The sequence below is a fragment of the Streptomyces pluripotens genome, assembly GCF_000802245.2.
Taxonomy (GTDB): domain Bacteria; phylum Actinomycetota; class Actinomycetes; order Streptomycetales; family Streptomycetaceae; genus Streptomyces; species Streptomyces pluripotens.
The window spans coordinates 3,677,687-3,734,220 of sequence record NZ_CP021080.1 but is presented as its reverse complement, the minus strand read 5'-3'; the positions used below and the strand labels follow the sequence as shown (position 1 = coordinate 3,734,220).

General features: G+C 68.5%; 53 protein-coding genes, 1 tRNA gene and 6 pseudogenes (2 of these 60 running past the window's edge). 31 read left to right on the top strand and 29 right to left on the bottom strand.

What is annotated here, in order from left to right; all coding sequences use genetic code 11:
* From LK06_RS16865 to LK06_RS16855, 3 genes are all read left to right on the top strand, one after another.
* Positions 1-2,022: the 3' portion of a hypothetical protein gene (locus tag LK06_RS16865; protein ID WP_043404395.1), read on the top strand. Its footprint begins 252 nt before the window's first position; the window shows 2,022 of its 2,274 coding nt (coding positions 253-2,274); the start codon falls outside the window, past its left edge; the stop codon is at positions 2,020-2,022.
* 681 nt (positions 2,023-2,703) lie between these two features.
* The gene (locus LK06_RS16860) at positions 2,704-4,335 is read left to right on the top strand and encodes an Eco57I restriction-modification methylase domain-containing protein (RefSeq protein WP_043404397.1); all 1,632 of its coding nucleotides are present in this window, start codon (positions 2,704-2,706) and stop codon (positions 4,333-4,335) included.
* A 25-nt stretch (positions 4,336-4,360) separates the two neighbouring features.
* A complete protein-coding gene (locus tag LK06_RS16855; RefSeq protein ID WP_063891019.1) occupies positions 4,361-5,110 on the top strand; it encodes a PaeR7I family type II restriction endonuclease in 750 nt (249 codons plus the stop codon).
* Positions 5,111-5,418: 308 nt separating this feature from the next.
* Here the strand turns inward: LK06_RS16855 and LK06_RS16850 are convergent, their stop codons facing one another.
* Complete coding sequence (locus LK06_RS16850; RefSeq protein WP_234367286.1) at positions 5,419-6,570, bottom strand: ISAs1 family transposase; 1,152 nt, start codon at positions 6,568-6,570, stop codon at positions 5,419-5,421.
* A 259-nt stretch (positions 6,571-6,829) separates the two neighbouring features.
* On the opposite strand from LK06_RS16850, the gene LK06_RS16845 reads away from it, so the two are divergent.
* The 3 genes and pseudogenes from LK06_RS16845 to LK06_RS16835 all read left to right on the top strand — a co-directional run bounded on the left by LK06_RS16845 (position 6,830) and on the right by LK06_RS16835 (position 8,713).
* On the top strand, positions 6,830-7,288 hold the full coding sequence (locus tag LK06_RS16845) for a toxin glutamine deamidase domain-containing protein (RefSeq protein WP_234367427.1): 459 nt from the start codon (positions 6,830-6,832) through the stop codon (positions 7,286-7,288).
* Entirely contained in the window at positions 7,288-7,554 is a 267-nt protein-coding gene (locus LK06_RS16840; RefSeq protein WP_039656635.1) for a hypothetical protein, read from the top strand. Before LK06_RS16845 ends, LK06_RS16840 begins: the two co-directional genes overlap by 1 nt.
* 219 nt (positions 7,555-7,773) lie before the next feature.
* Positions 7,774-8,713 (top strand): annotated as a pseudogene (locus tag LK06_RS16835) (IS481 family transposase).
* 45 nt (positions 8,714-8,758) lie between these two features.
* Here LK06_RS16835 and LK06_RS16830 read toward each other — a convergent pair.
* Positions 8,759-8,968, bottom strand: coding sequence for a hypothetical protein (locus LK06_RS16830; protein WP_159025208.1), 210 nt, complete (start codon positions 8,966-8,968; stop codon positions 8,759-8,761).
* Positions 8,969-9,052: 84 nt separating this feature from the next.
* A complete protein-coding gene (locus LK06_RS16825; protein WP_039656638.1) occupies positions 9,053-9,490 on the bottom strand; it encodes a hypothetical protein in 438 nt (145 codons plus the stop codon).
* A 96-nt stretch (positions 9,491-9,586) separates the two neighbouring features.
* Between LK06_RS16825 and LK06_RS16820 the strand changes: the two genes are divergently transcribed.
* From LK06_RS16820 to LK06_RS16805, 4 genes are all read left to right on the top strand, one after another.
* Positions 9,587-10,000 (top strand): hypothetical protein, encoded by a 414-nt coding sequence (locus tag LK06_RS16820; protein WP_324618356.1) that lies wholly within the window; start codon positions 9,587-9,589, stop codon positions 9,998-10,000.
* Positions 9,997-11,295 carry a WXG100-like domain-containing protein gene (locus LK06_RS34410; protein ID WP_234367426.1) on the top strand — a complete coding sequence of 433 codons (1,299 nt, stop codon included), beginning with the start codon at positions 9,997-9,999 and terminating at the stop codon, positions 11,293-11,295. Before LK06_RS16820 ends, LK06_RS34410 begins: the two co-directional genes overlap by 4 nt.
* Before the next feature lie 12 nt (positions 11,296-11,307).
* Entirely contained in the window at positions 11,308-12,321 is a 1,014-nt protein-coding gene (locus LK06_RS16810) for a hypothetical protein (protein ID WP_234367425.1), read from the top strand.
* A 114-nt stretch (positions 12,322-12,435) separates the two neighbouring features.
* On the top strand, positions 12,436-12,714 hold the full coding sequence (locus tag LK06_RS16805) for a hypothetical protein (RefSeq protein WP_159025307.1): 279 nt from the start codon (positions 12,436-12,438) through the stop codon (positions 12,712-12,714).
* A 269-nt stretch (positions 12,715-12,983) separates the two neighbouring features.
* Here the strand turns inward: LK06_RS16805 and LK06_RS16800 are convergent.
* Positions 12,984-13,421, bottom strand: a pseudogene (locus tag LK06_RS16800) (tyrosine-type recombinase/integrase); the annotation flags it as partial.
* A 170-nt stretch (positions 13,422-13,591) separates the two neighbouring features.
* On the opposite strand from LK06_RS16800, the pseudogene LK06_RS34400 reads away from it, so the two are divergent.
* Positions 13,592-13,790: pseudogene (locus tag LK06_RS34400) on the top strand (nucleotidyltransferase domain-containing protein); the annotation flags it as partial.
* A 31-nt stretch (positions 13,791-13,821) separates the two neighbouring features.
* On the opposite strand, the gene LK06_RS16790 reads toward LK06_RS34400, so the two are convergent.
* The 3 genes and pseudogenes from LK06_RS16790 to LK06_RS16780 all read right to left on the bottom strand — a co-directional run.
* Complete coding sequence (locus LK06_RS16790) at positions 13,822-14,037, bottom strand: hypothetical protein (protein ID WP_039655201.1); 216 nt, start codon at positions 14,035-14,037, stop codon at positions 13,822-13,824.
* A gap of 241 nt (positions 14,038-14,278) precedes the next feature.
* Complete coding sequence (locus LK06_RS16785) at positions 14,279-14,974, bottom strand: restriction endonuclease (RefSeq protein ID WP_043435274.1); 696 nt, start codon at positions 14,972-14,974, stop codon at positions 14,279-14,281.
* Between the two features lie 322 nt (positions 14,975-15,296).
* Positions 15,297-16,452 (bottom strand): annotated as a pseudogene (locus LK06_RS16780) (amino acid permease); the annotation flags it as partial.
* On the opposite strand from LK06_RS16780, the gene LK06_RS35285 reads away from it, so the two are divergent.
* Positions 16,415-16,609, top strand: coding sequence for a hypothetical protein (locus LK06_RS35285; RefSeq protein WP_374208167.1), 195 nt, complete (start codon positions 16,415-16,417; stop codon positions 16,607-16,609). The pseudogene LK06_RS16780 and the gene LK06_RS35285 overlap by 38 nt on opposite strands.
* Positions 16,610-16,670: 61 nt before the next feature.
* Here the strand turns inward: LK06_RS35285 and LK06_RS16775 are convergent, their stop codons facing one another.
* The 6 genes and pseudogenes from LK06_RS16775 to LK06_RS16750 all read right to left on the bottom strand — a co-directional run.
* Positions 16,671-17,129 (bottom strand): PPC domain-containing DNA-binding protein, encoded by a 459-nt coding sequence (locus LK06_RS16775; protein WP_039655173.1) that lies wholly within the window; start codon positions 17,127-17,129, stop codon positions 16,671-16,673.
* Positions 17,111-17,515, bottom strand: coding sequence for a hypothetical protein (locus LK06_RS35280; RefSeq protein ID WP_039655174.1), 405 nt, complete (start codon positions 17,513-17,515; stop codon positions 17,111-17,113). The genes LK06_RS16775 and LK06_RS35280 overlap by 19 nt, the downstream gene beginning before the upstream one ends.
* Complete coding sequence (locus tag LK06_RS35275) at positions 17,470-17,931, bottom strand: hypothetical protein (RefSeq protein ID WP_411572775.1); 462 nt, start codon at positions 17,929-17,931, stop codon at positions 17,470-17,472. Before LK06_RS35275 ends, LK06_RS35280 begins: the two co-directional genes overlap by 46 nt.
* Before the next feature lie 98 nt (positions 17,932-18,029).
* Positions 18,030-19,733, bottom strand: coding sequence for an FG-GAP repeat domain-containing protein (locus LK06_RS16760; protein WP_234367424.1), 1,704 nt, complete (start codon positions 19,731-19,733; stop codon positions 18,030-18,032).
* A 496-nt stretch (positions 19,734-20,229) separates the two neighbouring features.
* Positions 20,230-20,814 (bottom strand): DUF4232 domain-containing protein, encoded by a 585-nt coding sequence (locus tag LK06_RS16755; RefSeq protein ID WP_078859074.1) that lies wholly within the window; start codon positions 20,812-20,814, stop codon positions 20,230-20,232.
* An 84-nt stretch (positions 20,815-20,898) separates the two neighbouring features.
* A pseudogene (locus tag LK06_RS16750) lies at positions 20,899-21,394 on the bottom strand (ISAzo13-like element transposase-related protein); the annotation flags it as partial.
* A 652-nt stretch (positions 21,395-22,046) separates the two neighbouring features.
* Between LK06_RS16750 and LK06_RS16745 the strand changes: the two are divergent.
* The 6 genes from LK06_RS16745 (at position 22,047) to LK06_RS16715 (ending at position 28,075) form a co-directional block, all read left to right on the top strand.
* On the top strand, positions 22,047-22,268 hold the full coding sequence (locus tag LK06_RS16745; RefSeq protein ID WP_039655175.1) for a CarD family transcriptional regulator: 222 nt from the start codon (positions 22,047-22,049) through the stop codon (positions 22,266-22,268).
* 577 nt (positions 22,269-22,845) lie between these two features.
* On the top strand, positions 22,846-25,278 hold the full coding sequence (locus LK06_RS16735) for a helicase-associated domain-containing protein (protein WP_043435279.1): 2,433 nt from the start codon (positions 22,846-22,848) through the stop codon (positions 25,276-25,278).
* Between the two features lie 77 nt (positions 25,279-25,355).
* A complete protein-coding gene (locus LK06_RS16730) occupies positions 25,356-25,949 on the top strand; it encodes an HhH-GPD-type base excision DNA repair protein (RefSeq protein ID WP_039655177.1) in 594 nt (197 codons plus the stop codon).
* A gap of 79 nt (positions 25,950-26,028) precedes the next feature.
* Complete coding sequence (locus tag LK06_RS16725; protein ID WP_039655178.1) at positions 26,029-26,706, top strand: HdeD family acid-resistance protein; 678 nt, start codon at positions 26,029-26,031, stop codon at positions 26,704-26,706.
* A 321-nt stretch (positions 26,707-27,027) separates the two neighbouring features.
* Complete coding sequence (locus tag LK06_RS16720) at positions 27,028-27,324, top strand: type II toxin-antitoxin system VapB family antitoxin (protein WP_004943146.1); 297 nt, start codon at positions 27,028-27,030, stop codon at positions 27,322-27,324.
* A 94-nt stretch (positions 27,325-27,418) separates the two neighbouring features.
* A complete protein-coding gene (locus LK06_RS16715; protein ID WP_078859069.1) occupies positions 27,419-28,075 on the top strand; it encodes a LytR C-terminal domain-containing protein in 657 nt (218 codons plus the stop codon).
* An 81-nt stretch (positions 28,076-28,156) separates the two neighbouring features.
* Here the strand turns inward: LK06_RS16715 and upp are convergent, their stop codons facing one another.
* Entirely contained in the window at positions 28,157-28,792 is a 636-nt protein-coding gene (gene upp / locus LK06_RS16710) for a uracil phosphoribosyltransferase (RefSeq protein WP_039655180.1), read from the bottom strand.
* A 95-nt stretch (positions 28,793-28,887) separates the two neighbouring features.
* Here upp and LK06_RS35270 point away from each other — a divergent pair, with 95 nt between their 5' ends.
* The 9 genes from LK06_RS35270 (at position 28,888) to LK06_RS16665 (ending at position 34,360) form a co-directional block, all read left to right on the top strand.
* Positions 28,888-29,205 carry a hypothetical protein gene (locus LK06_RS35270; RefSeq protein ID WP_374208168.1) on the top strand — a complete coding sequence of 106 codons (318 nt, stop codon included), beginning with the start codon at positions 28,888-28,890 and terminating at the stop codon, positions 29,203-29,205.
* A 324-nt stretch (positions 29,206-29,529) separates the two neighbouring features.
* Complete coding sequence (locus LK06_RS16700; RefSeq protein ID WP_039655181.1) at positions 29,530-30,057, top strand: tRNA adenosine deaminase-associated protein; 528 nt, start codon at positions 29,530-29,532, stop codon at positions 30,055-30,057.
* 56 nt (positions 30,058-30,113) lie between these two features.
* Positions 30,114-30,545 (top strand): tRNA adenosine(34) deaminase TadA, encoded by a 432-nt coding sequence (gene tadA, locus LK06_RS16695; protein ID WP_039655182.1) that lies wholly within the window; start codon positions 30,114-30,116, stop codon positions 30,543-30,545.
* Between the two features lie 56 nt (positions 30,546-30,601).
* Positions 30,602-30,686 (top strand) — tRNA-Ser (locus tag LK06_RS16690).
* Between the two features lie 326 nt (positions 30,687-31,012).
* Complete coding sequence (locus tag LK06_RS16685) at positions 31,013-31,192, top strand: hypothetical protein (protein WP_039655183.1); 180 nt, start codon at positions 31,013-31,015, stop codon at positions 31,190-31,192.
* A 10-nt stretch (positions 31,193-31,202) separates the two neighbouring features.
* Complete coding sequence (locus tag LK06_RS16680) at positions 31,203-31,496, top strand: Dabb family protein (protein ID WP_039655184.1); 294 nt, start codon at positions 31,203-31,205, stop codon at positions 31,494-31,496.
* Positions 31,497-31,670: 174 nt separating this feature from the next.
* Positions 31,671-32,507: an RNA polymerase sigma factor SigF gene (locus LK06_RS16675; RefSeq protein ID WP_234367612.1), complete on the top strand. Its 837-nt coding sequence runs from the start codon at positions 31,671-31,673 to the stop codon at positions 32,505-32,507.
* A 346-nt stretch (positions 32,508-32,853) separates the two neighbouring features.
* Positions 32,854-33,807 carry an RNA polymerase sigma factor SigF gene (locus LK06_RS16670; RefSeq protein ID WP_039655186.1) on the top strand — a complete coding sequence of 318 codons (954 nt, stop codon included), beginning with the start codon at positions 32,854-32,856 and terminating at the stop codon, positions 33,805-33,807.
* A gap of 325 nt (positions 33,808-34,132) precedes the next feature.
* Complete coding sequence (locus LK06_RS16665) at positions 34,133-34,360, top strand: hypothetical protein (RefSeq protein ID WP_063837905.1); 228 nt, start codon at positions 34,133-34,135, stop codon at positions 34,358-34,360.
* On the opposite strand, the gene LK06_RS16660 is transcribed toward LK06_RS16665, so the two are convergent.
* Positions 34,353-34,547: a hypothetical protein gene (locus LK06_RS16660; RefSeq protein ID WP_039655187.1), complete on the bottom strand. Its 195-nt coding sequence runs from the start codon at positions 34,545-34,547 to the stop codon at positions 34,353-34,355. The two genes, LK06_RS16665 and LK06_RS16660, sit on opposite strands and share 8 nt — an antisense overlap.
* Positions 34,548-34,763: 216 nt before the next feature.
* Here LK06_RS16660 and LK06_RS16655 point away from each other — a divergent pair, with 216 nt between their 5' ends.
* The 3 genes and pseudogenes from LK06_RS16655 (at position 34,764) to LK06_RS35450 (ending at position 37,159) form a co-directional block, all read left to right on the top strand.
* Complete coding sequence (locus LK06_RS16655) at positions 34,764-35,258, top strand: MarR family winged helix-turn-helix transcriptional regulator (RefSeq protein WP_043409744.1); 495 nt, start codon at positions 34,764-34,766, stop codon at positions 35,256-35,258.
* 86 nt (positions 35,259-35,344) lie between these two features.
* Positions 35,345-36,877: pseudogene (locus LK06_RS16650) on the top strand (MDR family MFS transporter); the annotation flags it as partial.
* A 45-nt stretch (positions 36,878-36,922) separates the two neighbouring features.
* Positions 36,923-37,159: a carboxypeptidase-like regulatory domain-containing protein gene (locus LK06_RS35450; protein WP_459171086.1), complete on the top strand. Its 237-nt coding sequence runs from the start codon at positions 36,923-36,925 to the stop codon at positions 37,157-37,159.
* 362 nt (positions 37,160-37,521) lie between these two features.
* Here LK06_RS35450 and LK06_RS16640 read toward each other — a convergent pair whose 3' ends face one another.
* The 8 genes from LK06_RS16640 to LK06_RS16605 form a co-directional block, all read right to left on the bottom strand.
* On the bottom strand, positions 37,522-38,280 hold the full coding sequence (locus tag LK06_RS16640) for a TetR/AcrR family transcriptional regulator (protein WP_039655190.1): 759 nt from the start codon (positions 38,278-38,280) through the stop codon (positions 37,522-37,524).
* A 149-nt stretch (positions 38,281-38,429) separates the two neighbouring features.
* On the bottom strand, positions 38,430-39,827 hold the full coding sequence (locus LK06_RS16635) for an MFS transporter (protein ID WP_043435284.1): 1,398 nt from the start codon (positions 39,825-39,827) through the stop codon (positions 38,430-38,432).
* Positions 39,828-39,891: 64 nt separating this feature from the next.
* Positions 39,892-42,180, bottom strand: coding sequence for a glycosyltransferase family 39 protein (locus LK06_RS16630; protein ID WP_078859071.1), 2,289 nt, complete (start codon positions 42,178-42,180; stop codon positions 39,892-39,894).
* Positions 42,177-43,724: a bifunctional glycosyltransferase family 2/GtrA family protein gene (locus tag LK06_RS16625; protein ID WP_039655192.1), complete on the bottom strand. Its 1,548-nt coding sequence runs from the start codon at positions 43,722-43,724 to the stop codon at positions 42,177-42,179. Before LK06_RS16625 ends, LK06_RS16630 begins: the two co-directional genes overlap by 4 nt.
* A gap of 14 nt (positions 43,725-43,738) precedes the next feature.
* A complete protein-coding gene (locus tag LK06_RS16620; protein ID WP_052270144.1) occupies positions 43,739-45,391 on the bottom strand; it encodes a sensor histidine kinase in 1,653 nt (550 codons plus the stop codon).
* On the bottom strand, positions 45,388-46,128 hold the full coding sequence (locus LK06_RS16615) for a response regulator transcription factor (RefSeq protein ID WP_039655207.1): 741 nt from the start codon (positions 46,126-46,128) through the stop codon (positions 45,388-45,390). Before LK06_RS16615 ends, LK06_RS16620 begins: the two co-directional genes overlap by 4 nt.
* A 343-nt stretch (positions 46,129-46,471) precedes the next feature.
* Complete coding sequence (locus tag LK06_RS16610) at positions 46,472-47,344, bottom strand: DUF2797 domain-containing protein (RefSeq protein WP_071659305.1); 873 nt, start codon at positions 47,342-47,344, stop codon at positions 46,472-46,474.
* A 92-nt stretch (positions 47,345-47,436) separates the two neighbouring features.
* Complete coding sequence (locus tag LK06_RS16605; RefSeq protein WP_234367423.1) at positions 47,437-48,390, bottom strand: DUF4396 domain-containing protein; 954 nt, start codon at positions 48,388-48,390, stop codon at positions 47,437-47,439.
* A gap of 618 nt (positions 48,391-49,008) precedes the next feature.
* On the opposite strand from LK06_RS16605, the gene LK06_RS16600 reads away from it, so the two are divergent.
* Positions 49,009-50,952 (top strand): ATP-binding SpoIIE family protein phosphatase, encoded by a 1,944-nt coding sequence (locus LK06_RS16600; RefSeq protein ID WP_159025185.1) that lies wholly within the window; start codon positions 49,009-49,011, stop codon positions 50,950-50,952.
* Positions 50,953-51,080: 128 nt separating this feature from the next.
* Here the strand turns inward: LK06_RS16600 and LK06_RS16595 are convergent, their stop codons facing one another.
* The 6 genes from LK06_RS16595 to LK06_RS16570 form a co-directional block, all read right to left on the bottom strand.
* On the bottom strand, positions 51,081-51,377 hold the full coding sequence (locus LK06_RS16595) for a DUF3303 family protein (protein ID WP_039655195.1): 297 nt from the start codon (positions 51,375-51,377) through the stop codon (positions 51,081-51,083).
* Positions 51,378-51,722: 345 nt separating this feature from the next.
* On the bottom strand, positions 51,723-54,014 hold the full coding sequence (locus LK06_RS16590; protein WP_052319052.1) for a tetratricopeptide repeat protein: 2,292 nt from the start codon (positions 54,012-54,014) through the stop codon (positions 51,723-51,725).
* Positions 54,011-54,436, bottom strand: coding sequence for a hypothetical protein (locus LK06_RS16585; protein WP_043407167.1), 426 nt, complete (start codon positions 54,434-54,436; stop codon positions 54,011-54,013). Before LK06_RS16585 ends, LK06_RS16590 begins: the two co-directional genes overlap by 4 nt.
* A gap of 607 nt (positions 54,437-55,043) precedes the next feature.
* The gene (locus tag LK06_RS16580) at positions 55,044-55,718 is read right to left on the bottom strand and encodes a hypothetical protein (protein ID WP_086083366.1); all 675 of its coding nucleotides are present in this window, start codon (positions 55,716-55,718) and stop codon (positions 55,044-55,046) included.
* 224 nt (positions 55,719-55,942) lie between these two features.
* On the bottom strand, positions 55,943-56,320 hold the full coding sequence (locus LK06_RS16575; RefSeq protein ID WP_234367422.1) for a hypothetical protein: 378 nt from the start codon (positions 56,318-56,320) through the stop codon (positions 55,943-55,945).
* Positions 56,321-56,526: 206 nt separating this feature from the next.
* Positions 56,527-56,534: the end of a hypothetical protein gene (locus tag LK06_RS16570; RefSeq protein WP_234367421.1), read on the bottom strand. 283 nt of this gene lie beyond the right edge of the window; only the last 8 of its 291 coding nucleotides appear in the window; its start codon lies beyond the right edge, outside the window; it ends in the stop codon at positions 56,527-56,529.

The following is a 56,534-nucleotide window of genomic DNA, read 5'->3' as shown; positions in this document are numbered from 1 at the left end:
GTGGGCATGCTCGGTGTGATCGCCGGGAGCGTCGACGAGCACGATCTGCCGGTGCCCGGCGCGGCCCGCGGCGCCGTTGCAGCACAGCTGGGGCTGCTCCTGCCGCTGCTCGCGGACAACGATCGCGAGGTGCGGCGGACCACGGCGTGGACGGTGGCCCAGTGCCGGTCGGCGGCCGGCCCCGATGCGCGTGCGGCGCTGCGGGCCCGTTGGTCGGCGGAGAGCGATCCGATGGTGCGCGCGGACGTGCTGACGGCCCGTGCGCTCCTGGATCCCGATGCGGCCGAAAAGCTGTGCTCCGCAGTGCTCGCCGGAAACGAGCCGGCGCCGGTTCAGGTTGCGGCGCTGCTGGTCACCGCCGACTGCGGCCTGCCGTGGGGCATGGAGGCGACCGCGCGCGTCACGGCATTGGTCCCGTTGGAGCGGCACGGATTCGGCGCCCTGTGGGAGCGGGAGCCGCTGCAGGCGCTCACCAAAGCACTGCACACACGCGGCGAGGCCGACACCGCCATCAACGTGGTCGGCTCCGCGCTCGGGCGGGCCGTGGCGCTGCGGCTCCAGGGGAGCGAGCATGCACAGGCCGCCATCACCGAGGCGCGGTGGGCCGCCGAGTCCCTCGCCCGCCGCTCACGAACCGCCCCGGCCCGGCTGTTCCCCGAGTTGCTCCCGCTGCTCGACGATCCGGCCACCGCGGCCGACGTGATCCCGCTGCTGCGAACCTGGGGTCAGCCGGCCCCGGAGGCGGTGCCGGCCCTGCTTGCCATCGCGCAGGACAATGGCGAGTCGGCCGACGAGGCCCTCGCCGCGCTGGTGTACCTAGGAGCCCCAGAGGCGACCGGGCTGCTCGCCCGCCACCTGCCCGAGCGGCCCCGCGCGCTGGCGGCCGCGTACCGCCTCGCGACCGGTGAGACCGGGACGCCGAGTCATACCCACGCGCCCGGCGAGGACCGGACGCCGCTGCTCGACGCGATACGCGTCCGGCTCGCCGCCGAACCATCCCGCGAGCGCAGATCGGTCTTCGACGGCGGGCTGGCCGCGACCAACGAACCGGTTTACCTGAGCGGGCTGCTGGCCGCCTGGGGCAGGTCGGCCAGGGCCGCCCTGCCGGAGCTGCTCGCCGCGCTGCCGCGCCATCCGCTCCCGGTCAGCCGCGCCCTGGCCACCGTGGCCGATCCCCAGGCCGACGCCCATGTGAACGAGGCGCTGCGAGCCCAGGCCGGACAGGGACCTTCGGCCACGCGTCAGTCAGCGGCAAGCGCACTCCACTCCCTGACCGGCGACGCCGCCCCCCTGATCTCGGTACTCTCCGAGCTGCTGGCCGAGCGAGGCAACGGCTTGGACCACGCCGTCACCGCGGCCGCCTCGCTCAGGGAGGCCGCTCGTCCCTTGCTGCCGCTGCTGCACACACTGCTGGCGGAACCGGCGCAGTCGCGCGAGACCGTGCCGGCGATCAGGGCGGCACTCGGGGCCGCAGCGCTGGTCTGGGAGCTGACCGGGGATGAGCAGGCGGTGCTCCCAGTGATCCAGGAGGGCCTCGCCTGGGCCTCCCACGCATGGGGCCAGGCGACGGTGAAGCGCGCCGCCGAAGTCGCTTGCCTGCTCGGTCCCGCAGCCGAGCCGCTCGTCCCCGACCTCCTGCCGCTGCCGGACGATCCGGAACTCTCCCCCGCCCTCGTGCTCGTCCTGACCAGCGTTTATCCCGAGTCCGACGCCCCCGCCGGGCTCGCCCGGACCGCCCTGGCCGACCGTGTCCTGGCAGCGGCCCGACCGGGCTCGTACGCGCGTTCCGCCTCGGCCGTGCTGACAGCCTGCGTCGCGCTCGGCCCGACAGCCTTCACCGACGCTCAGCTCGACCTGATCCGCGGCCTTGCGGACGGCGACCGGCGCGTCGTGGGCGCCGGCCTCCAGGACCGGATCATCCTCGACGACGAACGCTTCCGCGCCGAGGCCCGGAAGGTCCTGCGGACACTGACCGCCGGAGTCCCGCTAAGCGATTCCTTTCGTCACCATTCTCAGAGTTGATCTCGGCCGACGGCGCCTATCCCTGTCCACGACCTCCGGACGTTGAGCTGGGGAATCGACGCAGAAGCCGATTCTCGGCCTCAGCTCCTGGAGCGTAGCGGGCGCGTCGCTGCCGGATCGGCTGGAAGGCCGATGACTGGGGAGGTCAAGGGGCAGCGGGAGGGTTGCAGTTTGGGTTGCGTTCAGCTCCGTTCAGCGGGGTACGCCGACCTGTGAGCAGGGCGCTAAGAAGCAGGTCAGAACGCCTACGGACCCTGCCGGACAGCCACACGAACAGTTGGAAAGCGTGTTGGGGGCAACCCCTCACGAGTTCGAATCTCGTATCCTCCGCCACGGCTGACCAGCCGAAACGAAGGTCCCGACCGCACTGCGGTCGGGACCTTCGTCGTTCCGTGGTCTCAGTTCTGGTCTCAGTTGGCGCGAGCGGACGGTCATGAACCTGCGCGACCGCGCCCGTGGTGCGGGTGAGTCCGAGGTTGATCAGCCAGCGACTGCCCTGCTGGGTCACGTGCCTGTTGCCGGAGGCGCACAGGAGTCTGGACTCCACTGATCATGGAGAGAGCTTCGACGAGCCGCCGTGGAGCCACGAATTCGAGTAGTTGCGGGAAGTCCTCTGGCGGTCGTGCCCACCGATAGCCTTGAAGTGAGGGCTCGTGCAGTGAGCCATGACGAGAGGAATCCATGGCTGCAGCTGCCCCCGACGAGGTCGAGTACGGCGAGGTCTTCACCCGTCGATGGGTCGTCGAGACGATTCTTGATCTGATCGGCTATACGGCAACCAAGGACCTCACCCAGATGAAGCTCGTTGAGCCGTCCATCGGGTCCGGAGCGTTTTTCGTCCCTGTACTGGAGCGACTACTCGAGTCTGCAAGGGTCCATGGCACGGAGCTGCCGGCGCTGGCTGACTGTCTGTACGGTCTCGATCTCCAGCACGAGCATGTCGCGACCTGCCGGAAGAAATCGGCAGACATGCTCCAAGCCGCTGGGGCAAGTCCCACAGAGGCCCGAGCCCTGTCTGCAGGCTGGCTGCGCCACGGCGACTTCCTTCTCGACGAGGTACCGACGGATGTCGATTTCGTGATCGGCAACCCGCCGTACATCCGCACCGAAGACCTCGATGATGAGACCGAGGCTGCCTACCGCAAGACATGGCGGACGATGCGTGGACGGGCGGACATCTACGTCGGCTTCTACGAGCGATCGCTGTCCATGCTCGCAAGCGGCGGGAAGCTTGGGTTCATCTGCGCGGACCGTTGGATGCGGAACGCCTACGGGAAGCACCTGCGGGGTCTCGTGACCTCACGCTACGCGGTCGAGTCCGTGTGGCAGATGCACGACGTGGACGCATTTGAAGCAGAGGTCTCGGCCTATCCGGCGATCACGGTGCTGGCCAACTCCGAGCAGGGCAGCTCCACGTTCATCGACACTACCGCCGCATTCGGAGTGGCCTCCGCGAGTGAGGCCCTGGCGTTCGTGCAAGGCACGGCGGAGGAGGCTTCAGGCCAGGGATGGGAGGGCGCACGCCTGCCCAGCTGGTTCGAGACCGATGACTTCTGGCCCGCGGGATCCCCTCACACCATCAAGCTGCTGGAGCACCTGCAGGAGAATTTCCCGACGCTGGAAGCCGACGGCACGACGAAGATCAGCATTGGGGTCGCGACCGGAGCCGACAGGGCCTACATCATCAGCCCAGACGCTGGCATCGACGTCGAGCAAGATCGGCTGACACCCATCGTCATGGCCGACGACATTCGCACAGGTCGCCTCACGACGCCTTCGAAGATGCTGCTGAACCCGTGGGACGACGAAGGCAGGCTCGTGGACCTGGTGGACTACCCGAAGTTCGCGGACGCGCTTGCATCGCACCCGAACGTCAAGAAGCGCTTCGTCGCGAGGAAGAACCCGAACACCTGGCACCGCACGATCGACAAGGTCTACCCGGGCCTCGCCGAACAGCCGAAGCTACTTCTTCAGGACATGAAAGCCCAGATCACACCGGTGCTGGAGCCGGGTGGCTACTACCCGCACCACAACCTGTACTACATCGTCTCGTCGTCGTGGGACATGGAAGTGCTTGGCGGGTTGCTGCTGTCCCGGATCGCAGAAGCCTTCGTGAGTGCCTACGGCGTGAAGATGCGCGGCGGCACTCTGCGATTCCAGGCGCAGTACCTGCGGAAGATCGCCGTCCCGCGCCCCGAAGCGATCCCCGACGACATCGCCTCCAGGCTCCGTGACGCGTTCCGCGCCGGCGACAGGACGGCTGCGACGCGTGCGGCCGAAGAAGCGTACGGGCTGCCTGCCGGCAGCATCTGAGGATCCGAATAGAAGAAGAGGGGTCATGAGCGACCTGACACCTGTCGAGACCTGGCGCGCCGCTGTTCTCGGCTACTGGGAGGGCCTGGACCTACAGGCCGCGAAGCAGGGACAGGCCACCGGAGTCAAGGACACCGGCAACCGCGCAGCCGTCACCGGCGGCAAGCAGATGGACGCGATGCAGGAAGTCGTGGCGAAACTATGGCGCGACGATCCGGATATCACCCTTGAGGTGCGAACGACCGGTCACAACAACCTCCCGGCGTACTTTCGCCCGGCGAAGAACTGGGACCTCCTGGTGCTCTACCGCGGCTCCCTGATCGCGGCGATGGAGTTCAAGTCCCAGCGAGGCCCCTCGTTCGGCAACAACTTCAACAACCGGACGGAGGAAGCCCTCGGGCTCGCGGCCGACTCCCAGATGGCCGTGGAGCGCGGCCTGTTTGGCCAGTTGAAGCCCTGGTTCGGTTTCATCATGCTCGTGGAACGCGCACCGGGATCGTTGAGCGCGGTCAAGGTGCCCAAGAACATGCCGTTCCCGGCGGACCCGATCTTCGAGGGGGCGTCGTACATAGGGCGCTACAAGATCTTCTTCGAACGCATGGTCAAGGAGGGCAACTACGACGCTGTCGCTCTACTCACCGCTGAGTCAGGCAGCGAACACTTCACCGAGCCGTCGGTGAGCTTGTCGTTGGCCAATCTCGAGGCAGCCATACGTGCACGCATCGCGTACATCAAGACGCTGCCGGACGATGTGTTCGACGAATTGACGCACTAGAAGTCTGATGAAATCTCGGGTTCTGACCCCGGCTCGGTAGAGCTGGAGCCAGTCTTGTCGGCATGCAAGGGGAATGGGCGGGAGCGGAGGAGTCCCCACTACCTCGTCGACTGACGAACGCACGGAGGCCCGGCTCCCCGTAGCGGGAGCCGGGCTTCGTCGCGCTATGTGGTCCTGATACACGCCCTGGTGGGCGGCGTTCCGGGGCCCTACCAGTCGTCGGTATCGCCGTACTTTCCCGGATTCCGAGCGCGATCCACAGCCTCAGGGCTGTTGCAAAGTCTTTTGATCTTGCGTGGGAGCGCTGGTCAGGCAAGGCCGAGGAGGTCCAGTGGTCGGCGGAAGCCGTCGTAGGACATCTCGCGGAGTCCGGCCGCGATGTTCGCGTGGCCGGAGGCTCGCAGTGTGTTGATCGCGAAGCTGCGGAGGGTGGCCATGTTGTCCGGGCCGTGTCCGGTTCGGACCGTGGAGGCGTCCTCGGCGAAGGCGGTGTCTCGGACGAAGTGGAGACGGTTCTCGATGATCCACTGCGAACGGACGATCTTCGCGATGCGCTCGGGGGAGGCTTCGCGGCTGGCCAGGTCCGTGATGACGTAGACCGTCTCGCGGCTGCGTTTGCCGGTCTTGCGCTGAGTGCGGTGCCGGACGATCTTCGCGACCTGGACCGCGTGGGGGAAGTCGACGCCGAGGTCGGTGATGGTCAGGGCCTGCACGACGCGGGTCTCCAGGCGTCCGTGGGCATCGGTGCGGTCGTAGAACTTCGCACTCGCCTTCTCCCAGGGCAGGGTGGCGAGTTGGCGGTGCAGGTTCTTCTGGTTGCGCTTCACGGTGAAGGCGTAGTGCGCCTTCTTCTCCTCGACGAGGAACCGGGCGTGATCGCGCTGGCAGTGCAGGGCATCCGCGGAGACCGTGACGCCGGTCAGGTCGTAGGGCGCCAGCAAGGCGTCAAAGCAGGTGATTTCGTTCGTCTTGCCGGGGACCCGCAGTTGGGTGACGGTCAGGCCGGCGCCGGTGATCGCGGCCAGCAGATGGGCGGCCGGGATCTCGCCGTGGCGCGAGCCGCGGGCGCTCTTGCCGTCCACCGCGAGGGTGTCCGCCCCGGCCGGATCGGATCCGAGCAGGTCGGCGAGCCCGCCGGGGCAGGCGGCGTTCAGGACGCGGCGGATGGTCGCCGCACTCGGCGCGATGCGCACGTTCAAGACCGTCGTGGCGCGGGCGCCGAGCCGGGCGAGCGTGTCCTGCGGGGCGCTCGCTGCCCACTGGCCGATCGCGGCGAAGGAACGGGCTCCGGTCAGCACCGCCGAGCAGGCCACCAGCAGCACGCTCACGAACGAGTGACGCTTCCCGCGCCGATGCCGGGGGTCGGCCAAGGTCCGCAGCCGCAGGGCCAGCGGTCCGATCAACCGGTGCTGACGGGTGGGCGACTTGATCAGACAGACGGTGGCAGACTGACGGCACATCGAAGCTCCGGGCGGTGCGGGCGACTTGATCGGTCACCGGCATCAACCGGAGCTTCGTTGCGTACGGACCGGGCCGACCGCGCATCGTCATACCGTCGCGACCTGCGCACTCACGTGATCACCGGGACTTTGAAACCGCCCTGCCACCCTGTGGGGCCTGAACGGAGTGGGAACGGCCGGACTCTTCGCACTCCCAGGCGCGGAAGGAGAAGCAGGTGCGGCCGAATCCGAAGCCGCGGCGTTTCCTCAAGAAGCCGAGGTGGCGGTCGGGAACCTGAGATTCGGCCCCGGTGGCGGAGGTGTCACGCTCGGATACGGCAGTATCCCGTACAAGACCCCCATCACCCCTCGACTCACGGAACTTGTCAACCCTCAGGGTGGCGAGACGAACTGCCGTGCCTGCGCAGTGGCAGTGGATCGTCTGCTGGCTGAAGGAGCCCCGTCTTCGGCTCCTGGCGCCCTCGATGCCGGCTCCACCAAGCCGATCGAGGCTTTGTACGGTGGAAGGAAGTTCACAGCGTCGACGCTCTCGGGTATCGTCAATGAGATCAAAAATGCGGGGGATGGGGCAAGGGGTATCGTGATGGGCCAGAAGGGAAGACGGGCACATGTCTTCAACGTCGTGAACATCAAGGGGGACGTTGTTTTCCTGGATGGGCAGTCAGGGCACGCTGATATTTCGCCGTGGCGGAACTTCTCCCTCCTTAGGACGGACTGATGCTGGACATGGAGCAGGCGGCCAAGCTCGCACAAGAGTTTCTCGATAGAGAGGTGAGCCACGAACGTATGGCCTTCGCGCTCGTCGAGGGAGAGCGTGCCCAGGCCGGAGGTAAGTTCTACTTCGACTGTCAGTCAGTCGCCTACCTCCGCAGCGGAGATCCATCCGACATGGCCGTCGGCACCGGCTATGTATGCGTGGACGGAGAGACCGGGCAGTGTCGGCTGATGGGGGCCGTGGAGTCAGCCAAGCTCAACCTCTTTTGATCTTCCACTCCGCACCGAAGGTCCAAAGAAGAGGGCTGACGGGAATCGTGTGGGACTGGTAATCGACGGCCGTGCAACCGAGTGTGTTCTCCTAGGTGTTCTGTCCCCGGAGGTTGTGGACGGTGACAGGGCTCACGGCTGACCGATCTTGAAAATGGGTGAGGGCCTTCTGGCTCGGTGTGGATTGCGAGATCTGCACCGGCGACCAGAAAGGCCCTCATGCCTCACCGTAACGCACCGCTGACCGAGACTGGACGCCTGCGTCGTGGACGACAACTGGCCGCTGCGGCGGGCCGCCGAACGCTTTCAGGTCTCCGTGAGCACCGCCCAGCGGTGGGCCGACCGCTACCGGCTGTACGGCGAGGCAGGCATGACCAACCGCTCCAGCCGCCCGCACACCAGCCCGCGGCGAACGCCGACCCGCACCGAGCGGCGCATCATCAAAGTGCGCGTGCTGCGCCGGTGGGGCCCAGCACGCATCGCGCACCTCCTCCGTCTGGTCCCCTCGACCGTGCACCGGGTGCTCACCCGCTACGGCCTGGCCCGCCTCACGCACCTGGACCGGGCCACCGGACTGGTCATACGCCGCTACGAACGCGCCCGGCCCGGCGAGCTGGTGCACGTGGACATCAAGAAGCCCGGCAACATCCCCGACGGCGGCGGCCACAAGGTCCTCGGCCGCCAGAAGGGCCGTAAGACCCGCGCAGGCGCCGGCTACAGCTACCTGCACACCGCCGTCGATGACCACTCCCGCCTCGCCTACAGCCAGATCCACACCGACGAGAAGAAGGAGACCGCCACCGGCTTCTGGGCCCGCGCCCACGCCTACTTCACCCAGGCCGGTATCACTGTCGAACGCGTCCTGACCGGCAACGGCGCCTGCTACCGCTCACGCGACTGGCGAGATCTGCTGGCGGCAGCCGGGATCACCCACAAGCGGACCCGGCCCTACCGGCCCCAGACCAACGGCAAGGTCGAACGCTTCAACCGCACCCTGCTCGACGAATGGGCCTACGCCCGCCCCTACCGCAGCGAGCAGGAACGACGCGATGCCTTCCCCCAGTGGCTGCACACCTACAATCACCACCGCGGACACACCGCGCTGAAGGGCCAACCACCCACCAGCCGCGTTCCGAACCTCACGGGGCAATACACCTAGGGGAGGACCCTTGGGTGGTCCGCCCCTGCGCGCCGAGCGCCCCGTCTATAGGGGACCCGCCAGCGCGCAGGAGACCGGGGAGCATGGACAACCCGGATCCGCACACGCAAGGATTTTGTTGTGGCGCTCGCCGAGCGGCGAGATGGTCTCACGCAGCTCACTGAAGCCGCGGGTCTGCTCGCTGGTGAGGTGGTCGAAGACCGCGGCGCGGACGATGATGACGTGGCTCTGGGTGATCCGTTCCAGGACGGTCACGCCTTTGTCTGTCAGGACGGGGAACCGGCTGCGCTTCTCGGTGGAGCAGTCCTCGCGGCGCACCCAGTAGTCCAGGCGGATGTCCTAGCAGCTGACAAGATTTCGGCGCTGTGCCGGTGGACAAGCGTGAGAAGCCCAGCAGAAGGCATCCGACGGGAACGCGCTGTTTCGCGCGCCCCGCCCACCACGAGCGCGGCGTCGCGGACGCGGGATGGAGGCAGCAGGTCGGCGAGGACCTCGCGCCGGTGACGCAGGGAACTCGGTCCAGAACACCTCGGTCTCGCTGTCGCTGACCATCACTCCCGGTCCCCCCGGCGCCCTCCAGGCGCTGCGCTGGGCGCCGTCGTCGGCGCGGGTGTAGGTGAACTTGAGGTCGGCGTCCCGGACGTTGCAGGCGACGTAGCCAGGCCATGTGGCGCGTGCGTGTGCGTCGAACTCATCGAGGGTGACGGGCCAGATCTCACCGTCCTGCGGAACGAAGTAGAAGCTGGTGAGGACCTGTGCGGCTTCGTCGGTGATCACGGCGAATTTTCCCTCACCTTTCGCCTCCCTTGATCGGAACTTTGCACCCTCTTGGTCGGAGTCACGGCCGCAAACCGTGTCGATCAACTAGCGTCGATGGGCCGAACAGCCGACTCAGGGGGAGAGGACGCCGCCATGGGCGAACCGGGCGACGGCAAGATACTCGACATCAAGATCCACGATCTTAAAGCGACGGCCCCGCATTTCCACACGCACAGCCACGACCTCGCCAAGGCACTCACCAAACTGAAGACCGCGCTCGCTGCCGCCGGTTCACCGTGGGGCGACGACAAGCAGGGCCACGACTTCCACAAGGTCTACGGCCCAAACGTCCACAAGATCGAGCACGCCGCGTCGATCCTCGCCGAGGGACTGCAGAGCATCCACGACGCGATGGCCGACATGGCCGACGGCCACATCGACAACGAGAAACTCGTCCGCTCGATGTTCAGCAAGGTCCACGTCCAAGGGCACGAAGGAGGCAGCGAGGGCGGGGGCAACGTCAAGTGAGCGCCGCCGACAAGGCGAAGAAGATCGTCAAAGACATGACCGGCATGTGGTGGCCGGACGCCGACGAGGGCGGTCTGCGGGACGCCGCCAAGGCGTGGCGGCATTTCGCCGATGGCCTCGAGGACGTGACAGCCGCCGCGAACAAGTCGGCCCGTTCGATCATCACGCACAACAAGGGCGAGGCTATATCCGCCTTCGACGACCCGTACTGGCGCCGCTACTACTACGACGGCCACGGCTGGCTCCAGGACATGATCGACGCCGCCCGCGACATGGCCAAGGGCCTGGACCACTACGCCGACATCGTGCACCACGCGGTCAAGCGCCTGGAACACGAACTGGAGATCGCCGGCGCGACCATCGTGGCTGGTACGGCTTTGGCCATCTTCACCGCCGGCATCTCCGAAGCCGCGGCCGCGACCGCGACCGCGGGCATCGTGGATCTGGCGGCCAGCCTGGGCGTGACCGTCTCCACCGAGATCGCCACCATTGCAGGCACCACCTTCGCCACCGCCGCGTTCGGCGGGATCGAGTCGATCACCGTCGACCTGGCCGTCACCCAACCCGTCGCCATGGCCACCGGCGAGAGCAAGGGTTTCAACCTGGACGAGGTCTCTCACGCCGCTACGGACGGAATGCTCTACGGCGGCATGTTCGGAGCGGGCGGCAGCACGGCCAGAGCCGTAGCCGAGAACGGTGGCATGCAGGGACTGTTCAACGGCTTCCGCCTGAACAGTGCGGCCCTCGACGAGATGGGCAAGTCCCGCACCTGGAAGCTGATCCAGGCCCCGGACTCGAAGATCCCGGCGGCACCGGCCAAGGCCGGCGACTACGAGCTGGTCTCGGGTGACCCCGTCTACTACGGCAAGAACACCACCACCGTCGGCTACGACAATGCCACCCTGAACAACCTCCAACGCGTCCGCCGCATACCCGGCGTGCACGACGTGATCGTGCACGGCACAGACAGTGGCGTCTTCGCCGCCGGCCGCCTGAACGCCGCAGGCAAGAACCTGACCGACTTCGAGGTCAACCCGAACCACATCGTGGACGCGATCCGCAACAACCCCGACTACAAGCCCGGTCAGCCAATACGCCTGGTGTCCTGCCACTCCGGTGCCGACGCCCGGCCGCCTGAGGTCCCGCTCGCCCAGACCGTCGCCGACGAGCTGGGCGTCCCGGTGACCGCCCCCACAGACAAGGTCGGCACCGCGGCCGACGGCGGGCTCAACCAGACCCCCGTAATCGGTAACAATGGCTACTGGCGCACCTACCTGCCGATGACTGGGCACTAGGAGGCGCCGGGTATGACTGGAGAGATCATGATCAAGCAGGCGGGGTTCTACCGGGAACTCGGCGGGTCTGGCCACGACACGCCCCCCGCCCCCTCCCTTCGGGACGCGGCGCGCAGCTCCGGCGAGTGGGACGAAGACCGGCTGGTGGCGTACCTGGAGGCAAGCCACGAGATCTACACGACCATGGGTGCCGAGCGCGACGTCATCGCCGACGACGTCTGGATCACGGGCGCGGGTTCCCTGGTCACGGACGGCACCTTTGTGTGGCCCACCGAACTCGCCTACTACGTACAGCGACACCACGTCGCGTTGCTTCCCGAGTTCGCCGCCCACATTCGGGCCCGGAACTACATCAGCCCTGAGGTGCCTCGCGAACAAGCCCTGGCAATTTTCGACGAGTGCCTCGGCGAGAATGCCCGTGCCGCTGCGGAAGCCGACGCAGCTACCGCGCAGGGCTTCTTCACCTGGTACCGGCCCTCCTTCACCCGCGCATCCGCCCAGGACCTGATCGACCAACTGTCTGCTTCGGGCCTCTTTGTGGAACACCCACTCACGGACAATCTCTTCGGCTTCCGCGACACGGCCCAGGGCAAGCGCGAGCCGCTGGTGGGCGGGACCCACACCCTGCTGTCCGCACTGACCTCGGACGAGTACCCCAATGTCGAGTTCCAGGGCTGGATGGGCCGCGACGAGTCCCTTGCCGTGACAGTCCGGCGCCTGGACAACAACATCCAGAAGCTCACCTTCCAGATCGCCGACATCCCGGAGCCGGACCGCGAGGAAGCTGTGGCCGCGCTGGTTCGCACGCTCGACCAAAACTCGGACCACTGCCTCGGATTCGTCATCGACCGCACCGGTATCTCCGCCAACGAGGACTGGGACCGTGTCCTCACCGGCACCGGAGCGCAGATCACCACGTGGCCCGACACCTTCGGCATCCTCCGAGAGCGTGTCCCCGAACACCCTGAGCTCACCAGCAGCAAGCCGACGGAGTACGGCCCGCTCGACGTCTTCCACCGCCCGTGACCCGCTGACTCCGTAGCCGTGGGTTGTCTGCCCCAGGCGAACCAGCGAATAGGCGCCACAGTGCTGGCGGAGGCGGCGTTCCTTCCCTCTGTCGAGATGCGGATACTGGCCGCCATGACTTCGTCTCCGCAGGAAGAGATCAAGAACGCGGCACAAGCCATCTCGGACATGCATGTCGCCGCAGTCTCCGCCGAGCATGCCCGTGCCGCCGGCCACGCGGCGGCCAACCTCTGCTCGGGCTCCGGACATCGTCTCTTGTACGTGTCGGCGGAGCTGCAGCAGCTGATCACGCAGGCCATCGAGATCGGTTACGCAACGGCCCTGCAAGACGTACGCGACGGCGACTTCGACGGCAACATCCAGGAGTGGCGCCCCGCCCTGTTCGAGGAGTAGGCCACAGCATGAAAGCCAGAACGAGTCCCCCTCCGTGGTCTCAGTTCTGGTCTCATTCACCGGTGTACGGCGCCGTTCAGAAGCCCCGCCTGGACTAGCTCCACTGCAGGTCAGGACGTTGCCGTACGCCCCAGAACCCCCAGACGAACATTTGGAAAGCGTGTTGGGGGCAACCCCTCACGAGTTCGAATCTCGTATCCTCCGCCAGTGCCTCACCGGGCACGTTGTCGAAGGGCCCTCTGGAAACAGGGGGCCCTTCGACGTTGTCCTCAGACCTCGTTGTCCTGGTCTTTGTCCACAGCGGGGTTTTCCGGGCCTCCCCAGATGGCGCGCTCGATCTTCCGAGCCGCCTCCTTGAGCATGGGATCGGTCACGTGCAGGTACCGCGCCCGCATCCGGGCGGCGCCGCCCGGTTCCCCACCCATGATCTGGTCAATGACTCGGTCCGGGACCCCGAGCAGCATCAGCACGGTGCCCGCGGTGTGCCGTGCATCGTGCAGACGCCCGTCCCGGACGCCGGCGTCTTCCAGTAGCCGCTTCCAGTCGTGGTAGTCCGTGTTCGGGCTGAGCGGCCCGCCCAATGGCTTGGTGAACACGTACTCGGACTCGGTCCACAGGTTTCCGGTCGCCGCGCGCTCCCGGGCCTGCGTCTCCCTGTGGGAACGGAGCATCACGAGCGGGCCCGGGAGGGGCACACCGCATCGACCGCTTGGAGCCCGAACACCTGGAGAGTCTGTACCGCCGATGCAGAGCGCCGGCAGCAAGGCAAGCACCGCCCACCAGGCTCACCGGACGGCCCGTACGGCTCTGGGCGCGCCCTCGCGGACCAGCTTGCTTGTGCGGGCGGTCGTGGTGCCGCGCGGTCAGAAGGCATGCCGGGTCATGGAGCGGTGGTGGAAAGTGGCTGGCACGCCGTCTTGAGACGGCCCGTGCCAGGGCTCAGCACACGCCTCCACCACGGCCTGCAGCAGGCACTGGGCGGGAGGGTCGAGCCCCTCGTTGCCGTGGTGGATGAGGTGCTCGGGCAGGCCGATGGCCGGTTGTGGGCTGGCTACAAGCGTGCCGGGGCGCCCTGAGTGGTTCTCAACGCGCACGGGGCGCACGCGCTCAAGGACTGCTGGTCTGCGAAAGGCTGTGGGCGAGCTGGCCCACGACGTTGAGAATGCCTTGCCCGAAGCTGGTGGGTGCGATTAGCACGCCGAACACCAGCACGATGACCACGGTCAGCTTCTCATCGAACCGGCTGCGGGCATGTGTGCGTCGGCGCAGCCGCACAATGATGACGACAGCCAGCAGAACCGCCACGTTGATACTTAAAACCACCTGGCCAGCCCTCCCGCGCACAACACTCTGGCGTCCCGCCTTCCTGCATAGCCGGAACTCGACAGCACCACGTTTCGATCACCAGTGATTGGCGGCGTGGCGCCTGGTCAATGGCTGGATCGGGGCAGTTGCGCGAAGCGAACAGCAGCGTCACCTGCCCCATTCACAGCCTGCCGGGGTGGACAAGCCCCGGCCTGCGGCTCCGTCGCAATGGCCACCCTGCTCTGCGCGTCAGGGCGCGTCAGGACAGGGCGGTGGGACGGCGCGGCGGGGGGATGCGGTCCAGCAGGTCCCACAGAGGGCGCGAGCCAGCCGCCCATTCGCCCAGCAGACGGCGGTCCACGAGGTGTATCCGATGTTCCGCGCCCCAGGGGATGGCCTTGGAGGAGAAACGGCCGTTGGTGAGCACGACCGCGACGTCCGCTCCGTGGATCTGCCGTGCGGTGCCGTTGACCTGCTGCAGAACACCGACGCCGACGGCGGAGCCGCCATCTCCGTCCCGGCGGTGCTTGCACTGGATGGCCCAGACACGCCCCAGGGGATCGACGGCGCGAACGTCGCAGGCGTTGTCGCCGGCACCGCCGAGCTGCTCCGCCTGGCAGCCGTCCCGTCGCATCAGGTCCCGTACGGCGAACTCGAACGCGCGGTGGTCCAGGGCATCCAGCTCGGCGATCCGCATCCGCAGGGCGCGAGCACGCACCTGTTCCCACTCGGCCCGCTGCCGTTCCTGCTGCAGCCAGAGGCCACCGGCCACGGCGGCGACCACGGCAGCGATGAGGAGAATCCACCAGTGCACCAGCAGCCAGTGCACGAGGGTGATCACCAACCCGAGCGCCAGGACCCCAGCTCCCAACAGGGCCAGCTGGTCGTCCTGCTTCTTGGAACGGCGGGCCGGCCGGCGCCGTGCCGGACGCCGCGCCGGACGTCGGCCGCTCATCGGGCCGACCCCGGCTCAACCGGCAGGCCGTGTTCTGCAAGCAGGGCGACGGCCCTTATCGGGACAGCGACTCGCTCGCACGCCTCCATCCGTACCGTCATGAAGGAACTCCCCCTATTCACAGGCTGTTGACTGTCCCCGCGCAGGCCATGAGAGCACGCACCACTGACAGCGGGTCGAGGTGCGATCACCTGGAGTGAACGGTTTTCGGTCAGCGTGGGCCGCAGCCCGCTGCGGCCGGTCACCGACGACCAGGGGCTTTCGGTGCTCGTCCGACACGCTTCAGCCGTTTCGCGGCAAGCATGGGATCCGACTGCCCCTCTCAGCGGACGCCGGCCCTCCCACCGGCAGCCTTCCGATCCAGCGTGGAGTTGCGCGGGTGCGCAGGGTTGAGGAACCACTTGCGCGCGGAGGCCAGCCACCAGATGCCGCAGAAGGCGATGACGGCGCCGACCGCGACAGGCGCGTAGTTGAAGGTGTGCGCGGTGACGGGCGAAGTCTGCGGCAGCATGAACAGCACCGTGATCACGAGCACCCAGGCGACGGCAATCGTGCCGACGAGAGAGGACCAGGAGCCGAGGTGCCAGGGGCCGCGCTCGAACCGGCTCCCCTGGCGGAGCCGGAGGTAGGTCGGGATGACGTAGGCGATGTACAGGCCGATGGTCGCGATCGACGTGACCGCCGCGTACGCGGTGGTGTTCCAGAGGTAGGGCAGGCCGAGGGTAAAGGCGCCGCCAGTGGCGAGCCATACGGCGTTGGCGGGCGTGCGGGTGGCGGGGTTCAGCTGGTGCCAGACCTTGGAGAAGGGCAGGGCGCCGTCGCGGGAGAAGGCGTAGATCATGCGGGAGTTGGCGGTGACGGACGCCATGCCGCAGAAGAGCTGGGCGACGATGACGACCAGGAGCAGCCACTTGCCGGCCGCGGTGCCGAGGGCGTCCATGAGGATCTGCGCCGGCGGCACTCCGGTCCCGGAGGCGAGTGCGCCGGAGTAGGACGGGATGGCGTAGGTGAAGCCGAACACCAGGATGAAGCCCGGCGGCGAGGGAGACGAGGATCGAACGGACGATGCCCTTGGGGCCGGCGGTGGAGCCGTCGATGGTCTCCTCGGTCATGTGGGCAAAGGCGTCGTAGCCGGTGAAGGTGTACTGCGCCATCAGCAGTCCGATGAGCACCACGTAGGTGCTGGAGGAGAAGCCGGTGTTGTTGACGAACTCACCGAAGACGAAGCCGGCCGACCGGTAGTGGTCGGGCACGAGCACCAGGGCGCCGCAGATCACGACGACGCCCAGGATGTGCCACCAGATGGACACCTCGTTGAGGAAGGCGACGATGCGGACCCCGAAGGTGTTCAGCACGCCGCGCAGGACGAGGACGATCCCGAACAGCGCGATGGTGTGACCGACCTTGGCCGCGAAGCCGAACTGAAGGTCGAGCAGGGCGTTGAGGAAGCTGGCAGCGCCGAAGTCGACGCCCGCGGTCCGCTATCTGGCCCAGGGCGGGCGGACGAGCCCAAGCGGCATTCCCTATCTCGCACCCGAGGTGCAGCTCTTCTACAAGGCGAAGGCGACGCGGGACAAGGACGAGACCGACTTCGAGGCGGTTCTGCCGCTGCTGGAGGAAGGACAACGCGTCTGATTGACGGAGGCGATCAAGGTGGTCGCACCGGACCACCCCTGGCGACGGCGGCTTCTTTCAGTCAGCCGAACGTGAGCAGCGGAACGTCGTAGAGGTCGGGGTTGCGAGGCCGGGTCATGGTGGGCGACGTGACCTCCACGATCAGCAGCTCACTGAGGAACTGGACCTTGGCGCTGAGGAGGTGGCTCGTCCTGCCGTCGGCCGACTGGGCCTTCAGGCCAGCAGAGACGTGGATGTGCGGGAGTATCTCGCCAGTGGCGGGGTCATGGGCGAGGGTGCCGGCGCCGAACGCCTCGACGTTGGTGACGTACGTCTTCGCCCAGACCGGTGCGTCCGGGTCGGCGAGCTTCTCGCAGGCACCCACGATCTCGGCCTCCGCGAAGGCACCGATGAACGAGGGGATGTAGCCCTGCCGTACGCCGTTGTCCCGGCAGAAGGTGGACAGAGCCTCGAAGAAGTCCTCCCCGTGGTCGAAGGTGACGCCGAAGGTACGGCCGACGGTCAGCTCGTGAGCACGCATGTGCGGGTGTCTCCTGATGAGATGGGATCAGCGGGCGAAGGCGGTGGCGAAGGTCTCGCGGACCGTCGCTCCATCGGCGCCCTGGGCGAGCAGAGCGTGCAGGAGCAGCCGCGCCTGGTACGGGCCGAGGTCTCCGGCGCCGATGAGCCCACGGCCGAGAAGGTCCTTCTCGGAGCCGGGAAAGCCGCGAGCGAACCCGGCGCCACCACCAGCACGGTCAGGCCAAGGCGCAGGAGCAGGGTGCCTGCCGGCGGCAGCAGTACCCAGCCCTTAATGTAGGGCGCCAGGTCCGCACTGCCGCGCAGCAGCGCCGCGGCACCACCGCCGAGCACCGTGCCGATCAGCGCGGCCACGGCACCGACCACCGCCATCTCCGCGACGAGCATCGCCAGCACCGACCTGATACGGACAAACCGACCGCCTTGAGAAGGCCCATCTCCTGCGCCCGCTGCCGCGACAGCCCGCCGGTCACAGTGACCGCGCCGAACAGCCGGCGGCGCAGGGCGCGAACGTTCGCCAGTGCCAGACTGATGACGTTCTCCGCGTTCTGCGTGTTCTGCGTGTTCGCCGTGTTCTGCGTGTTCGCCGTCTCGACCGTGCGACCCTCGACCGGCCCGCCCGTGGGCTTCTCGAACGTGCCCTTCTCCAGGCGGTGGACCACGTCCGCGAACTCCGACACCGCCGGGTTGTGCGTCACGAGGAGCACCGCGCGGCCCTCGTCCGCCAGTTCCCTGAACAGGCCGAGGAGAACGCCCTCGCTGTCCGTGTCGAGGTTCCCGGTCGGCTCGTCGGCCAGCACCACAACGGCGGGTCGTTGATCAGCGCCAGCGCCACCCGCTGCTGCTCACCCCCCGACAGCTCACTGGGCAGGCATCGGGTGTCGAGCATTGCTCCCCGGGCTCAGCCGGCGTGAACCAGGGTCTCCTCGCTGCCGAGGCGGTTGGCGCGCGTGTCCATGTACATGGTGGTCTCGCCGTCGGACCAGCGGATGACGAGGTCGTCCGTCCTGCCGTTCCCGGTGAAGTCACCGGTCGTCATGGCCATGTCGTGCTTCCAGAGCCTGTTGGGGTCCAGGATGCGCTGCTCGGTACCGAGGCCCGACGTGGTGGTGCCCACGTAGTTGTCGAGTTCGCCGTCGGTCCAACGGACCATGAGGTCCCACTTCCGGTTGCCGGAGAACTCACCGCTGGTCAGGAGGGTGGCATCCCTCCAGGTGCCGTTGGGGGCCTTGAGCTTGTGCTCCTGGCCGAAGCCGCCCGCGCCCACATTGGTGTAAAGGGTCACTTCGCCGTCGACCCAGCGCACGATCAGGTCGGTGACGTACTTGGAGGCGTTGAAGCGGCCCGCCGCGATCTGGATCGCGTTCTTCCAGGTGTGGTTGGGCTTGATCATCTGAGTCCCGGCCCAGTTGAGGCCCCTGGTGCCTACGTCACCGTAGAGGGTGACCTCGCCGTCGGACCAGCGCACCAGCAGGTCGAACTGCCTCGACCCGGTGAAGTCGCCCGCAGTGATGGTCATCGCGTGCTTCCAGGTGCCGTTCTTGGCCAGCAGTTGCCGCTCGCTGGTGAAGCGACCGTCGCCGTCGCTGGTGTAGAGGGTGGTCTCACCATCGTCCCACACCACGATCATGTCGCTGTGGCCCGTGCCGTTGAAGTCACCGGAGGCCATCAGCTTGGCGTGCTTCCAGGTCGGGCCGGAGCCCATGGTGTAGGGCAGGGGCGGCTGGCGATAGGTGCCGTAGTCGGGGTTGCGACCCTTCTGGGCGTCGGCGTAAAGCCTGAAGAAGCGGTCACCGTGCAGCGGGCTGTAGGTGATCTCGTTGTACCGCGGATCCGTGTGGTCCTTCACGTCCGGGCCGCCCTGGAGGAACCCGCCCACATTGCCGATGATCGTTCCGCTGGCACCGGAGGCGTCGAACTTGGAGAAGAACGGCCCGCCGGAGACCCCGCCCCACATGCCGCCGCAGAAGATCTGCATCTGGTAATAACCGGACAGCGCCGTCGTATAGATGTCGGGACAGCGGACCGCCGTGTCCCGGGGGTTGTGCCCGATCATCGGGTAGCCGATGACCGTCACCTTGTTGGCATAGCCGGGCGTACGCTCCAGGGTGTTGGCGCCGCCCACGACGTCCTGGACGTTCTTGCCGCCGTTCGGCTTCAGGCGTGCGAAGGCGTAGTCCAGGTCGGAGTTCTTGGACTTGTCCGAGGCGTACTGCTTGTCGCGGAACCACTCGTCGACCGCCCAGACCCCGTACTGCTGCTGCGCCGCCGTCCTGGTGCGGTCGTACATCGGTACGAACATGGACTTCGAGCCGACACAGTGCCCGGCGGTGAGGATCAGGTTGTGCCCCCCGCTGCGCACAACGCTGGCCGAACAGCGATGACCCTGCAGGCTCTTGTCGGTACTGAAGATCGTGCCGACGGTCTTGATGCCCTTGAAGTGCTGGGCGGTCAGCCCGGCGGTGGAGCGCTGCCGCCTCGCCGCCGCAAAGCCCCCCGGTGGGGTGGTGGTACGGCCCGAGGGGTCGGTGGCCGAGGCCATGCGCTCGGGAGTCCAGAAGCTGATGGCAGCCTCGGCCGTCCAGTTGGCGTCAGGGGCCGGCACCTGCGTGTCCACAGTCGGCGGCTCAGCTGACGGGCCGGCCGAGAGCGTGGGCGTGGCCGGCAGCTTCGGAGCAGGGCTGGTGCTCTGGGGGAACCCCGACGCGGTCGGCGTGGGTGTGCTGGGCGCGGGGGGCGCGGTGTCGGCCTGTGCCACTGCGGCGTTCCCCAGCGACAGCGCGGCACTCAGCGCCACGACAGCCCCGAGACGTATTCGTGTATCGAGCAATTCAGGTTCTCCAACTGAGGCAGGCCGAGAGGCGACACGAGGACGCCAAGGACATGCCACTACCGCAGAGCAGCGGGTGCACCGCTGCTACGGAGTCCGAAGCCTGATCTTCCGCCGACGGCCTGCGCCGCGCTCACAGCGCACCACAGCACCCCCGGTGCTATTCCCCCCGTGCCGCCATGCGGCGGCTGTCAACCGACCGTGGTCAGCGGTCGCAGCCGCCATGATCGCACGACAGGGGCGCGCGTACACCCGTTAAACCAGTGGCACCTCAGTGCAGTTGGGGCGCGCCCAACAGCGGGTCGTCGGGGCCGCACACCTGCGCCCGCACATGGTGCCCCCGCGCGTCGGACAGCTGCACGAGGGAGCCGTAGTCGTGCGCGGCGCGGTGCGGTGGCGTCACGGAGATACGAGGGTCGTTCTCCGCCAAGACGTCGCAGCTCTCGGACGGCGAGCCAACCGCGTCGTAGAAGACCGGGAACTCGATGCTGTGGCCCGGCTTCAGCACCAGATGGACCGGCGTGGACTTCTTCGGCTTCGCGTCGGCCGACGGTCCCTTGCCGACCCAGAATTCGAGCCCCGGGTAACCGTCGAAGGCGCAGGGCTTCGATCCCTTGTGCGCGGCGCTGAGCATCGCCGTCGGCGTATTGTGCGGCTTACCCGGCAGAAGGGTCATCTTCCAGCTCAGCTGGGACGATCCGCACGCGGCGGGATGAGCGTCCGAAAAGCCCTTGGACGGCTGGGTGGCGGTGTCGTGGTCTTTGCCACAGGCAGCGGCACCCATCAGCACCACCAGGCTGAGAACCGAGACCGCCAGTGTCCGCCGTGCCATGAGACTTCCCCCTGGTGAAGACATCCCTGCGGGACCCCGTGCCACCACTCCTGCCTCACCGCACAGAGAGATGCAGCCCCTCCCCGGGAGGTTCCAGACTCCGAGGGGCTGCCCGTCCCGGTCCGGGTGCCGGCTGCCCTCGATGGTCCTGGCGTTGCCCTGCAGGCTGAAGCCCTCCTCTCGCAGCAGGACTCCGACCGTGTCGGCCGAGACCCGGTGGCCCTGCCGGGTCAGCTCGGCCGCCAGGTTGCGCGTCGACTTCGTCGTCCAGCGCAGCGGCGACATCGGCCCCGCGCACATCCGGCTCCACCAGCGCCAGCAACGCATCGCGCAGACCGGGATCCAGGTCAACGACCCGTTTTCGTCCGCCGCCCGGCCGCCGGACGCGTCCCAGCGGAGGCTCCCCGGACTCGAACTCGCGCACCCCCAGCAACGCGGTCGCCTCCCGCACGTCGGCGGCCCGTGCGACCAACCTGGCCCCGCCATGCCCGATCGACCGCGCCTCCGCTCCCGACAACAGGCGACGCTGACGTTCATCGAGATGCGGCAGGATCGTCTCGGACTTCGCTGCCAGCGCGGCCTGTTGCTCCGACGCAATGCCCAGAGCACATCAACGCTCCACCGAGCGGGAAACCACGGGTTGATGATCTGCAATGGCCGTGAAGCCCCGTCAGGAGCTCTTGCTGACCCAACGCCCCTTGCAGGACGGGGCCGAGCGTGCGACGGACCCGATGCTCGGTGGTGTACGCGTCGTTGATCTCACCGGCGTACGAGGATCCGCAGCAGCTCGGCCCGCAGATCCCCTTCTTGCGGTACCCGCCGCATGCTGGTCGGCACGGGCGACGGTCAAGTGCACTGACAGGTCCCAGGTGATCAGTGCCTGGGCGTCGGCCCGAGCCTGCGTCTACTCGGAGATGCGGTGCCAGGTGCCGGGGCGCTGGGTACGCCGGAGCAGAGCCCTGGCCGCGATCAGTGCCTTCGTCGGGGGCAGCATCCCGCTCGTCGCGAAGCTCGGCGCCCACTGCGCGGGCCGCGGTCGACACGCTCGTCCTCGTGGTTGACCGACGTCGGCTGCACTTCGTCCCCCAATCGTGCCGGACACAGGGGCCAGCGCGGTCAGCGGCGGAATCGTCCGGTCCAGTTTCGCCTCGCCAGGGTTCGGAAAACCCCAGGTCAGCGAGGTGAAGCAGGGGTTTCCGTGCGGATCTGTGCCGACGGCCACAGCGAACGGGAAACGCGTACGCTCATACTGAGCTATGACAAAGCCTCCGGCGCCGAAGCGCCATCTGCCTACCAGCCCCTTCAAGGCCCCCGTCGCACCGGCTCCCAAACACTTCGCCGTGGGGGATCAGGTCACCCACGACATGTACGGCCTCGGCCGAGTGATCGGCATCGAGACCGGAGTCGCGGCACTCGTGGATTTCGGATCGGAGCAAGTGCGGATCTTGGTCCCGTACGCCAAGATGACCAAGCTGTAGGACCGCCGTGCCTCTCACGGCGCACCAGGCCCCTTCAGGGACCCGTAACGAAAGAGAGCCCTCTCATCGACCCGACATCGCTGTTTTCCGCCCTGGAAGGGCAACCCCGCTGTTCCACCGCAGCATCGCCGCCTCCGACGACCGACCCCTTCCGAGCCCCTGACTTCGGAGAAGACGGAACCTTGCCACCCGAGGACGCGAAGGAGCCCGCCTCGGGCAGACGTGCAGCGCGGCCCAAGGCCGCTTAGCCCCACACGAACGGTGATTCCGGGCAACTAGCCACGGACCGTCTCCCACGCAGCGGTCAGGACTGCCGCCGTTTCGGCTGCCGACTCGGCTGCCGTCTCATTCAGCCCCGTTCACCGTCGTTCTGGACGAGACCGTGTGCCGGGTCCTTCCCATGGCCCGGCCGTCCGTGAGCGCAGGTGAACGGCTGCCCGCGAACCACCGGCACCCGCCAAGGGGGAACCTGCCCTCAAAGGTCCCCGCGCGTCACGGGGATACGCGATCCTTGAATCCGGCGCCCGAGCTCCGGCCCCGCCGTCACGACCCCCTGGCTTCACGAGGTGCATGGCGCATGAAGTCCCGATCAACACTGGCGGCGTGGTTGCGCAGCCTTGGCGCCTCTCGTCTGGCGCACGTACTCGGAACTCGGCAGGACGCCGCGTTCCCACCGCAACCAGGCTCGGTGGGGGAACTCGCCGACCGCCTTCAGCGCCCGGGGTCGGTGGCACTGGTCCTGCCGCGGCTCGCGCTGCCGCATCTCCAGGTGGCCGAGGCGCTGGCGGCGCTTGGTGCGCCCGCGTCGCACGCCGCCCTGGCGGAACTGCTGGGAGCGGCGGACCCCGGATCCGCTCGTGACCTGGAGGCCGTGCTGGAGACGCTGGCCGATCACGCTCTGGTCTGGCCGGACGGCGCGGGGAAGCTCCGCATGGTCGCAGCGCTGCGGCAGGCATGGAGTACGCCCCTGGGGCTGGATGCCCCGCTGGGAGAACTACTCGCGGGCGCCACCTCCGAAGAGCTGCGCGTCATGCTGAGGGCGCTGGACGTCAAGCCGCCGGGCGCCAAGCCACAGCGGCTGGCCGCACTGGTGGAACACCACAGCGATCCGGAGCGGATCGGCTCCCTGGTCGCCAAGGCCCCTGCGGCGGCCCGGGACCTGCTCGAACGCCAGGCGGGGGCTGCGCCGGGAGAACCACCGCCGTTCATCATGTCCGGGTATCCGGGCCCGGACCCCGAACCGGGCGCTCGATGGGCGCTGGAACGGGGACTCCTGATCCAGGACCGGCACCGCCACGGTCCGGTCCGGATGCCTGCCGAGGTGATGCTCGCACTGCGTGGGCCTGGCTGGCACGCACCTTTCCACCCCCTCGTGCCTTCCGTGGAATTGGTGTCCGTGACCCCGACGGAGGTGGACCGCGAGGCATCAGCCGCAGCCACGGCGTTCGCCGCCCATGCCGCCTCGGTCCTCTCGGCCTGCTCGGCGACCGCGCCGACCCGGCTGAAGTCCGGCGGGATCGGTGCACGTGAACTGGCGCGGATCGGCAAGGTCGCCCAGGCCGACGGCAATGTGGTGCGCCTGACCCTGGAGACCGCCTACGCCGCCGGTCTGCTGGACCGGGACGGCGATCGCGTGGCACCCACCAAGGCGTACGACGTCTGGGCGGAACAGGACCCCCCGGAACAGTACGCCGTCCTGCTCACGGCATGGCAGAACCTGGCGCTCACCCCTACCGAGGCACGCGACGAAGACGGCAAGGCGCTCCCCGTCCTGGTCGGCGCACCGCCCTGCAACGGCTGTGTGCAGGCCCGCCACGGGCTGTTGGCCGCAGCCGCGCTGCTCCCGGTACGGCAAGGCGTGCGGGACACATCGGATCTGGGCCGCCTGATCGCCTGGCACCGCCCGCTCGCCGATTCATCGCCCCAGGAGGAAACGCCGTTCGCCGCCGTGATCCGTGAGGGCGAACTCCTGGGCGTGGTGGCGCGCGGTGCCCTGTCCGCCATCGGTATCCACCTGCGGACCGGCGACACGGAGGGGCTGGACGTCGAATGCCGACGGCTGCTGCCCTCGGCCACCGCGACGGCCCGGATCGGCGCCGACCTCACCGCTGTCGTCAGCGGCACACCTTCCGCGCGGCTGGCCTCGCTCCTGGACTCCGTCGCCGACCGGGAGACCAGCGGCACGGCATCGGTGTGGCGGTTCAGCGCCGGCAGTGTCCGCCGGGCCCTGGACGCCGGGCGCGTCCCCGAGGAGCTCACAGCTGATCTGACCGCTGTCGCCGCGGGGTCACTGCCACAGCCGCTGTCCTATCTGATCGCTGACACCGCACGCGGCCACGGACGCGTGCGCATCGCCCCCGCCGCCTGCGTCCTGCACGGCGACGAGCCAGCCCTCCTGGCCGAGCTCGCCGCCCACCGCAGGCTCGCCAAGCTCGGACTACGACAGCTGGCGCCCACGGTGCTGGTCAGCCGCAGCCCGCTGGACACGACCCTGGCCGCGCTCCGGGCCGAGGGGTACGCCCCCGTCGCCGAGACCGCCGAGGGCACGGTACGCGTCGAGGAGACCCGGCCCCGGCGGGCCACCACTCCCGTTCCGGCTCCGCGTGGATCCGGCGCGAGGGGCGGTGGCGGGATCGCCGCGAACCGCACGGTGAAAGAGCGCGCCGCCGTCGACCCGAGCACCTTGGCGGCCCAACTGCTGGCCGCCCCGCCGACGACCTGCGAACCGGCCTCGTCCGACGGAAGGGGCCCCTTCACCACGGAGACCGAGGAGATCGTCGCAGGATGGGCGAAGCGCCTGGTCTACAGCGACATCCGCCAGCTCGCGTATGCCATCGACGCCGGTCAGGCTGTCACCGTCGAGTACGTCGCGTCCTCGGGCAACCGGACCGTGCGCACCCTCAGCGGCCTCATGCTCGACCCCCCTTACCTCGAAGCCTGGTGCCACCTTCGGGACGCCGAGCGGGTCTTCACCCTCTCCCGCATCCACGGCGTCATGCCCGGACGGTGAGGAGGACACGTGCCCTGGGTGCCCGGAACTGGGTGGGCCGGCGCGCAGAGGGGGCGGGCACGCGGGATGATCGACGCATGGACGTCACTCTGCACCTCGCCCAGGACCCCGCGGCCGATGCACTGCTCGGGCGCTCCCCCCTCGCCGCGCTGGTAGGGATGCTGCTCGACCAGCAGGTACCGATGGAGTGGGCGTTCAAGGGGCCGCAGACGATCGCCGGCCGGCTCGGTACCGCGGACCTGGACGCGCACGAGATCGCCGCAATGGATCCCGAAGCCTTCGCCGCACTGCTCTCCGAGAAGCCGGCCGTGCACCGCTACCCGGGCTCGATGGCCAAACGCGTCCAGCAGCTGTGCCAGTACCTGGTCGGGCACTACGACGGGGACGCCGAAGCGGTCTGGCGTGGCGTCAGCGACGGGGCCGAGCTGCTGAAGCGGCTTCAGGCCCTGCCGGGCTTCGGCAAGCAGAAGGCGCAGATCTTCCTCGCCCTGCTCGGCAAGCAGCTCGGCGTCACGCCCGAGGGGTGGCGGGAGGCCGCCGGGACCTACGGCGAGCAGCACTCCTTCCGGTCCGTCGCCGACATCACCGGACCCGAGTCACTGGCCAAGGTACGCGCCCACAAACAGGAGATGAAGGCGGCGGCGAAGGCGGCGAAGGCCACGGCGAGGTAGCCGCACCAGAGCGGGCGGAAGGTACGCCGAGCGGCCCACCCGGGTGGCACGGCCGACCCGGCCGATCCCAGCATGGACCATGACCGAGGCACCCATCGGCGGCCCTGACTGGGGCCGTGAGTACGACGACCGGCACGTCCACGGTGCGCAGCCACTGGGCGGCAACCGCGAGCCCACCGAGCCCGAACCGCCGTTCGAGGGTCCACTGCACGCACTGTCCCGGGCCGCCTGGCAGGTTGTCCTGCTCACCGGGGCCGCCTCACTGGTCCTCGGTGTCCTGGTGCTGGTGTGGCCGAGCGCCTCCCTGGCCGTGGTCGGCGTCCTCTTCGGCCTGTACCTCTTGGTCAGCGGCGTCTTCCAGCTGGTGGCCGCCTTCGGCACGCACAAGACGACCTCGCTGCGCGTGCTGGCGTTCGTCAGCGGCGCCCTGTCGATCCTGCTCGGCCTGTTCTGCTTCCGCGGTCCCATGCAGTCGACCCTGCTGCTCGCCCTGTGGATCGGCATCGGCTGGCTGATCCGCGGGATCACCCAGACCCTGGCTGCCGCCTCCGACCCCCGGATGCCTGCCCGGGGCTGGCAGATCTTCCTCGGCGTCCTCACCTTCGCCGCCGGCATCGTGCTCATCGACTCGCCGTTCGCGTCGCTCGCCGTACTGACCCTGGTCGGGGGCGTCTGGCTGGTCGTGGTGGGGATCGTGGAGATCGTCACCGCGTTCCGCATCCGGGGCCGGGCGCAGCAGGTGCCTCGGACGGTGTGACCGGCGGGCGCGCTCCGCGCGCCGACTCCCCCCGGGACGCCTGTCCTTCTCGCCGGGATGTGCGGCCGGTCGGCCGCGCGGCACCGTGGGTACGTTCGAGCGGGCCGGCAACCGCACCGGACCGGATCAGCCGTGCGTCCCGCCCGGGTGCGGGGAGGTGTCCGCCTCGGAGCGACGGCCGACACAGCGGTTCCGCTGTCGCTCACCCCGGGCCCGCAATTTCCGTTAGCAGAGCGCATGTCCGCTTTGTTGCTTCTTTTTGGGCGCCGCACTCGGCCGCCATGGCTGCGCCCGGAAGGTCTTGACCGGTAGGCTTTCCGTGTGATCTTCAAGCGCATCGGAAACGGCCGGCCGTACCCCGACCACGGCCGGGAAAGCACCCGGCAGTGGGCGGACGTCGCGCCACGCCCGGTCCGCCTCGATCAGCTCGTGACCACCAAGCAGCAGCTCGACCTGGAGACGCTGCTGGCGGAGGACTCGACGTTCTACGGCGACCTCTTCGCGCACGTCGTGAAGTGGCAGGGCGATCTGTACCTGGAGGACGGCCTGCACCGCGCGGTCCGTGCGGCCCTGCAGCAGCGCCAGGTGCTGCATGCGCGCGTGCTCGAACTCGACTGACCCAGCGAGTGCCGTTGATCCTTTCGGGTTCCGCTGAGCGGCGTCGACTGATCATCTAATAGGCATCCCCGCTCAAGAGCACTACGCTGCGTTCATGAGCATGCTGACTCCCCCCGGCATGGGCGGCAAGTACCGGATCACAGGGGACAAATACCCTCGGATGCGCCCTCCCCGGCGACGCGGCAGGCTCGTGGCCGCCGTACTGGCATCCGCCACCGTGCTAGGCCTGATCGGCTGGGGCACCCTGCAGCTCATCGACGTCTTCACCGGCGGCAGGAAAACCGCGGCGGCCGGCCCCAAGGCCGACTGCCCGGACCAGGCCGCCGCGGCGACGCAGCTGAAGGACCTGCCGAAGCCCGGCCAGATCACCGTGAACGTCTACAACGCCACGACTCGCGCCGGGCTCGCCCGGGACACGGCGGCCGAGCTGAAGAAGCGCGGCTTCACCATCGGTGACGTGGGCAACGCGTCCAAGCAGTTCGACAAGAAGACCAAGGGCACCGGTGTTCTCCTCGGCCCCGTCTCCGCACAGAACACCTCACTGCCCGTGCTGGCCACCCAGATCGCCGGTGCCGAGCGCCGTACCGAAGCAGGCCGCAAGGGCGCTGCCCTCGATCTGATCCTCGGCGACGGCTTCAAGGGCCTGACGAAACAGGCGACCGCCGACCAAGCACTGGCCAAGCTGACCGCGCCCGCGCCGACGACCACCACAAAGAAGGACTGCCGCCCCGGCGCCAAAACCGCTCGGTGACGGACTGCCCGGGCGACGGCCCCCGGTGACCGGGGGCCGTCGTTGGACCGCGGCCTGCCCGCCCACCGGGCAGGCCGCGGTCTACTCGGCCGCTCCGTACAGCCGGTCGCCCGCGTCGCCCAGGCCGGGGACGATGTAGCCGTGCTCGTTGAGGTGGTCGTCCACCGCCGCCGTGACGACCTTCACCGGGGTGCCCGCCAGCTCGCGCTCCATGATCTCGACGCCTTCGGGGGCGGCCAGCAGGACCACCGCGGTCACCTCTTCGGCGCCGCGCTTGATCAGTTCCCGGATTGCCGCGACCAGCGTGCCGCCCGTGGCCAGCATCGGGTCGAGGACGTACACCTGACGGCCTGAGAGGTCTTCCGGCATGCGCGTGGCATAGGTGGAGGCCTGCAGGGTCTCCTCGTTGCGGATCATGCCCAGGAAGCCCACCTCGGCCGTCGGCAGCAGCCGCACCATGCCGTCCAGCATGCCGAGGCCGGCCCGCAGGATCGGCACGACCAGCGGGCGCGGGCGGGCCAGCTTGACCCCGGTGGTGGCGGCCACCGGGGTCTCGATGTCGACCACCTCGGTGCGCACGTCCCGCGTGGCCTCGTAGGCGAGCAGGGTGACGAGTTCGTCGGCGAGCCTGCGGAAGGTCGGGGAGTCCGTGCGCTGGTCGCGCAGCGTGGTGAGCTTGTGGGCGACCAAGGGGTGGTCGACGACGTGGAGACGCATGCCCCTAACGGTACCTGCGCCCCGCACCCCCCTGGTGCTTCCCTCGAACCGCCTGTTCGAGGGAGAGTGGAGGGGATGGACTGGGGTGGTGAGACGTGCCTGACCTGCCTGACCCTGCCAAGGGCGCGCCCGGGGATGCCGAAGGCGCTGCACACACCAGGGACACCGCAAACACCGAGAACCCGGGGACCAGCAGAGACCCGGCCGACCCCGCGATACGCGACGCCGGGCCACCGGACTCCACCGGCTCCGGCCCGACGGCTCCCGAGACGGATGCCGAGCGGCGCCGGCGCCGCGCCCAGTTCCTCCGCGACCTCGCCGAGGCCCGCGCGCTGCGCGCCCGGGTCCAGCCGCGACGCGCCAAGGCCGCCCGGCTTCGACACGCGATGCGCATGAGGACGTTCCGCTGGTAGGCAAAGGTGCCTTGAGCAGGACACAGTGGGGCAATTGCCGCTAGGGAAGATCCACGCCCACGTCGGCGTTTGCACGCTGGGTGCGCATAGTCGGCTGGCAAAGCCGCGTACGATCCGCAGGTGGCGGTAACGAGCGCACTGGTGGGGCGATGACGGATCCACCATCGAAACAGCCAGACACAGCGAGCCGAAGACGCCCCCTGAACGCCTAGTTTCTGCCACGATTCCGAGTGGGCGGGGCTTGGAGCCCAGGTTCCGTCCGCCCACGTACCTCCGCCGGGGGGACCCCCAACCGGCACGCCTCTGACCAGTGGGAGAGTCACGGTGTACTTCGCCGCACTGCTCGCGCGCACCGAAGACGGGTGGGAAGCGAGCGATACAGAGCTCGACGATGTGGAAACCCTGTCGGATCTGGCTGACCTGGCCAGGGAAGCCAATCCCGACGAGGACACGGTGCTCGTCCTGATCGAGCAGGAGGACGCCTGGTTCGGTGTCGTCCGCGTGGACGGCGAGGACGACCCTCGCATCTACGTCTCGGACGCCGCCGCAGCCGTACGCAGCGCCTACGGTGAGCTGCTGCTCACCGACGAACTACTCGGCCGGGAGCCCGGTGCCGACGACGGCCCGGACCTGGATTCCCTGAACCTCGACGGCACGGAGGACGGTGAGTCCGAGAGCGACGAGGACAGCGCCGACCCCGACGCGGTGCCGCACAGCCCGGTGGGCGACAGCCGGATCCTCGACGACCTGGGCATCAACGAGAAGGAGCTGCACACCTTGGGCGCCGAGGACGCGCTGAGCACGATCGCCGAGGCCCTGGGCGCCTCGGACGTACTGGAGACCGTCCGCTGACCGCCCAGGACGCCGCCGGCCCGCCGGACCCGGTACGCGACCACTGGCGGGCGGCGATGCGGCTGGCCTTGGGCGAGGCCGCGCTGGCTGGCCGCGGCGGAGACGTCCCCGTCGGCGCCGTGGTGTTGTCCCCGGACGGCACCACGGTGCTCGCCACCGGGCACAACGAACGCGAGGCCACCGGCGATCCAACGGCGCACGCCGAGGTGCTCGCGCTCCGGCGGGCAGCGGCCCGGCTCGGGGAGTGGCGGCTGGCCGGCTGCACACTGGTGGTCACTCTGGAGCCGTGCACGATGTGCGCGGGTGCGATCGTGCAGTCCAGGGTCGACCGCGTGGTCTACGGTGCCCGGGACGAAAAGGCGGGCGCGGCCGGCTCCCTGTGGGACCTGGTCCGTGACCGCCGGCTCAACCACCGACCGGAGGTCATCGAGGGCGTCCTCGCGACGGACTGCGCTCAGCTCCTCACAGAGTTCTTCCGAGAACGCTGAGTCGCTCTCGCCAACCGATTTCGAACCAGGTGCCACCTTGCTGTAGGGTCTCTCTCGGTAGCGTGTCCGAGCGGCCGAAGGAGCTCGCCTCGAAAGCGAGTGTGGCGCAAGTCACCGAGGGTTCAAATCCCTCCGCTACCGCTCGAAGGAGGGTCCCGTCGCAAGGCGGGGCCCTTTCTCGTACTCCCTCCAGACGGCTGCGCCGGTAAAGGCGCTCAAGTACCCACCCTCTTCCGGGAGTACGACCGCCAGCACCACGCACCGACTCCCGCGCCCGGCCTGCGGATTCCTCACCGCTCCTACCGGGCCGAGCGCCCTCCATCCCCCCCCGCCCACCCCCGAGCAGCTCACACAGCCCCGGCAAAAGACCCGGGCCGGCGGGCCGTTGGCGCCGCAAAAGGGGCGTGAAGGTTACACTCACGGCCGGCAGGAGGGGCCCACGGGGGCAAGGCACAGGGGAGGCTACGGTGGCGATGAACGCCAAGAGGATCGCCGTGTACGTGCTCGTGGTCTTCGCGCTGTATGTGATCATCACGGACCCGGCCAAGGCCGCCGACTACGTCCAGGTAGTATTCCAGGGCATATCGGACGCGGCCAAGGCCATCGGTGACTTCATGACCTGGGTCGCCGACGGAGCGAAGAGCTGAGGTACATCCCATGATCCGCCATCTGGTCCTCTTCAAGCTCAACGAGGGCGTCGAACGCGACGATCCGCGGGTCGTGGCCGGCGCGGCGGCCTTCCGGGCGCTCGGCGGGCAGATCGAGGAACTGCGTTTCTGGGAATGCGCCTGGAACATCAGCGACCGGCCGATCGCCTACGACTTCGCGATCAACTCGGCGGTCGAGGACACCGACGCCCTCACGCGCTATCTGGAGCACCCAGCGCACCAGGCGGGCGTAGCGCTCTGGCGCGAGTTCGCCACGTGGGTGATCGCCGACTACGAGTTCTGAGCCCTCCGCCACAGCAGCCCCTCGCCGCAACGGCGGGGGGCTTTCCTGCATCCTGAACCCCAACTTGTCAGAGTTTGGCCACAACACGACGTTATGCGGTGCTTGCACACAGTGCACATGTCTTGTGATGCTATGACCGCTTTTGACGGATGATTGACCGATGAAGAGGTGGCGTTGACCGTGTCGGCCAGTACTGCGCCGCCCCAGGAGGAGGCGCCCGCCCCGACTCCCCCGGCTCCCGAAAAGCGCCGCGGCGCCGACACCCGGGCGCTGACCCAGGTGCTGTTCGCCGAACTGAAGCAGCTCAAGCCGGGCACGCCGGAGCACAACCGGGTACGAGGGGCACTGATCGAGGCGAACCTCCCGCTCGTGCGCTACGCGGCCGCCCGCTTCCGCTCCCGCAACGAACCGATGGAGGACGTGATCCAGGTCGGCACCATCGGTCTGATCAACGCCATCGACCGCTTCGACCCGGACCGCGGTGTGCAGTTCCCGACCTTCGCGATGCCGACCGTGGTCGGCGAGATCAAACGGTACTTCCGGGACAACGTCCGCACGGTCCACGTACCACGCCGATTGCACGAGCTCTGGGTACAGGTCAACAGCGCGACCGAGGACCTGACCACCGCCTTCGGGCGCTCGCCGTCCACCGCCGAGATCGCCGAGCGGCTGCGGATCAGCGAGGAGGAGGTGCTGTCCTGCATCGAGGCGGGACGCTCGTACCACGCCACCTCACTGGAAGCCGCGCAGGAGGGCGACGGGCTGCCCGGCCTGCTGGACCGCATCGGCTACGAGGACCCGGCCCTGGACGGGGTGGAACACCGCGACCTGGTCCGACATCTCCTCGTTCAACTCCCCGAACGGGAACAGCGAATCCTCCTGCTGCGCTACTACAGCAATCTCACCCAGTCACAGATCAGCGCGGAACTCGGCGTCTCCCAGATGCACGTATCGCGGCTACTCGCGCGTAGCTTCCAACGGCTGCGATCCGCAAATCGGATCGACGCATAGCGACCGCCGACCCGGTGCACAGCAGGCGTGCGACCGATGCATAGCGGGCGCATGGAAGCACGGCCCGAACAACGCTGCATCGCAAACTCGAACGAGCGGTAACCGTCACGAGCGAATCGCTCACCAGGGCACTTCCCCGAAGTTGCCTGCCGAAAGTGCGTCAGACCCCTTGTTTCCAGGGCGGATTCGCGTCACGGGTGTCGACATGTCACTACAGCGTGTTGCCGACATGTGACATTCTTCCGGAAGCGCGTTTGCCGTGGCTTCGGCTCCGGTATTCAGGTGAAGGCTGCGTTGCTCGAAAGGTGGCGCCGCCACGACCGTCCCGCGACCCAAAGGGGGTGGCATGTCCGTAGACCAGGGCAGCTCGAAGGTGCTGACGCCCGCCAAGAGCGAAGCAGCGCCCAAGGAGCCCGATGTCCTCGACCGCCTCGACGGCGGACCGGCCCTCGACGCCGTGCCGGCCCCGGCCGTCCCCACCGCCGTCCCCACCGCCGCATCCACCGCCGAGGCCGGTCCGGCCTCGCCGGGTTCGGCGGACATCGACACCCGCACACTGTCCCGCTCCCTGTTCCTGCGGCTCGCCGTGCTCGACGAGGACAGTCCGGAGCGGGCCTACGTCCGGGACACGCTGATCGAGCTGAACCTGCCGCTGGTCCGGTACGCCGCCGCGCGCTTCCGCTCCCGCAACGAACCGATGGAGGACATCGTCCAGGTCGGCACCATCGGCCTGATCAAGGCGATCGACCGCTTCGACTGCGAACGCGGCGTGGAGTTCCCCACGTTCGCGATGCCGACCGTGGTCGGCGAGATCAAACGCTTCTTCCGGGACACCTCCTGGTCCGTGCGCGTCCCACGTCGGTTGCAGGAGCTGCGCCTGGCCCTCACCAAGGCGAGCGACGAACTGTCCCAGAAGTTGGACCGCTCCCCGACCGTGACGGAGCTGGCCGCGGTGCTCGGCGTCTCCGAGGAGGACGTGGTCGACGGCCTCGCGGTCGGCAACGCCTACACCGCCTCGTCGTTGGACTCCCCCGCCCCCGAGGACGACGGCGGCGAGGGCTCCCTGGCTGACCGGCTCGGCTACGAGGACAGCGCGCTGGAGGGCGTGGAGTACCGGGAATCCCTCAAGCCACTGCTGGCCAAGCTCCCGCCCCGCGAGCGGCGCATCATCATGCTGCGCTTCTTCGCCAACATGACCCAGTCACAGATCGGCGAGGAGGTGGGCATCTCGCAGATGCACGTCTCCCGCCTCCTCACCCGGACCCTGGCCCAACTGCGGGAAGGCCTGATCTCGGACTGAGGATCCTCTCCTGACGTTCCGCCAGCCAGACCGGCCCGACGCTGCGAGCGACCGGGCCGGGCAGGGCTGCGGAGGGGACGTGTGCGGCACGGACCCGTGGCCGTCGAGGCGCCCTGTGGGCAGCGCCGGCGACCGTCACCCGCCTGGGTGCGGTACTCACCGCATGAGGGTGCGGCAGGCCGGATGGCGGCTGCACGACGGTCGGCGGCACGGAAGACACCGGACGGGGCGGCCCGACCGCGACCGGGGCAGCCGGTGGACGCTGGTGCCAGAAGGTGACCGTCGGCTTTCACCACAGCGGTGGCACGTCGACGCGTTCGGGCTCGTGACGTTCGCGACGCACACCATCGGGGCGCTCGGCACCGACGGGGGGACGGTCGAGTCGACCGTGGCACTCCCCGCGCCGATCGCGGCGAGTGCGCAGGCGGAACCGACCTGGACGGTGTGCGTCGATGCCTGGTGCATGCCGCTCGGCACGCACCTCATCGAGCCCCGGGGCGCGTCCGTCCGACCGGAGCAGCGGGAGCAGTTCGACGGGAACGGCTCTACATGAGTGCGAGCCAGGCGACCCCCGCGACCACGACGAGCGCCACGACGATGCCGATGATCAGGCCGACACGGGGGCCCGAGGGGGCCGCCGCCTGCTGCTGGCCCTGGGGAGCCTCGTCGACGAACGCGCGGAACATCTGGGTGCTGCCGGCGGGGTCGTGATTGCCCTGGGGGCCCTGGGTGTTAGCCATGCCCCGAGACCTTAGCGAAGAGCAGCCCGACGGCCCAAGCGGGGGCCCACGGGGAGCCATCGGGGCAGAGGCGTGCGCACGTCACCCGGGACCACCTGAGTATGTACGTTTACCCTACGCGACTTTGCCAAATCTTTGCATAAGTACCCCCGATTTATTTGCCTGCAGCAACCAAACATCTTATGGTTGCCTCAAGCAACAAAAGTGGGAGGTGTGATGGCCGAGCAGACGCAATTCGAAGAACTGGCGCGTCAGCTCAGCGCCGTCGGAGTCGTCAAACGGGAGGTGGGCCGCGCCCTGCCGCCCGACTGTCCGGCCGGCTCGGCGGCTGTGCTGACGCTGCTCCGCCGCCACGGCGACATGCGGATGAGCAAGCTCGCCGAGCTGCTGGCCGTGGACATGTCGGTAACCAGCCGGCATGTCGCCCACGTCGCCGCACACGGCTGGATCGAACGGCACCCGGACCCCGCGGACAAGCGCTCGCGCATCCTGTGCCTGACCCCCGAGGGCCTGGACGAGCTCGCCGAGCTCAACCGGCGGACCACGCGCCTGCTCGCCGAACGGCTCGCCGACTGGACCGACGACGAGGTCGCCCAGCTGATCCGGCTCATGACGCGCCTGCGCACGTCCTTCGGCGACTGCCGCTCCTCCCCGGTCCGGCTCCCCACTCCCGCATCCGAAGAAAACACCCGTACACCCGCTAGCACGTGAAAAGGAAGCCCATGGCAACGACCACACCAGCCGGTGTGCGGGCTCACGCCAAGCACGGGGGAGGCTCCTCGGCGGGCCACGCCCCCATGACGCACCGGCAGATCATGGAAGCGCTCTCCGGCCTGCTCCTGGGGCTGTTCGCCGCCATCCTCTCCTCCACCATCGTCACCAACGCGCTACCGACGATCATCAAGGACCTCGGTGGCGGCCAGTCCGCCTACACCTGGGTCGTCACCGCGGCGCTGCTGTCCATGACCGCCTCGGTGCCCCTGTGGGGCAAACTGGCCGACCTGGTCAGCAAGAAGGCACTCGTCCAGATATCACTGGTCATCTACATCATCGGCTCCGTCATCGCCGGTCTCGCACAGAACCCGGCGATGCTGATCAGCGCCCGTGTGGTGCAGGGCCTGGGCGCCGGCGGCCTGTCGGCTCTGGTACAGGTCGTCATGGCCGCGATGATCTCCCCGCGGGAGCGGGGCCGGTACAGCGGTTACACGGGCGCCACCTTCGCCGTCGCGACGGTCGGCGGCCCACTGCTCGGCGGTGTCATCACCGACACTGACTGGCTCGGCTGGCGCTACTGCCTGTTCGTCGGCATCCCCTTCGCACTGATCGCGCTGATCGTGCTGCAGAAGACGCTGCACCTGCCCGTCGCGAGGCGGAAGGTCAAGGTCGACTGGACCGGGGCGTTCTTCATCACCGCCGCCGCCTCACTGCTGCTGATCTGGGTCACCTTCGCCGACGACAAGTACGACTGGCTCTCGTGGCAGACGTACACGATGGTGGGCGGGACGATCGTCCTGGCGTTGCTCTTCGTGTTCACCGAGACCAGGGCCGCCGAGCCGATCATCCCGCTGCGTCTGTTCCGCAACCGCACCATCTCCCTGGCCTCGCTGGCGTCCATGTTCGTCGGTGTCGGCATGTACTCGGGCACCGTCTTCTTCTCGCAGTACTTCCAGCTGGCCCGTGACAAGTCCCCGACCATGTCCGGCGTCATGACCATCCCGATGATCGGCGGCCTGTTCGTCGCCTCCATGGTCTCCGGTCGGTTCATCACCAGCACCGGACGCTGGAAGGGCTGGCTGGTCGCCGGCGGCGTCTCCCTCACCGCGGGCCTGTCCCTGCTGGGCCTGATGCGATACGACACCCCGTACTGGCAGCTGTCCCTCTACATGGCGCTGCTGGGCATCGGTGTCGGCATGATGATGCAGAACCTGGTCCTGTCCACACAGAACCAGGTCGCCCCCAAGGAACTCGGCGCAGCCTCGTCCGTGGTCAGCTTCTTCCGCTCCCTCGGCGGCGCGGTCGGTGTCGGTGTGCTCGGCTCCGTGATGGCCACACGGATCAGCCACTACGCCAAGGACACCATCACCTCCCTCGACCCCAAGGCGCAGGCCGTGGCGGCCCGGTCCGTGGGGGGCGGCCAGCTGCCCGACATGGACCTGCTGCCCGCGCCGGTCCGGAACTGGTTGGAGGGCGCCTACGGCCACGGCATCGCGGACGTCTTCCTCTACGCGGCGCCGTTCGCGCTGATCGCACTGGTCGTCTGCCTGTTCATCAAGGAAGTCCCGCTGAAGACGTCGGGCGCGCTGGCCCAGGCCGCACAGGAGAAGACGGACACCCTGGTCGAGGCCGACCTGGACACCGGCGCCCGGCTGCAGGGCGTGGTCAGGGCACCGCACGGTCCGCTGGCCGACGCCCGGGTGACGCTGGTCGACCAGGAGGGCAAGGTGGCCGGCACGACCACCACCGGCCCGGACGGGGCGTACGCCTTCGCCGACCTGGACAGCGGTGACTACACCGTCATCGCCACGGGTTACCCGCCGGTGGCCGCCACACTGGCCGTCTCCGGCCCCGGGATCGACGCACACGACATCGAACTCGCCCATCCCGGCGTGTAGCGCGAACCACCGGCCGATGACGGCGCGCCCTTCAGACGGAGCGGCGCGCCGTCACGGGCCCGTCCCACACGACCGGTTCACGCGTCCTCGCAGGGAGGAGACGGGACAGGTCCGAACACGGGGATCCGTACGCGGGACAGGGTGGGCCGCCTACCCTCCACCAGGCTGACCACGGCGGGGCCGGACCGCTGGACCGTGCACGACGTGCTCCGCCCGGTCGACCTGGGCCTGGCCCTCCCCGGTGCCGGCGTCGACCCGCGGGGCGGGACCCGCACCGCCCTCCGGATCACCGCCGAACTGCACCACGGGATCCTGCTTCCCAGACACTCCCGGCAGGCCGACTGGCCCGCCCCGTCGAGGAGTCAGCCGCGGGCGGCCATCGCCTCGATTCCGGCGATCAGCAAGTCCAGCGCGAAGGTGAAGTCCCGGTCCAACATCTCGGCCACGGTGTCACCGCCACGAGCTGCCATGAGGTCCTTGGACTCCTCGATGACCTCAGCACTGCCCGGGGCCTCGGACGCCATGGTCACGGCCTGCTTGAAGTATTCCTCGGGACTCAGCCCGGTGCCCTCGATCCGGGCCAGGAAGTGACCCTCGATCGTGCCGTAGCCGTACACGAACTGGAAGACGGCCGAGATCGCCCCCATCACCCCGTGCGCGGGCAGCCCCGCCCGGCGGACGACCCGCTGGACCACGCGGGAGAAGGTGAGCGAGTTCGGGCCGATGTTGAGGTAGCGTCCGGCGAGCGGCGAGACCCAGGGGTGACGCACCAGCAGGGCCCGGTACTCGGTCGCCAGTTCCCGCAGTTGCTCCCGCCAGTCCGCCCCCGGGTCCTCCGGGTCGGGCAGCCGCAGTTCCCCGAAGGCCGTGTCCAGGGCCAGTTCGAGCAGATCGTCCTTGGTGTCCACGTACCAGTACAGGGACATCGCGGTCACGTTCAGCTCACCGGCCAGCCGGCGCATGGAGAACTTCGTGAGCCCCTCCGTATCCAGCAGCCGAACGCACACCTGGGTGATCCGCTCCCGGTCGAGCCCGGAGGGCTGTCCACCGCGTCCGCCTCTGCGTGCCTTGTCCTCCAACCAGACACTGCCCTTCGCCGACCGCGCACCCTGCTTGCCCATCGGCGCACACCCTCCTGAAACTCCGGCCAGTGTCCCCACTTTAGGGGCGCCGGGCGCCTCGCTACGCGGCCACCGCACGTCGGTACCGTCGGCGGCGTAGCTTCCGCAGCCGCACGCGCACCCCTATCCGCCCCCGTACCTGCCCCGGGCTACCCGACGGTCGCCCGCTCCGCCCGCCGGAGCAGTCCCGCCGCCAGGAACCCCCCGGCCAGCACGGCGACGGCCCCCACCAGTTGCCCGGCTCCGAGCGCGGCCGACAACGGCTGACCGGAGTCGATGCGAGAACTGAGCACGGCACCCAGCACGGCGACGCCGAGGCCGTTCCCGAACTCGGCCACCGTTCCGTTGATGCCGGCCCCCGCGCCCGCCCTCTGCGGCGGAATGGCGCTCATGATGGCGTGCGCCAAGGCCGGGTTGGCGATCGCGCAGCCCGCGCCGATCAGCAGCAGTCCCAGCAGGGTCCCCGCGTAGCCGCTGGGGGCGACCGCCGCGATGGCCACCAACCCCGCCGACATCAGCAGCATCCCGAGCGCGATGGAGACCGGCGTTCCCCATCGCGCCGACCACTTGGCCGACAGGCCGGTGAAGTTGAGCGCCACCACCGTCAGGGCCAGCGGAGCGGTTCGCAGTCCCGCCTCCAATGGTCCGTAGCCGAGCACGGACTGCAGGTGCTGGGTCAGTAGGAACAGCGCGCCGCCCATGCCGAAGGTGATGAGCACCGCCCCGGCGACAGCACCCGTGAAGTGCCTGTCGCGGAAGAAGCGCGGGTCGAGCATCGGCTCGGTGACCGTGCCCTCCCACCACGCGAAGGCGCTCAGCGCCCCCGCCGCCACCACGGTCGTCACCAGCACCCGCACCGAGGTCCAGCCGTGGCCGGGCCCGGCGATGATCGCGTAGACCAGCGAGGTCATGCCGATGGTGGACAACAGCGCACCGAGCAGGTCCGGGCGTTCTGCACGGGGGGTTTTCGACTCGGGTACGAGGGCAGCGACCGCACAGAGTCCCAGCACCACGACCGGGAGGTTGACCAGGAAGATCGCGCCCCACCAGAAGTGGTCGAGCACGAGACCGCCGATCAGCGGGCCGCCCGCGAAACCCAGCGCGTTCACCGCACTCCAGATGCCGATCGCCTTCGGTTGCTCCTCGGGGGCGAAGATCTGCACCGCCACGGCCAGTGTGGTGGTCATCAGCAGCGCCCCGCCGATGCCCATTCCGGCCCGGGCGGCGATCAGCTGTCCGGTGGCGCCGGCGAATCCGGCCACGAGCGAGCCGGCGCCGAACAGAACCAGTCCGGCGATCAGCATCTTCTTGCGGCCGTAGCGGTCGGCGGCGCTGCCGGCAGTGAGCAGCAGGCCGGACTGCACCAGGGAGTACGCGTTGATCAGCCACTGGACGTCGGAGGTGGCCGCGTGCAGTTCACGCTTCAGTGAGGGGATGGCCACGTTCAGAACGGTGTTGTCGAGCAGCACGGTGAGCTGCACGAGGCAGATGACACCAAGGATCAGCCAGCGCCGGGGATGCCCGCGCGAGCCCTGGGAAACACGCATGCTGTACACCGTATAGCTTGAGTTATACGGTGTACAGCAGTGTCTGCGGGGTGCTGCAACGACCTCAGGTGTTCTTCTGCGTGAGGTCGTAGAAGGTGGCCGAACCGACCGTCACCTTCTTGAAGTTGCTCTCGATCCAGGAGCTGATCTGCGACGATGTGTCACTGTTGCCACCACGTCCCATGCCGCCGCCGACGATGAAGTAGTGGATCCTCCCCTGGGCCACGTAGTTCTTGAACTGCGCCAGCGTCGGGGACGGGTCAGTGCCGTTGAAACCGCCGATCGCCATGACGGGGTCACCGGTGGCGAGCTGGTAACTGGCCGCGTTCTGGGAGCCGATGGACGCGGCGACCCAGGTGTACTTCGACGCGTCCGTCTCCAGCAGCTTCTTGGCCTCAGAGGACACGTTCGCGCCCTTCAGCAGGCCGCCGACACCACCGGGGCCGCCCTTGCCGCCTTCGCCCATCGGGCCACCGCCCGGGAAGCCGTTGCCGTTCCGCCGACCCTGGCCCTGCCCTCCTTGCTGCCCCTGCTGCCCCTGACCGTTCTGACCGTTCTGGCCTTGGCCCTGCTGCCCCTGACCGTTCTGGCCCGGCACGCCACCGCCGAAGCCACCGCCCGGGAAGCCGTTGCCGTTCCGCCGACCCTGGCCCTGCCCTCCTTGCTGCCCCTGCTGCCCCTGACCGTTCTGGCCCGGCACGCCACCGCCGAAGCCACCGCGCATCCCGCCACGGCCACCGGGGCCACCGGGGCCACCGGGGCCACCGGGACCGCCACCACGACCGCTCATCACACTCGCGCCCACCGGGCCCGCCGTGGGAATGGAGCCGCCGTGCCCCTGCTGGAGCGTGCTGAGGGTGTACGCGGTCGGCCCGGCCAGCGCAGCCAGGAGACCCACCGCCGCCACGGCCAGCGCAAGCTGGCGGGAGATGCGGCCGGCGAAGATCAGGCCGAGCGCGGCAGCCAGACCGCCGATCAGCACCAGCCACCTCAGCCACGGCAGGTAGTCGGGGGTGCGGTTGAGCAGGATGTACCCCCACGTCGCCGCCGCGACCACGGAGGCGGCCAGCATGATCGACGCCCAGGTCTCCCGCCGCTTCTCCCACAGCAGCCCGGCGCCCATGCCGATCACGGCCGCCAGGTAGGGGGCGAGCGCCACGGTGTAGTACTGGTGGAAGATGCCCGCCATGTAACTGAAGACGGCCATGGTCATCAGCAGGGAGCCGCCCCATACCAGGAACGAGGCCCGGGTCACGGACGTCCGCTTGAGCTTGCGGGTGGCCACCAGACCGGCGACGAGCAGGATCAGTGCGGCCGGCAGCAGCCAGGAGATCTGGCTGCCGATCTCGGCGTCGAACATCCGGTCCCAGCCGGTCTCGCCCCACTTCCCGGCACCACCGCCACGGCCACCGCCGCCGACACTGCCGGTCTCGTCACCGCTGAGGCGACCAAAGCCGTTGTAGCCGAAGGTCAGTTCCAGGAAGCTGTTGGTCTGCGAGCCGCCGATGTATGGACGAGACGAGGCCGGCCACAGCTCGACGATCGCCACCCACCAGCCGCCGGAGACGACCAGGGCGAGCGTCGCTGCCGCCAACTGCCCGAAGCGCTTCTTCAGCGACACCGGCGCGCACACCGCGTACACGATCGCCAGCGCCGGCAGGATCAGGAAGGCCTGCAGCGTCTTGGTGAGGAACGCGAAACCGATCACCACACCGGCCCACACCAGCCACTTCGTACGACCGTCCTCCAGGGCCCGCACGACCAGGTAGCAGGCCGCCGACATCAGCAGCGCCAGCATGGCGTCCGGGTTGTTGAACCGGAACATCAGCGCCGCGACGGGAGTGAGTGCCAGCACCCCACCCGCGATCAGACCGGCTCCAGGGCTGAACCGGCGGCGCACGGCGGCATAGACCACGGCGACGGTTGCCACGCCCATCAGCACCTCGGGAGCCAGGATCGCCCACGAGTTGAGGCCGAAGATCCTGACCGACAACTCCATCGGCCACAGCGAGGCGGGCGGCTTGTCGACGGTGATGGCGTTGCCCGCGTCCAGCGAACCGAAGAAGAACGCCTCCCAGGACCTGCTGCCCGCCTGGACGGCCGCCGAGTAGAAGGAGTTGGCGTAGCCGGAGGAACTGAGGTTGTACAGGTAGAGCAGAAGAGTGGCGGCCAGGAGGCCCACGAAGGCCGGGCGCTCCCAGCTGGGGTCCTCGGGCCGGCCGCGCCACAGTCTGCGCGCGAACGGCTGCCCCGGCTCACTGGCCTCGGGCGACCCCGGGGGAGCCGTCTGCGGCGGACCCCACACGGTCGGACCGCTCTGTTGTGCGTTGGGCGGGTCGTAGTGGGTCGTCATCGGGTATCCCCCCGGTCGGTGTCGTTCGGGTGCATCGGCTGCAGGTGCATGGTGGTGTCCCTCCCGTGACCGTCCGCGGCCTGGCCCGCGCGGACCTGGGCGGTCCGGTACGGGTCGCGGGACTGGGTCCGTGAACGGGACTGAGGCTGTGCGGGGAACTGGGGCTGTGAGCGGGGCTGGTACGACGGCGGCTGCGGTGGTAGCGGCTCGGTCTGCGTCTGCGGCGCCGTCGTCGTGCCGTCGTAGGCCGGCGAGGACGGGGACGACGTGCGGGAGAAGGCCGCCGACGGGTCTGCGCCGGGCTCGTCCCGGTCCGGGAAGACCCAGGCGCGGAAGAGCAGGAACCGCAGCAGGGTCGCCGCGAGGTTGGCGGTGATGAGCACTGCCAGCTCGGTGGAGTGCCCGGGGTTGTCGCTGGCCGCGTCGAGGGCGGCCAGCGAGCCGCTGGTCAGGGCAAGACCGATACCAAAGACGACCAGGCCCTGTGCCTGGTGCCGTACGGCACCGCCCCGGCCACGCACCCCGAACGTGAGCCGGCGGTTGGCGGCGGTGTTGACCACGGCGGAGACCAGCAGTGCGAGGGCATTGGCGACCTGGGAGCCGGAGAACTGCCGGAAGAGGCTGTAGAGCGCCAGGTAGAACAGGGTCGACAGGCCGCCGACCACGCAGAACCCGACCAGTTGGCGGGCCAGCCCCTTGGGCACGTCCAGCAGTTCGCGGTCGCGCGGATCGTCGCCGAAGGGCCGGGCCAGCCGGTCCAGCGGCAGCGATCCGGTGGCCAGGGCCCTGCCCACCCGCCACACACCCTTGAGGTCATCCGTAGCCGTCTTCACGATGTGCACCGTCGAGTCCGGATCGTCGACCCAGTCGACGGGCACCTCGTGGATCCGCAGCCCTGCCCGCTCGGCGAGCACCAGCATCTCGGTGTCGAAGAACCATCCGGTGTCCTCCACCAGCGGCAGCAGCACCTGCGCCACATCGCGTCGGATGGCCTTGAAGCCGCACTGCGCGTCCGAGAAGCGGGCGTGGAGCGAGCCGCGCAGGATCAGGTTGTACGTCCGGCTGATGAACTCCCGCTTGGGGCCGCGGACGACCCTGGAGGTGCGTGCGAGCCGGGAACCGATCGCCAGGTCGGAATGCCCGGAGATCAGCGGCGCCACCAGCGGCAGCAAGGCATTGAGGTCGGTGGACAGATCGACGTCCATGTAGGCGAGGACCGGCGCCTCGGACGCGGACCACACGGTTCGCAGGGCACGCCCGCGGCCCTTCTGCTCCAGACGGAAGTGGGCGACCTCGGGCATCTCCTCCTCCAGCCGCGCCGCCACCCATGGGGTGGTGTCCGTGGACGCGTTGTCCGCGATCGTGATGCGGAACGCGTACGGGAAGGTGCGTGTGAGGTGCTCGTGCAGTCTGCGGACGCACGGCTGGAGGTCCTTCTCCTCGTTGTAGACGGGGATCACTACGTCCAGAACAGGCGTACCGGCGTCTCCGGCCGGGAGGTGCTCCCGCGCCGGCAGGGTGCCGGGAGAAAGGTCGGTTCGCATGGAACCGACTCTTCTCAAGCGTCCTGTTCCACCCATGTGGTGGTGCTGTGCTGTGCCTGTGAGTCCGGTTGCCGGCTGGTTTCGGGGGCCGTTCGGGAGCCGGCCGGGCCAAGCACGGGCAGGTGCACGGTGAACACCGTGCGGCCGGGAACGCTGTCCAGGGTGACGGCACCGCCGTGCGCGGCGGCCACGGCCTGCACGATGGCGAGGCCGAGTCCCGTGGACCCGGTGGACCGGGAACGTGCCGAATCCCCCCGGGCGAACCGCTCGAAGACGTGCGGAAGCAGGTCCGGGGGGATCCCCGGCCCGTTGTCCTCCACCTCCACACACCACCAGGGCCCGCCCCGCTGTACCCGCGCGGTGACGGTGGTTCCCGGTGGCGTGTGGTTGCGGGCGTTGCCCAGCAGGTTGACCAGCACTTGCTGCAGCCGCGCCGCGTCCGCCGACACAGGTGCCGGTTCGTCGGGCAGGTCGAGCCGCCAGTTGTGGTCCATGCCGGCCGCGCGGGCGTCGCTCACGGTGTCCACGACGAGCGGGACGAGATCGGTCTGCGCGAACTGGAGCGGCCGCCCGGCATCGAGCCGGGCGAGCAGCAGCAGGTCCTCCACGAGCAGCGTCATGCGGCCCGCCTCGGACTCGATCCGCCCGAGGGCGTGCCGGGTGTCGGGACCGACCTGTTCGCGCCCGCGTCTGGTCAACTCCGCGTAGCCCCGGATGGAGGCCAGCGGCGTGCGCAGCTCATGGCTGGCATCAGCCACGAACTGCCGTACGCGTGTCTCGCTCTGTTGGCGGGCGTGCAGGGCACCGTGAACGTGGTCGAGCATGCGGTTGAGCGCGGCGCCGACCTGACCGACCTCGGTGTGCGGGTCGCACTCCGTCTCCGGGACCCGCTCACTGAGGTTCACCTCGCCGGTGTGCAGGGGGAGTTCGGAGACACGGGTGGCGGTGGCGGCGACCCTGCGGAGGGGGCGGGTGGCGACGCCGACGATGACGGTACCGGCGAGGGAGGCAGCGAGGAGTCCGGCAGCGGTGACACAGACCTCGACGAGGATGAGGGTGTCGATGTTGTCGTCGACGTCCTTGGTGGGCAGGCCCACGAAGTAGGCGTCCCTGCCGTCGCGACTCACCTTGTGCTGGACGAGGTAGCTCCCGAGCTCGGGAAGCGTCACGGTGTGCGGCTTGTCGTCCTTCGGCACCTTGGTGAGCGCCCGCGTCTGCGCAGCGGTGAGATCGGTTGTGCCCATCTTTCGGTAGAAGCCGTCACTGCTGTTCAGCTGCACCGTCCTGGCGGCGCCGACGATGGTGCCGTTCCGCTCCACTGCGGCCACCGTGTCGCGCTGCGTGGGGGCGCTGGCGAGGAAGTGGGTGAGCTTCCCGACCGGCGTGGTGGTGTCGGCCTGGGGCTCGGCGCCGGGGTCCGCCAGGGCTCCGGGAGCCGGGCCGCCCGGGTTCTTCATACGGCCGCCGGCCGCTCGCGTGGAGGCGTCGTCGAGCTTCCCCTTCAGCTGATCGTGCAGATGCGACCGCAACGCGAGCGTGGTCACGGTGCCGATCACCGCGCACACCAGGGCGATCAGCAGCACCGACGCGACGACGAGCCGGGCCCGCAGGGTGCGCGGCTGTCCCGCTCGTCGCTTCTGCGCCCGCGTCCGCCGTCGTCCGCTCATGACACGGCGGGCTTGATCAGATAACCGGCCCCACGCCTGGTGTGGATCATCGGCTGCCGGCCGGCGTCGATCTTCCGCCGCAGATAGGAGATGTACAGCTCAACCACGTTGGCCTGGCCGCCGAAGTCGTACGACCACACCCGGTCCAGGATCTGTGCCTTGCTGAGCACCCGGCGCGGGTTACGCATGAGGAAGCGCAGCAGCTCGAACTCCGTGGCGGTGAGATGAATGGACTCACCCGCCCGGGACACCTCGTGGCTGTCCTCGTCGAGGGCCAGGTCCCCGACGACGAGCACGGAGTCGGACCGCCGGTCGGCGGCCCCGGACCGCCGGATCAGCCCCCGCAACCGCGCGACGACCTCCTCCAGGCTGAACGGCTTGGTGACGTAGTCGTCACCGCCGGCGGTGAGCCCGGCGATACGGTCCTCCACCGCGTCCTTGGCGGTCAGGAACAGCACGGGGACGTCCGGCAGGTCGCGACGCAACCGTCCAAGGACGGTCAGCCCGTCCATGTCCGGCAGCATCATGTCGAGCACGACGGCGTCGGGACGGAACTCCCGGGCCGTCTGCACGGCCCCCTGTCCGTCTCCCGCGCTTCTGATCTGCCAGCCCTCGTAGCGGAGAGCCATGCTCAGCAGTTCGGTGATCGACAGCTCGTCGTCCACCACAAGCACTCGGACGGGGCTCCCGTCCGGCCTCAGCAGTTCGGTGCGCCCCTGGGGCGAGGTCGTGGTCATGGCGGACACCTTGTCGAGGCCTCCTGAGAACCCGCTTTCACGAGTCTGTGATTTGCCTGAGAAATACACAGGTGCCTCTCAGGGAGCCGCTGGGAAGGGCATGGGCACCGCGCCGGGCCGCGGAAGGCTCTACCGCGACGATAGTGGGACGGTGCGGCGGAGACGGCAGCGGGAAGATGACCCTGGCGACGGCGGCGGCAGTTCCGCGCGCACCCAGGACTGCTGGTCCGCGACCGGTCGTGGAGGCTGTTCAGCCACCGGTTGCGGCGCCGACGTCGGCGGGCATCCGCCCCACCGGCCTCGCCCAACGGCACGCGCATGCGGTCCGGCGTCTTGCCGCGGCTCAGAACAACCCGTCCGGGATCCTCCTGAACTCCCGTACGGGGACGGCACGTAGTCCTGCTTCCACGGCCGACGGCACCAGTTCCCAGCCGGTCATCAGCCGGGTGTCCAGGACGACGCCCCCTCGTCCGTGCACCGCCAGGTGCAGGTCGGGCCCGGCGACCGCTGCCAGCTCACCGCTCACCGCGCCACCCGGGACCAGCTCCACGACCTCTCCGGAGGGCCGGGGAGCTTCGTCGAGACCGAACACCCCCATGAGATCAGTGACTTGGCACGGTTCCGGCCGCAGGGACTCCGGCCACCCCTTGAGCGCGACGGCCCGTGCGTGCAGCTCCCGCACCTCGACGGCACGCTCCGCCGCCGTCTTGGGCAGTACCGACCGCACCGCCCGCTTCTCGGCGTACGGAATCCGGTCCGGCACCTGGAGGGCGGCCCGCAGCAACTCCTCGGTACGCCGGGCGGCCATCAGCGGCCCGGTACCGAGCCGGCTGAAACACACGGCCCCCTGTTCCAGCAACCGGGCGTCGGCCCGCTCGACCGCGGTGATCCCGACCTTGACCATGCCGGGCCCGAACCACGCCAGATACACCCGGTACGGCCGTGGATCACCGGCCAGTGCGTCCGCGGCCACGGAGTGTGCCCGGTCCAGCCGGGCACACTCCCCGCACCGAGCCCCCGGGCTCCGCCCCGATACTGCGGCCCCCACCGGGCAGGCGTGTCCCCGTGCCCCCACGCACCTGCGCCCACTCCCCTCCGGCACCGCGAAGGCGATCCTCTTGCCCCGGGGCAGCGCACTGCACCGCCCACCGGCCCACACCAGCACGGGTCCGTCAGGCGACCAGCGCAGTCCCGAACACGTCCACACCTGTGCCATCACTGGTGAGGGTAAGTGCTGGGTCCGACAAGGGCGGCGCCGAGGAGGCCAGCAGCCCGGTGCCAGGCCCTGGGGGGATACCGCTGCCGGCGTCAGCCGAGCTGTCCGAAGATCGCGGCCAGGAGCACTCCGGCAGCGAGGAAGACGACGGTCAGTGTCGCCATGGCGGCCTTCTGCTCCGCGGTCACCTCGGTCTGCGGCATGGCCATGGGGCTGCCGGCGGAGGCGGTCGTGGACATGGCGGCCTTCTGCTCTGTGGCCGCCCCGGTCCGCGACGCGGTCGGTCCGCTGCCGGCGGAGGCGTTCGTGGCCATGACCCCGTGGACCGCGTCGCCGCCCTTTCCCAGCACCCGCACCGTCCCCATCCCGTGCTTCAAGTGGTTGGCCACCAGCCAGACGTTGACGGGATAGCTGAAGGCGAGGCCGGCCAGGACGGCGAGGGAGAAGGTGGCCCAGAAGCTGACATCGGCGACGTCGGCGGTGCGCGGCACATGGCTCCGGATGATCACGAGCACAGCCACCATGGCGCCCATCACGCAGTTCATCGACAGCCACTCTGCGAGCACGGTGGAACGCACGGCCCGGAGATAGCTGCCGCCGAGCATGTCACGCATGAACAACGCCTGGAAGATGAGCAGCCCGAAACCGAAACCCACGAGGTACTCGACCAGGCTGTCACCCCAGGGCGGAAGACCGATCAGCGAGGCGGCCACTGCCGCGATCACGATGCCGGTGGCATCACCGGCCACACAGTGGATGGTGGACCCGAAAGCCTGTTTCCACAGTGGTGTCACAAACCGTTCGTGGGTGCCCGGCCTGGGTTCCTTGCACGAGAGCACGTAGAGCGCGGCGCCGATGGGGCCGATGTAGGCGGTCACCAGCACCCAGCCCCACTTCATCACGGTGAGTTCGGGATTCTTGGTGAACGCGTCGTACGCGACATAGGCGGTGGACAGGGCGACCAGGAAGAACCAGAAATACATCAGCGCGTCAGCCGTGGAACCGCTGACACCGTCGGCCACGAACATGTATGCCTTGCCCCTCACCCGTCCACACGATGTCTGAAATATCATTCTTCGCAATGAATCATGATGCTCCAGGAGTGCATCCGAGGCCGCCCGACGCACCCCACCGCGGCTTCGGGGTGGAGGTTCTCACCCCAGTGGACGCGACGGATCCGGCCGGGACCGAGTGCGACGACGCAGGATGGCCGGTCACGGGTGACCGGCCACAGCAAATCCTCGCATGCTACCCCAAAAGGGGAGAGTATGGACGATATGAAAGAGGCGTCTGCGTCCAGGACCCGCGAGAGGGGCCGTCCGAGGACCCCGACCCCAGGCCACGCCGACCACGGGGGCGAGCGGACCGCCGACTCCCCTGGCGTGCCGAACATCAGCAAGCGGGACAGGGTGCTCTCCGCCGTACTGCAGTTGGCCGTGAAGGATCTGGACGCGAGTACCGGAATAGCATATGTACCGGCAGACGATGGAGAGACTCTGGCAGCCGTCGTGGCCGTGGGGCACCCCGTGTCGATGTTCACAACCATCGAGCGCATATCGATCCATGACACCAGGTACACGGCGGCCATCGCATATCGCACGCGGAAGCAATCCGTCGCCTCTTTCCCGGACGTTCTTGCCGGCCCCGCTCGAATCGACGCCATCATGCCATTTCCCTTCACAGTCGCGTCGACGCCATTGGTCGCCGCCCAGCACCTGTACGGTGTCCTGACCGTCATCTGGGTGCCGCCGCTCGGGCCGAAGGAGATCTCGTCCCGGGAAAGGGAATACATCACCAGCCGCGCCAAGGAGCTGGTCGGCGAACTGGAAGACCTGGACGATGAGCAATTGCAGTCGACGCCCGCCGGCGCACCCGCTTTCTTCCTCCTCCCGGACATGGTGACGGACTCCGCCTCGCATTCCGTTTCCACGCCCGGTGGGGACAGGCCCGTCGACGGCGCAACGACGGCAGGATATTCAGGTACCGCCTTCCTCTACCAGATCTACAAGCTCGCATTCGCGCTGACGGCAACCATGCGCCTCAACGACATCGTGGACATCGTTGCCGCACGCATCATGAAACCGTTCGGAGCCCAGAGAATGGCCATCTGCGCCGTCGACAACGACCGGCCGCGGATCCTCGGCTACTCCGGCTACCCGCAAGGCGTCAACCATTTCGACACGAGAGATCCGTGGAGCCCGGACAGTGGCACCGTACGATTTTTCACCCTGGGCGATCCGGAATTCCTCGAAACCGCGGAGGAGGTGGCGCAAGCAGGACTCGGACCACTGACCGACGGCAGGGGAGCCTGCGCGTTGCTGCCGTTGACGAGTGCCGGCCATCGGGAAGGCACCCTGGTCCTGTCGTTCAGCGCCCCACACCGCTTCCTTTCCGAGGAGCGGGCCGCGCTGGTCGCCATGGCCGGCCTGCTCGGCCAGGCCCTCGGGCGAACGCGGCAGTTCGAAGCTGAACACGCCCTGGTCCGCGGGCTCCAGCAAGAGCTACTCCCGCACACACTGCCCCACATGAGAGAACTGGACACGGTCGCTCGCTATGTGCCTGCAGCAGCGGGCATCGAGGTGGGAGGGGACTGGTACGACGTGCTGACCCTCGCCGACGGCAACGTCGGACTGGTGATCGGTGACGTGGAGGGCCACAGTCCCGCCGCCGCGACGACCATGGGCCAGATCCGGAGCGTGGTACGGGCTTACGCCGCGGAGGGGCACCGGCCTGCCGACCTGCTGGGACGGACCAACCGGCTGCTCACCGAGCTGGGTACGGCCCACTTCGCCACCTGCTGCTGCTTGTGGCTCGACCTGCGAGTCGGTACCGCCGAACTGGCGTGCGCCGGACACCCCCTACCGCTGCTGAGCACTCCGGGTGGTGGGATCGCGGCACCGGACGTCACCGTGGGCCTCCCCCTGGGCGTCGCAACGGAGGAGGTCTACCGGCAGACGGAGATTCCGCTCCCGGCAGGGTCGGTCCTGGCCCTGTACACGGATGGGCTCGTGCAATCCCGGACCGTGGATCCGGGCACAGGGACACGGATGCTCTGCGATGCGCTGTCCCAGGCCCACGGCCAGCGCCTTGAGGACCTGGCCGACCGGCTGATGGACGTCGCGGGTGAAGCCGAGGAGCACGAAGACGACATCGCCCTGCTTCTCGTCCGCTTCCACGGTGCACCCGCCGACACGCTCCGCCGCGTCAGCCGCATGTTCGTCCAGCGACACGACCTGCAGGGTGTCGGCCAAGTGCGCCGTTTCCTAGAGGAACAGTTGCGCCGCTGGGGCCGGGACGAGATGTGCTACGACGTCAAGCTCATGACGACCGAACTCGTCACCAACGCCCTCCTCCACGCCGACAGCGACGTGGACGTGAGGCTGTTGGAGTCCCCGAACCACATCAGGGTGGAGGTGCGGGACTCCGACCCGCGGCCACCCGTGCCCGCTCCCATCACTGTCTCCGGCACGGGCGATGCCGACACCGAGCACGGCCGAGGCCTGATCATCGTGGAGACCCTGGCCTCCGCATGGGGCAACTCACCCAGCGGACGGGGAAAGTCCGTGTGGTTCGAAACGGCTGCCGCGAGCACCACGCCGTCGCGCTGACAGCCTGCACGGGTGATGCCGGGGACAGCCCATGCCCCTCAGTCGGTCTGCCGGCACCCGCGACGACGTTCGCTCAGGGCGCCGACGGGCAGAGCGCCATCGGCGTCCCAAGCAAGGACATCGCTGCCTCAGCCGGAGGTGTATGCCTGTAGACCGGCGTGGACATCGTCGAAGTTCATCACCGGGGTGAACTCGATCTTGGCGCCAAGCTCCTGGAAGAGCGGCTCCGCGATGGTCGGGATCCGGGTCATCTCCTGAAGCTCGAAGACGATGAACCCCGTGCGCATCCCGTCCTTGGTCCCGAAGTACACCGCCTCCGCGTTCAGCGGTTCCACGACCGATTGCAGGATCGCGGCCAGCTTCTGGTCCTTGATCGCCTTGTTCGCCTTGTCGGTGTCCATCTGAACAGTCAGCAGTACCCTCATAAGCACTCCACCTCGATACCTGGGCAGTGGTCTCGCGGATGCGTTCCGCATCCACGGCATGCAGCGGTACGTCAAGGTTCGTCGCGCCTGTGCAAGCCCGCATCCGCACAAGACCAAAAGAGTCGGGCGGCGCATCTGCTCCACGGTGTGCGGCGATGGTGGACGGGCTGACCTTCGCCGCGGGGGGGAGGGGCGTTTCTGGTCGCGTTGACGTCAGCTGTACGTGTCAGCGGTCGATGTCAGAAGGCCCCGGGAATTCACCGGATCCCAAGGGGCTTCTGAACTGCGCGCACTCGGCAGGAGTCGAACCTGCAACCTTCTGATCCGTAGCTCTGTGGAGTTCGGTCAACCAGAGCCGAAGAGGCTGCCATTCGGCCCCTCAGGGCGGTTGTCGGTCGTAGTCGACTGCTGCGGTTGCAGGGCGGCAGCAAGGTTGTTGCGGCTGGCCAGGGTGTCGGGGTGGGCATCGCCCAGGACCTGCTCACGAAGGGCGAGGGTGACCTCCAGCAGGGGGATGGCCCGCCCCAGGTCCCCCACCGCGTAGTAAGCGTGGGCGAGGTTGTTGCGGCTGGCCAGGGTGTCGGGGTGGGCATCGCCCAAGACCTGCTCGCACTGGGCGAGAGTGGCCTCGTACAGAGGGATAGCCCGCCCCAGGTCCCCCACCGCGTAGAAGGCACCGGCGAGATTGTTGCGGCTCAACAAGGTATCGGGGTGGGCATCGCCCAAGACCTGCTCGCACTGGGCGAGAGTGGCCTCGTACAGAGGGATAGCCCGCCCCAGGTCCCCCACCGCGTAGAAGGCACCGGCGAGATTGTTGCGGCTCAACAAGGTATCGGGGTGGGCATCGCCCAAGACCTGCTCACGAAGGGCGAGGGTGACCTCCAGCAGGGGGATGGCCCGCCCCAGGTCCCCCACCGCGTAGTAAGCGTGGGCGAGGTTGTTGCGGCTCAACAAGGTGCTCGGGTGGATGACGCCCAGGACCTGCTTACGCTGGGCGAGGGTGGCCTCGTACAGAGGGATGGCCCGCCCCAGGTCCCCCGCCGATTCGTAGGCGCCGGCGAGGTTGTTGCGGCTGGCCAGGGTGGAGGGGTGGGTCTCGCCCAGGACCTGCTCGTACTGGGCGAGGGTGGCCTCGTACAGAGGGATGGCCCGCCCCAGGTCCCCCGCTGCTTGGTAGGCGTGGGCGAGGTTGTTGCGGCTGGCCAGGGTGGAGGGGTGGGTCTCGCCCAGGACCTGCTCGTACTGGGCGAGGGTGGCCTCGTACAGAGGGATGGTGCGGGCGGTGTGGCCTTGGCGGTGGAGGCGGTTGGCAGTGGTGGTGTACGCGTCGGTGAGGGAGGCGTTGTGGTGTCCGGGTGGAGCTGTGGCGGCGAGGGTGACGAGGTGCGGGGTGAGGGTGTCCCACTGGCTGTCAGGGGGACTGTCCTGGCCTGGGGGCGGGGTGAGGCTGTGGAGGACTGCTTGTTCGGCGCTGTCGCGTCCTCGGAGGTGCCGGGGTCGCTGCGGGGTGTCGCTGGTTCGGGGCGCGCGGAGGACGGTTTGGACCAGGCGGTGGATGCTGAGGGTGGTGTCGGTGGTGGTGATCATGCTGTAGGCGGCCAGGGTGCCGAGGGCTTCCGCGATGTCGTCCGGGTCGGTGCCGGGCGGGGTGAGCAGGGTGTGGGGGATGTCGTCGGGGGCGAGCCAGGCGGCGGTGTGCAGCACCTGGACGGCCAGCGGATCGGCTTGCTCCAGGACGTGGAGGGTGACGTTCCAGACGCGGGCGAGGGTGCGTTCGGCGTCCAGGCCGTGGGCGGTCCTGTCGAGTTTGCTGCCCAGACGCCGGCGATAGGCGTCGAGGCTGATGCCACGGTTCTGGGCGAGGTAGGCGCCGGCCTGCTTGATCGCCAGCGGAAGGTGTCCCAGGTCAGCGGCCAGCGCATCGGCAGCGGCCCGCTGACGCGCAGTGGGGGTGGCGTCCTTGAAGACGAGACGGCACAACAGGGTGGTGGCGTCGTCCGGGCGGAGGGTGCCCAGGGCCAGGGTGGGGGCGGTGTCGGGCCAGCCGAGGGCGCGGCGGCTGGTGGCCAGGTGGTGCCCCTGGTGCAGTGCCCCGGTATAGGGGCCGATGTCGTCGGGGTCCTCGACGTTGTCGTAGATGAGCAGCCAGCCCGGATGCCAGGCCAGCCACTGCCGCGCCCACGCCACCTGCGCTCCGCGCCCGGCCGTTGCGGCCCAGCCGGGAACCAGAGTCTGGGTCAGGCCGGCCAGGGATGACTCGATCTCGTCGGGAGAAGCGGCGTTGATCCACCAGATCAGCGTGTAGTCGCCACGGTGACAGTGGGCGTAGTGCAGGGCGAGCGTGCTCTTGCCGATCCCACCCAGCCCGTGCACGGTCCCGCTCTGCGTGATCGCCCCCTCACACTGACCGGCCAGGGCGCGCCGCAGCCAAGCCAGTTCGTCCTGACGCCCCAGGCACAGGGGCGACGGCGGCAGGTTCGACGTACCCGGCGCCGCAGCGACGGTCTCCGCCGCCTGCAACACCTCAGCCGGCAGCACAACATCACCCGTGAAGGCGTTGCCGATGTGCTGGGCGGCGATCGAGCGATCCCCCCTCGCCTCGATCCGCGGCCCGGCCGCGGCCCCGTCCGTGCTCACGACCGCGGCAGGGTGTGACCGTCACCAGAGATAGCGGTCCCGATCTGCTGCGCGGCGATCGACCGCTCGCCAGAAGCCGTGACGCTGACCGCGCCTGCGGCCGGGGCAGGCAACAGGGCCGACAGTTCCTCCCGCAGCACGGGATCCTCCTGCAACGCACGCCTCAGCAACCGGCCCAGCACAGCCGCGGAGTAGACATCGTCCCGCTCGTCGACAGCCTCACCCACCACCCGCTCCAACTCCGTCCGGCCCGCCTCGTCCCCGCGCCGCCAGAGCAGTTGCAGGATCCGCTGCCCCAGACCGACCGTCGCCTCGGCAGCAGCATCCTGCGCCCGGGTCAGCACGGCCGCCCCGTACGCGCCCACCGCGGCTGTCACCGCCGGGCCCGCCTGCCCGACCAACTGCACGATCTCAGCACCCACTTGATCCCCCCGACCTACATGGCTCCGAAAGAACACCAGAGTAGAAACACCACCCGCCTTGAAGCCAAAACACCCGAACCACCCACGACGGTTCCCCGCCATGCTCCAGGCGCCTCCCCCTGACGCCATCAGCCTGGGAAGCTCGGGCCTCTGGCGGCAGTTGCTGTGCCGTCCTGCAGCGGAACGCCCGGGTCAGGGGGGCGGGCTCGCGGGTGAGGGCGGCTGGCCGTGCGGCTGAACCCGAGAGACGCGGCCGAACGTGTTCACTGCGGCCCTCCTGACCTCGCCAAAAGCAAGCAGTACGACCGAACCCGCCCCGCCTGCTCCGACGAGCCGCATATGGCCCATCAGGCCCTCTCGTCACCGTGGCAATGCGAGGGCCCCAACGAGTTATTCTCCGGGTCGTCGAGGAGTTGGCCTGGCAGATCGCCGAAGCCCTGGCGAGGCCGGTTCCTTACTTCCGCACGTGACGACAACGTCGGCGGACGCAGCGACTCATCGAGACCACGGCGACCCACACCCCGAAGCACCGCGGCCGTCATGGGCCAACCGGACCGAACTCCTACTGCAACTAACGGCCCGGAGGGCCACTGACCGGAAAGAGCCCTCAATCCGTTTCCCTACGATAACACTGGGGAGATTTACCAGAGGAGTGGAACTTGGGTAGATCATCGCGGAAAAAGAAGATCCGCCGTTGCGCTGCACCGCGAATTTCATTAGCGGCACCCTTTGAAATGATCAAGCAGAAATTCTCAATCAAAGGACTATGGTTCTCCGATCGACTCAACCGAAGCGATCCCTCGTACTGACCCGGTTGAAAGGTCCAATTGTCCGCCCAGAATGCGAGTGTGGGCTGCTGAGGTTTGTCCTGACTGACAACAAACGGTGCAGGGTCGCTGGTCCAGCGATAATTGACCTCATCTGAGGAGAAATCGTATACGTACGTTCCGGTTTCATGCCAGTAGAAGATCGGCTTCTTTAGAGATGAAATCGAGCCGACCGGAGTCAGCTGCAGATGCGCATCGCGAATTACCTCGACATCCTGAGTCTTGAACCTGGTGGACACCGTCGGCTGAATCTGGAAAACGACTCCGTTGTCTACCGGTCCGGTGCGCAACAGATGAGGAAGTGTCACATCGATTTTTGGCTTCTTTTGAAGTTCGGCGAAATTGTAAATCGAGAAAGCGAGCGCAACAACGGCAGCTAGAGTGGCGGACCACTTGTGCACACTCTCAAAACTCATTCTTCGAGAACCCGTTGCCCCCTCATCTGTGCCGTTCACACCTCCATTCTCTACTGAGCTCAGGGCCATTGCTCTGTTGCGTTACTCCGTCTGGCCCAGTGCAGTAATCCCGGGGTTTATGCGTTCTCAGTGGCGAGATGAGTCGAACGCCTGTGGAGCGACGCTGTTTGCGGTTCGCCCGGTTGGCAGACCTGAAGTTTCCCCGTGGTGCGGTCCTGGACACTCTTCTTCTACGCTGCGAGTGCTTGGTCGTTCTGGAGCCGCTAGCGTGTCTCGTTGGCTTGAAGCGGCCCGCGACCCGTGGATCGTTGCCGTTCCAGCACGCCCAGAATCTGCTGATAGTCCAGCGCCAGAACCGTCACCGGCAAACCTTCCTGCCAGGGCGGCACGGTCGAGCCCCGCACCGGCGCAAGCGACGGCGCCGCTTCCTCCTCCGCCTCAGCCGTGGTCACGGCAGTGGACTCGGCCGCAGAGACGGCCAGGGCCTCGAGTAGTTCCTCCCATGCGATCACCCGCCGGTCCAGCTCGATCTCCGCGGCCTCCAGCACCTCAGCCAACCGCGCAACTTCCTCCCGCAACCCCTCCACCCGCACGCGGACAGCCGCCTCTCGCTCCTCCAGCATTCCCAGCACCGACGCCACCGCGCACCCCTCGACCATGAAGCCGACACAAGACGTCGCGATCCCTCCCTCAACCCGAGCAAAACCATGCCTGACCAGCAGAAATCAAGGGATCACGTTCGGTTGAGATACGGCTTCTCACCGTGGTTCCCCGCTGTTCCCCGCTCGATCTGGTGCGGTTGTGGTGCGCTGGCATCCCAGCGCAATGGGTCGGGCCACCTGGACTCTTAGCGCA

Excerpts from the sequence above, each read along its gene's own strand:
- LK06_RS16860 (WP_043404397.1), top strand. The coding sequence starts at position 2,704 with ATGGCTGCAGCTGCCCCCGACGAGGTCGAGTACGGCGAGGTCTTCACC.
- LK06_RS16855 (WP_063891019.1), top strand. The coding sequence starts at position 4,361 with ATGAGCGACCTGACACCTGTCGAGACCTGGCGCGCCGCTGTTCTCGGC.
- LK06_RS16850 (WP_234367286.1), bottom strand. The coding sequence starts at position 6,570 with ATGTGCCGTCAGTCTGCCACCGTCTGTCTGATCAAGTCGCCCACCCGT.
- LK06_RS16840 (WP_039656635.1), top strand. The coding sequence starts at position 7,288 with ATGCTGGACATGGAGCAGGCGGCCAAGCTCGCACAAGAGTTTCTCGAT.
- LK06_RS16820 (WP_324618356.1), top strand. The coding sequence starts at position 9,587 with ATGGGCCGAACAGCCGACTCAGGGGGAGAGGACGCCGCCATGGGCGAA.
- LK06_RS16810 (WP_234367425.1), top strand. The coding sequence starts at position 11,308 with ATGACTGGAGAGATCATGATCAAGCAGGCGGGGTTCTACCGGGAACTC.
- LK06_RS16805 (WP_159025307.1), top strand. The coding sequence starts at position 12,436 with ATGACTTCGTCTCCGCAGGAAGAGATCAAGAACGCGGCACAAGCCATC.
- LK06_RS16785 (WP_043435274.1), bottom strand. The coding sequence starts at position 14,974 with ATGAGCGGCCGACGTCCGGCGCGGCGTCCGGCACGGCGCCGGCCGGCC.
- LK06_RS16775 (WP_039655173.1), bottom strand. The coding sequence starts at position 17,129 with ATGCGTGCTCACGAGCTGACCGTCGGCCGTACCTTCGGCGTCACCTTC.
- LK06_RS35280 (WP_039655174.1), bottom strand. The coding sequence starts at position 17,515 with ATGCTCGTCGCGGAGATGGCGGTGGTCGGTGCCGTGGCCGCGCTGATC.
- LK06_RS16755 (WP_078859074.1), bottom strand. The coding sequence starts at position 20,814 with ATGTCTTCACCAGGGGGAAGTCTCATGGCACGGCGGACACTGGCGGTC.
- LK06_RS16745 (WP_039655175.1), top strand. The coding sequence starts at position 22,047 with ATGACAAAGCCTCCGGCGCCGAAGCGCCATCTGCCTACCAGCCCCTTC.
- LK06_RS16735 (WP_043435279.1), top strand. The coding sequence starts at position 22,846 with ATGAAGTCCCGATCAACACTGGCGGCGTGGTTGCGCAGCCTTGGCGCC.
- LK06_RS16730 (WP_039655177.1), top strand. The coding sequence starts at position 25,356 with ATGGACGTCACTCTGCACCTCGCCCAGGACCCCGCGGCCGATGCACTG.
- LK06_RS16725 (WP_039655178.1), top strand. The coding sequence starts at position 26,029 with ATGACCGAGGCACCCATCGGCGGCCCTGACTGGGGCCGTGAGTACGAC.
- LK06_RS16715 (WP_078859069.1), top strand. The coding sequence starts at position 27,419 with ATGAGCATGCTGACTCCCCCCGGCATGGGCGGCAAGTACCGGATCACA.
- upp (WP_039655180.1), bottom strand. The coding sequence starts at position 28,792 with ATGCGTCTCCACGTCGTCGACCACCCCTTGGTCGCCCACAAGCTCACC.
- tadA (WP_039655182.1), top strand. The coding sequence starts at position 30,114 with ATGCGGCTGGCCTTGGGCGAGGCCGCGCTGGCTGGCCGCGGCGGAGAC.
- LK06_RS16680 (WP_039655184.1), top strand. The coding sequence starts at position 31,203 with ATGATCCGCCATCTGGTCCTCTTCAAGCTCAACGAGGGCGTCGAACGC.
- LK06_RS16670 (WP_039655186.1), top strand. The coding sequence starts at position 32,854 with ATGTCCGTAGACCAGGGCAGCTCGAAGGTGCTGACGCCCGCCAAGAGC.
- LK06_RS16660 (WP_039655187.1), bottom strand. The coding sequence starts at position 34,547 with ATGGCTAACACCCAGGGCCCCCAGGGCAATCACGACCCCGCCGGCAGC.
- LK06_RS16655 (WP_043409744.1), top strand. The coding sequence starts at position 34,764 with ATGGCCGAGCAGACGCAATTCGAAGAACTGGCGCGTCAGCTCAGCGCC.
- LK06_RS16640 (WP_039655190.1), bottom strand. The coding sequence starts at position 38,280 with ATGGGCAAGCAGGGTGCGCGGTCGGCGAAGGGCAGTGTCTGGTTGGAG.
- LK06_RS16635 (WP_043435284.1), bottom strand. The coding sequence starts at position 39,827 with ATGCGTGTTTCCCAGGGCTCGCGCGGGCATCCCCGGCGCTGGCTGATC.
- LK06_RS16630 (WP_078859071.1), bottom strand. The coding sequence starts at position 42,180 with ATGACGACCCACTACGACCCGCCCAACGCACAACAGAGCGGTCCGACC.
- LK06_RS16625 (WP_039655192.1), bottom strand. The coding sequence starts at position 43,724 with ATGCGAACCGACCTTTCTCCCGGCACCCTGCCGGCGCGGGAGCACCTC.
- LK06_RS16620 (WP_052270144.1), bottom strand. The coding sequence starts at position 45,391 with ATGAGCGGACGACGGCGGACGCGGGCGCAGAAGCGACGAGCGGGACAG.
- LK06_RS16615 (WP_039655207.1), bottom strand. The coding sequence starts at position 46,128 with ATGACCACGACCTCGCCCCAGGGGCGCACCGAACTGCTGAGGCCGGAC.
- LK06_RS16610 (WP_071659305.1), bottom strand. The coding sequence starts at position 47,344 with ATGGCACAGGTGTGGACGTGTTCGGGACTGCGCTGGTCGCCTGACGGA.
- LK06_RS16600 (WP_159025185.1), top strand. The coding sequence starts at position 49,009 with ATGCCATTTCCCTTCACAGTCGCGTCGACGCCATTGGTCGCCGCCCAG.
- LK06_RS16595 (WP_039655195.1), bottom strand. The coding sequence starts at position 51,377 with ATGAGGGTACTGCTGACTGTTCAGATGGACACCGACAAGGCGAACAAG.